This is a genomic window from Nocardioides halotolerans DSM 19273 (assembly GCF_000422805.1).
GTDB lineage: Bacteria > Actinomycetota > Actinomycetes > Propionibacteriales > Nocardioidaceae > Nocardioides > Nocardioides halotolerans.
The window spans coordinates 423,772-479,544 of record NZ_KE383922.1 but is presented as its reverse complement, the minus strand read 5'-3'; the positions used below and the strand labels follow the sequence as shown (position 1 = coordinate 479,544).

Annotated in this window: 57 protein-coding genes, 1 tRNA gene and 1 riboswitch (1 of these 59 only partly in view); of the genes, 21 read left to right on the top strand and 37 right to left on the bottom strand. The window is 73.0% G+C overall.

Going from position 1 to position 55,773, the window contains the following annotated elements; translation table 11 throughout:
* Window positions 1–757 carry the 5' portion of a pentapeptide repeat-containing protein gene (locus G514_RS0112915; RefSeq protein WP_028652080.1) on the bottom strand. Its footprint begins 23 nt before the window's first position, so only the first 757 of its 780 coding nucleotides appear in the window; it begins with the start codon at window positions 755–757; its stop codon lies off the left edge, out of view.
* Between the two features lie 24 nt (window positions 758–781).
* On the opposite strand from G514_RS0112915, the gene G514_RS0112910 reads away from it, so the two are divergent.
* Genes G514_RS0112910 through G514_RS0112900 form a run of 3 tightly spaced genes read left to right on the top strand, consistent with a single transcriptional unit; the run spans window position 782 to window position 3,443 of the window.
* Window positions 782–1,624 carry an aldo/keto reductase gene (locus G514_RS0112910; RefSeq protein WP_028652079.1) on the top strand — a complete coding sequence of 281 codons (843 nt, stop codon included), beginning with the start codon at window positions 782–784 and terminating at the stop codon, window positions 1,622–1,624.
* Window positions 1,621–2,688 (top strand): alanine racemase, encoded by a 1,068-nt coding sequence (locus G514_RS0112905; protein ID WP_028652078.1) that lies wholly within the window; start codon window positions 1,621–1,623, stop codon window positions 2,686–2,688. Before G514_RS0112910 ends, G514_RS0112905 begins: the two co-directional genes overlap by 4 nt.
* Before the next feature lie 23 nt (window positions 2,689–2,711).
* Complete coding sequence (locus tag G514_RS0112900) at window positions 2,712–3,443, top strand: peptidylprolyl isomerase (protein WP_028652077.1); 732 nt, start codon at window positions 2,712–2,714, stop codon at window positions 3,441–3,443.
* 115 nt (window positions 3,444–3,558) lie between these two features.
* On the opposite strand, the gene G514_RS0112895 is transcribed toward G514_RS0112900, so the two are convergent.
* The 3 genes from G514_RS0112895 to G514_RS30315 all read right to left on the bottom strand — a co-directional run bounded on the left by G514_RS0112895 (window position 3,559) and on the right by G514_RS30315 (window position 5,283).
* Window positions 3,559–4,434, bottom strand: coding sequence for an oxidoreductase (locus G514_RS0112895; protein WP_028652076.1), 876 nt, complete (start codon window positions 4,432–4,434; stop codon window positions 3,559–3,561).
* Window positions 4,431–4,931, bottom strand: coding sequence for an OsmC family protein (locus tag G514_RS0112890; RefSeq protein ID WP_028652075.1), 501 nt, complete (start codon window positions 4,929–4,931; stop codon window positions 4,431–4,433). Before G514_RS0112890 ends, G514_RS0112895 begins: the two co-directional genes overlap by 4 nt.
* Before the next feature lie 214 nt (window positions 4,932–5,145).
* On the bottom strand, window positions 5,146–5,283 hold the full coding sequence (locus G514_RS30315) for a hypothetical protein (protein WP_157544776.1): 138 nt from the start codon (window positions 5,281–5,283) through the stop codon (window positions 5,146–5,148).
* A 363-nt stretch (window positions 5,284–5,646) separates the two neighbouring features.
* Here G514_RS30315 and pepN point away from each other — a divergent pair, with 363 nt between their 5' ends.
* Complete coding sequence (pepN, locus tag G514_RS0112880) at window positions 5,647–8,118, top strand: aminopeptidase N (protein WP_028652074.1); 2,472 nt, start codon at window positions 5,647–5,649, stop codon at window positions 8,116–8,118.
* A complete protein-coding gene (locus G514_RS0112875; protein WP_028652073.1) occupies window positions 8,115–8,930 on the top strand; it encodes a formate dehydrogenase accessory sulfurtransferase FdhD in 816 nt (271 codons plus the stop codon). Before pepN ends, G514_RS0112875 begins: the two co-directional genes overlap by 4 nt.
* On the opposite strand, the gene G514_RS30310 is transcribed toward G514_RS0112875, so the two are convergent.
* The gene (locus tag G514_RS30310; protein WP_051247422.1) at window positions 8,921–10,222 is read right to left on the bottom strand and encodes a calcium-binding protein; all 1,302 of its coding nucleotides are present in this window, start codon (window positions 10,220–10,222) and stop codon (window positions 8,921–8,923) included. The genes G514_RS0112875 and G514_RS30310 overlap by 10 nt on opposite strands.
* A 78-nt stretch (window positions 10,223–10,300) precedes the next feature.
* On the opposite strand from G514_RS30310, the gene G514_RS26610 reads away from it, so the two are divergent.
* Window positions 10,301–11,638, top strand: a complete 1,338-nt coding sequence (locus tag G514_RS26610) for a DNA recombination protein RmuC (RefSeq protein WP_051247421.1) — start codon at window positions 10,301–10,303, stop codon at window positions 11,636–11,638.
* Window positions 11,639–11,647: 9 nt separating this feature from the next.
* Window positions 11,648–12,406 carry a class I SAM-dependent methyltransferase gene (locus tag G514_RS0112860; RefSeq protein ID WP_028652071.1) on the top strand — a complete coding sequence of 253 codons (759 nt, stop codon included), beginning with the start codon at window positions 11,648–11,650 and terminating at the stop codon, window positions 12,404–12,406.
* A gap of 26 nt (window positions 12,407–12,432) precedes the next feature.
* Here G514_RS0112860 and G514_RS0112855 read toward each other — a convergent pair whose 3' ends face one another.
* On the bottom strand, window positions 12,433–13,134 hold the full coding sequence (locus G514_RS0112855) for a sulfotransferase family protein (RefSeq protein ID WP_028652070.1): 702 nt from the start codon (window positions 13,132–13,134) through the stop codon (window positions 12,433–12,435).
* Between the two features lie 34 nt (window positions 13,135–13,168).
* Between G514_RS0112855 and G514_RS0112850 the strand changes: the two genes are divergently transcribed.
* From G514_RS0112850 to G514_RS0112835, 4 genes are read left to right on the top strand one after another with little or no spacing between them, the layout of a single operon-like run.
* Window positions 13,169–14,677, top strand: coding sequence for a TldD/PmbA family protein (locus G514_RS0112850; protein WP_028652069.1), 1,509 nt, complete (start codon window positions 13,169–13,171; stop codon window positions 14,675–14,677).
* The gene (locus G514_RS0112845; protein ID WP_245582194.1) at window positions 14,674–16,092 is read left to right on the top strand and encodes a metallopeptidase TldD-related protein; all 1,419 of its coding nucleotides are present in this window, start codon (window positions 14,674–14,676) and stop codon (window positions 16,090–16,092) included. The genes G514_RS0112850 and G514_RS0112845 overlap by 4 nt, the downstream gene beginning before the upstream one ends.
* 36 nt (window positions 16,093–16,128) lie before the next feature.
* Window positions 16,129–16,692 (top strand): hypothetical protein, encoded by a 564-nt coding sequence (locus G514_RS0112840; RefSeq protein ID WP_157544774.1) that lies wholly within the window; start codon window positions 16,129–16,131, stop codon window positions 16,690–16,692.
* Window positions 16,689–17,333 carry an Ig-like domain-containing protein gene (locus tag G514_RS0112835; protein ID WP_157544772.1) on the top strand — a complete coding sequence of 215 codons (645 nt, stop codon included), beginning with the start codon at window positions 16,689–16,691 and terminating at the stop codon, window positions 17,331–17,333. Before G514_RS0112840 ends, G514_RS0112835 begins: the two co-directional genes overlap by 4 nt.
* A gap of 13 nt (window positions 17,334–17,346) precedes the next feature.
* Here the strand turns inward: G514_RS0112835 and gcvP are convergent, their stop codons facing one another.
* From gcvP to G514_RS0112745, 18 genes are all read right to left on the bottom strand, one after another.
* A complete protein-coding gene (gene gcvP, locus G514_RS0112830; RefSeq protein WP_028652065.1) occupies window positions 17,347–20,223 on the bottom strand; it encodes an aminomethyl-transferring glycine dehydrogenase in 2,877 nt (958 codons plus the stop codon).
* A gap of 75 nt (window positions 20,224–20,298) precedes the next feature.
* A riboswitch (glycine riboswitch) is annotated at window positions 20,299–20,409 on the bottom strand.
* A gap of 376 nt (window positions 20,410–20,785) precedes the next feature.
* Window positions 20,786–21,361 carry a MerR family transcriptional regulator gene (locus tag G514_RS0112825; protein WP_028652064.1) on the bottom strand — a complete coding sequence of 192 codons (576 nt, stop codon included), beginning with the start codon at window positions 21,359–21,361 and terminating at the stop codon, window positions 20,786–20,788.
* A 300-nt stretch (window positions 21,362–21,661) separates the two neighbouring features.
* Window positions 21,662–22,129, bottom strand: a complete 468-nt coding sequence (locus G514_RS0112820; RefSeq protein ID WP_028652063.1) for a bifunctional nuclease family protein — start codon at window positions 22,127–22,129, stop codon at window positions 21,662–21,664.
* Between the two features lie 262 nt (window positions 22,130–22,391).
* Window positions 22,392–23,150 (bottom strand): transcriptional regulator FtsR, encoded by a 759-nt coding sequence (ftsR, locus tag G514_RS0112815; protein ID WP_245582193.1) that lies wholly within the window; start codon window positions 23,148–23,150, stop codon window positions 22,392–22,394.
* A gap of 2 nt (window positions 23,151–23,152) precedes the next feature.
* The gene (locus G514_RS0112810) at window positions 23,153–23,701 is read right to left on the bottom strand and encodes a double zinc ribbon and FHA domain-containing protein (RefSeq protein ID WP_028652061.1); all 549 of its coding nucleotides are present in this window, start codon (window positions 23,699–23,701) and stop codon (window positions 23,153–23,155) included.
* Window positions 23,702–23,965: 264 nt separating this feature from the next.
* Entirely contained in the window at window positions 23,966–24,352 is a 387-nt protein-coding gene (gcvH, locus tag G514_RS0112805; protein WP_028652060.1) for a glycine cleavage system protein GcvH, read from the bottom strand.
* Window positions 24,353–24,396: 44 nt separating this feature from the next.
* Entirely contained in the window at window positions 24,397–25,200 is an 804-nt protein-coding gene (locus G514_RS26605; protein ID WP_245582192.1) for a DUF881 domain-containing protein, read from the bottom strand.
* Window positions 25,193–25,525 (bottom strand): small basic family protein, encoded by a 333-nt coding sequence (locus G514_RS0112795; RefSeq protein WP_028652059.1) that lies wholly within the window; start codon window positions 25,523–25,525, stop codon window positions 25,193–25,195. The genes G514_RS26605 and G514_RS0112795 overlap by 8 nt, the downstream gene beginning before the upstream one ends.
* Entirely contained in the window at window positions 25,522–26,403 is an 882-nt protein-coding gene (locus tag G514_RS29265) for a DUF881 domain-containing protein (protein ID WP_051247420.1), read from the bottom strand. The genes G514_RS0112795 and G514_RS29265 overlap by 4 nt, the downstream gene beginning before the upstream one ends.
* Before the next feature lie 15 nt (window positions 26,404–26,418).
* Window positions 26,419–27,042 carry a cardiolipin synthase ClsA gene (gene clsA, locus G514_RS0112785; protein ID WP_281167617.1) on the bottom strand — a complete coding sequence of 208 codons (624 nt, stop codon included), beginning with the start codon at window positions 27,040–27,042 and terminating at the stop codon, window positions 26,419–26,421.
* Between the two features lie 82 nt (window positions 27,043–27,124).
* Entirely contained in the window at window positions 27,125–28,162 is a 1,038-nt protein-coding gene (locus tag G514_RS0112780) for a hemolysin family protein (RefSeq protein ID WP_028652057.1), read from the bottom strand.
* Window positions 28,159–29,541 (bottom strand): hemolysin family protein, encoded by a 1,383-nt coding sequence (locus G514_RS26595; protein WP_036564646.1) that lies wholly within the window; start codon window positions 29,539–29,541, stop codon window positions 28,159–28,161. The genes G514_RS0112780 and G514_RS26595 overlap by 4 nt, the downstream gene beginning before the upstream one ends.
* A 415-nt stretch (window positions 29,542–29,956) precedes the next feature.
* Entirely contained in the window at window positions 29,957–30,430 is a 474-nt protein-coding gene (locus G514_RS0112770) for a hypothetical protein (RefSeq protein WP_028652056.1), read from the bottom strand.
* 96 nt (window positions 30,431–30,526) lie between these two features.
* Complete coding sequence (locus tag G514_RS0112765) at window positions 30,527–31,276, bottom strand: PIG-L deacetylase family protein (protein ID WP_028652055.1); 750 nt, start codon at window positions 31,274–31,276, stop codon at window positions 30,527–30,529.
* Window positions 31,277–31,381: 105 nt separating this feature from the next.
* Window positions 31,382–32,176, bottom strand: coding sequence for a class I SAM-dependent methyltransferase (locus G514_RS26590; protein ID WP_051247419.1), 795 nt, complete (start codon window positions 32,174–32,176; stop codon window positions 31,382–31,384).
* Window positions 32,177–32,258: 82 nt separating this feature from the next.
* Window positions 32,259–33,518 carry a DUF1501 domain-containing protein gene (locus G514_RS0112755; protein WP_028652054.1) on the bottom strand — a complete coding sequence of 420 codons (1,260 nt, stop codon included), beginning with the start codon at window positions 33,516–33,518 and terminating at the stop codon, window positions 32,259–32,261.
* A gap of 5 nt (window positions 33,519–33,523) precedes the next feature.
* Window positions 33,524–35,113 carry a DUF1800 domain-containing protein gene (locus tag G514_RS29260; RefSeq protein WP_051247417.1) on the bottom strand — a complete coding sequence of 530 codons (1,590 nt, stop codon included), beginning with the start codon at window positions 35,111–35,113 and terminating at the stop codon, window positions 33,524–33,526.
* Between the two features lie 177 nt (window positions 35,114–35,290).
* Window positions 35,291–37,195, bottom strand: a complete 1,905-nt coding sequence (locus G514_RS0112745; protein WP_028652053.1) for a bifunctional metallophosphatase/5'-nucleotidase — start codon at window positions 37,193–37,195, stop codon at window positions 35,291–35,293.
* 124 nt (window positions 37,196–37,319) lie between these two features.
* On the opposite strand from G514_RS0112745, the gene G514_RS0112740 reads away from it, so the two are divergent.
* The 4 genes from G514_RS0112740 to G514_RS0112725 are packed head-to-tail and all read left to right on the top strand — an operon-like array spanning window position 37,320 to window position 40,586.
* Entirely contained in the window at window positions 37,320–37,631 is a 312-nt protein-coding gene (locus G514_RS0112740) for a hypothetical protein (protein ID WP_028652052.1), read from the top strand.
* Window positions 37,632–37,675: 44 nt separating this feature from the next.
* Entirely contained in the window at window positions 37,676–38,713 is a 1,038-nt protein-coding gene (locus G514_RS0112735) for a FecCD family ABC transporter permease (protein WP_245582191.1), read from the top strand.
* Window positions 38,713–39,786, top strand: coding sequence for a FecCD family ABC transporter permease (locus tag G514_RS0112730; RefSeq protein WP_028652050.1), 1,074 nt, complete (start codon window positions 38,713–38,715; stop codon window positions 39,784–39,786). Before G514_RS0112735 ends, G514_RS0112730 begins: the two co-directional genes overlap by 1 nt.
* The gene (locus G514_RS0112725; RefSeq protein ID WP_028652049.1) at window positions 39,783–40,586 is read left to right on the top strand and encodes an ABC transporter ATP-binding protein; all 804 of its coding nucleotides are present in this window, start codon (window positions 39,783–39,785) and stop codon (window positions 40,584–40,586) included. Before G514_RS0112730 ends, G514_RS0112725 begins: the two co-directional genes overlap by 4 nt.
* 23 nt (window positions 40,587–40,609) lie before the next feature.
* Here the strand turns inward: G514_RS0112725 and G514_RS0112720 are convergent, their stop codons facing one another.
* The gene (locus G514_RS0112720) at window positions 40,610–41,674 is read right to left on the bottom strand and encodes an ABC transporter substrate-binding protein (RefSeq protein WP_028652048.1); all 1,065 of its coding nucleotides are present in this window, start codon (window positions 41,672–41,674) and stop codon (window positions 40,610–40,612) included.
* Window positions 41,675–41,758: 84 nt separating this feature from the next.
* On the opposite strand from G514_RS0112720, the gene G514_RS0112715 reads away from it, so the two are divergent.
* Together G514_RS0112715 and G514_RS0112710 are read left to right on the top strand one after the other, a co-directional pair.
* Window positions 41,759–42,448 carry an acyltransferase gene (locus tag G514_RS0112715; RefSeq protein WP_051247415.1) on the top strand — a complete coding sequence of 230 codons (690 nt, stop codon included), beginning with the start codon at window positions 41,759–41,761 and terminating at the stop codon, window positions 42,446–42,448.
* A 66-nt stretch (window positions 42,449–42,514) separates the two neighbouring features.
* Window positions 42,515–43,081 (top strand): DinB family protein, encoded by a 567-nt coding sequence (locus G514_RS0112710; protein WP_028652046.1) that lies wholly within the window; start codon window positions 42,515–42,517, stop codon window positions 43,079–43,081.
* A gap of 10 nt (window positions 43,082–43,091) precedes the next feature.
* On the opposite strand, the gene G514_RS0112705 is transcribed toward G514_RS0112710, so the two are convergent.
* Together G514_RS0112705 and G514_RS0112700 are read right to left on the bottom strand one after the other, a co-directional pair.
* On the bottom strand, window positions 43,092–44,432 hold the full coding sequence (locus G514_RS0112705; protein WP_036564644.1) for a sensor histidine kinase: 1,341 nt from the start codon (window positions 44,430–44,432) through the stop codon (window positions 43,092–43,094).
* Complete coding sequence (locus G514_RS0112700; RefSeq protein WP_028652044.1) at window positions 44,432–45,097, bottom strand: response regulator transcription factor; 666 nt, start codon at window positions 45,095–45,097, stop codon at window positions 44,432–44,434. The genes G514_RS0112705 and G514_RS0112700 overlap by 1 nt, the downstream gene beginning before the upstream one ends.
* Window positions 45,098–45,212: 115 nt before the next feature.
* Here G514_RS0112700 and G514_RS26580 point away from each other — a divergent pair, with 115 nt between their 5' ends.
* On the top strand, window positions 45,213–46,118 hold the full coding sequence (locus G514_RS26580) for an oxygenase MpaB family protein (protein ID WP_169576421.1): 906 nt from the start codon (window positions 45,213–45,215) through the stop codon (window positions 46,116–46,118).
* On the opposite strand, the gene G514_RS0112690 is transcribed toward G514_RS26580, so the two are convergent.
* Genes G514_RS0112690 through G514_RS29255 form a run of 3 tightly spaced genes read right to left on the bottom strand, consistent with a single transcriptional unit; the run spans window position 46,103 to window position 48,569 of the window.
* Complete coding sequence (locus G514_RS0112690; RefSeq protein WP_245582190.1) at window positions 46,103–46,519, bottom strand: PaaI family thioesterase; 417 nt, start codon at window positions 46,517–46,519, stop codon at window positions 46,103–46,105. The genes G514_RS26580 and G514_RS0112690 overlap by 16 nt on opposite strands.
* A gap of 60 nt (window positions 46,520–46,579) precedes the next feature.
* A complete protein-coding gene (locus G514_RS0112685; RefSeq protein ID WP_028652042.1) occupies window positions 46,580–48,049 on the bottom strand; it encodes an amidase in 1,470 nt (489 codons plus the stop codon).
* Window positions 48,050–48,104: 55 nt separating this feature from the next.
* On the bottom strand, window positions 48,105–48,569 hold the full coding sequence (locus tag G514_RS29255; RefSeq protein ID WP_051247413.1) for a GreA/GreB family elongation factor: 465 nt from the start codon (window positions 48,567–48,569) through the stop codon (window positions 48,105–48,107).
* 217 nt (window positions 48,570–48,786) lie between these two features.
* Here G514_RS29255 and G514_RS31305 point away from each other — a divergent pair, with 217 nt between their 5' ends.
* Window positions 48,787–48,918, top strand: a complete 132-nt coding sequence (locus tag G514_RS31305; RefSeq protein WP_281167616.1) for a hypothetical protein — start codon at window positions 48,787–48,789, stop codon at window positions 48,916–48,918.
* An 18-nt stretch (window positions 48,919–48,936) separates the two neighbouring features.
* Window positions 48,937–49,755: an MBL fold metallo-hydrolase gene (locus tag G514_RS26570; protein WP_051247412.1), complete on the top strand. Its 819-nt coding sequence runs from the start codon at window positions 48,937–48,939 to the stop codon at window positions 49,753–49,755.
* 20 nt (window positions 49,756–49,775) lie between these two features.
* On the opposite strand, the gene G514_RS26565 is transcribed toward G514_RS26570, so the two are convergent.
* Complete coding sequence (locus G514_RS26565; protein WP_036564643.1) at window positions 49,776–50,012, bottom strand: hypothetical protein; 237 nt, start codon at window positions 50,010–50,012, stop codon at window positions 49,776–49,778.
* 164 nt (window positions 50,013–50,176) lie between these two features.
* Between G514_RS26565 and G514_RS0112660 the strand changes: the two genes are divergently transcribed.
* Window positions 50,177–50,250 (top strand) — tRNA-Pro (locus G514_RS0112660).
* A 23-nt stretch (window positions 50,251–50,273) separates the two neighbouring features.
* Here G514_RS0112660 and G514_RS0112655 read toward each other — a convergent pair.
* The 6 genes from G514_RS0112655 to aroH are packed head-to-tail and all read right to left on the bottom strand — an operon-like array spanning window position 50,274 to window position 55,563.
* On the bottom strand, window positions 50,274–51,254 hold the full coding sequence (locus G514_RS0112655) for a hypothetical protein (protein ID WP_051247411.1): 981 nt from the start codon (window positions 51,252–51,254) through the stop codon (window positions 50,274–50,276).
* Window positions 51,255–51,302: 48 nt separating this feature from the next.
* Window positions 51,303–52,658, bottom strand: coding sequence for a ribosome biogenesis GTPase Der (gene der, locus G514_RS0112650; protein WP_028652040.1), 1,356 nt, complete (start codon window positions 52,656–52,658; stop codon window positions 51,303–51,305).
* Complete coding sequence (locus G514_RS0112645; RefSeq protein WP_036564642.1) at window positions 52,658–53,407, bottom strand: lysophospholipid acyltransferase family protein; 750 nt, start codon at window positions 53,405–53,407, stop codon at window positions 52,658–52,660. The genes der and G514_RS0112645 overlap by 1 nt, the downstream gene beginning before the upstream one ends.
* Entirely contained in the window at window positions 53,404–54,102 is a 699-nt protein-coding gene (gene cmk, locus G514_RS0112640) for a (d)CMP kinase (RefSeq protein WP_028652038.1), read from the bottom strand. The genes G514_RS0112645 and cmk overlap by 4 nt, the downstream gene beginning before the upstream one ends.
* A gap of 11 nt (window positions 54,103–54,113) precedes the next feature.
* A complete protein-coding gene (locus G514_RS0112635; protein ID WP_028652037.1) occupies window positions 54,114–55,187 on the bottom strand; it encodes a prephenate dehydrogenase in 1,074 nt (357 codons plus the stop codon).
* Window positions 55,180–55,563, bottom strand: coding sequence for a chorismate mutase (aroH, locus tag G514_RS0112630; protein ID WP_028652036.1), 384 nt, complete (start codon window positions 55,561–55,563; stop codon window positions 55,180–55,182). Before aroH ends, G514_RS0112635 begins: the two co-directional genes overlap by 8 nt.
* Window positions 55,564–55,773: the final 210 nt, after the last annotated feature.

The window sequence follows — 55,773 nt, the reverse complement described above, 5'->3', positions numbered from 1 at the left end:
GCCGGCGCAGGTGAGCAGGCAGGACGGTGGTGGCGGAGCCGCGGGCGGAGTTGAGCTGGGGCTGGGTCACGAACAGCGCGGTCGAGAGGTCGGCGCCGGAGAGGTCGGTGTCGCGGAGGTCGGCACCGAGGAGGTCGGTGCGGTCGAGGACGACGTCGCGCAGGTCGGCGGCGATCAGCACGGCTCCGCGCAGGTCGGCGCGCGCCAGGTCGTGGGTGCGCAGGTCGTGGCCCACCAGGTCGTGCCCGGCGTACGACGCACCGTCGCCCCGGACCGAGCGGCTCACCTCGCGCAACACGCCGCCCACCGACGACGCCAGCTCGTCGAGGTCGGTGTCGAGGATGCTCGCGGGCGGCCCCGACGTGCGTCCGGCGACGGACTCCCGCAGCCGGGCGAGATCCGGCCCCGGCGCCAGGGAGGTCGCCTGGTCGAGCAGCACGAGCATCTCGTGCAGCCGCTGTACGACCGCGAACACCGCGAACATCTCCTCGCCGCCGTCCGCACTCCCCCGCCACGACGCGCCGCCGTAGACCACCTGGGTCACGTGCTGCCCCGCGCCGAAGCACTCGTAGGCCGTGCACCCGCCCATGCCGGCCTCCCGCAGAGACGCGTGGATCGAGCAGCCGTAGGAGCCGTCGAGGTGCCGGCACGGCTCACCGGCGTCCTTGGCGAAGGCGAAGCCGTGCGACGGTCGGAACGGCAGCGCCACGCAGCACAGACCCACGCAGCGCGCGCAGTCGGGCTCGAGAGTGGTCATCACCCACATGGATACCGTGGCGCCATGACCCTGGCGACCTCACCCCGCGAGCTCAACGACGGCACCACCATCCCCGCGGTCGGGTTCGGCACCGCAGGCCTGCGCGGGGACGATGCGGTCGAGGCGGTGACGGCGGCGCTCGAGAACGGCTACCGGCTCATCGACACGGCGGTCAACTACGGCAACGAGACCGAGGTCAGCGAGGCCATCCGCCGCTCGGGCGTGCCGCGCGAGGAGATCGTGGTGACCAGCAAGATCCCCGGCCGCCACCACGCCTACGACGACGCGATCGCGAGCACCCGGGAGTCGCTGGAGCGGCTCGGGCTCGAGCGGATCGACGTCCACCTCATCCACTGGCCGAACCCCTCGCAGCAGAAGTTCCACGAGACCTGGCGGGCACTGGTGCAGCTGCGCGACGACGGGCTGGTCCGCTCGCCGGGCGTCTCCAACTTCACCCAGGCCCACCTCGCCCGCGTCATCGACGACACCGGCGTGCGCCCCGTGATCAACCAGATCGAGCTGCACCCCTACTTCCCGCAGGAGGAGATGCGCCGGGTCGACGCCGACCTCGCGATCGTCACCGAGTCGTGGAGCCCGATGGGCAAGCGCCAGGCACCGTTCGCGGAGCCGGTGGTCAAGGCCGCGGCAGAGGCCCACGGCGTGACGCCGGGCCAGGTCGTGCTGCGCTGGCAGCTCCAGCTCGGCAACCTGCCGATCCCGCTCTCGCGCAACCCCGAGCGGCAGCGCGAGAACCTCGACCTCGACGGCTTCGAGCTGACCGCCGACGAGATGGCGGCGATCACCGGGCTGGCCCGACCCGACGGCAGGCTCTTCGGCGGCAACCCCGACACCCACGAGGAGATGTGACGGCGCCGCCACCCCCGACGCCGTACCTCCGCGTCGACCTCGACCGGCTCCGCCGCAACGTACGCCGCACCGCCGACTGGGCCGCGCAGCACGGCGTGGCCCTGCGCCCGCACGTCAAGACCCACAAGTCGCCGGAGATCGCCCGGCTCCAGCTCGCCGAGGGGGCGGCCGGCATCTCGGTGGCGACGCTCGGCGAGGCCGAGGTCTTCGTCCAGCACGGCTGCGACGACCTGTTCGTGGCCTACCCGGTCCATGTCGACGAACGGTCGGCCGAGCGGCTGCGCAGCCTGGCCGAGCGCGCCCGGGTCGCGATCGGTGTCGACTCGGTGGACGCCGCGGCGCGCGCCGGCCTGCACCTGGCGCCGTACGGCGTCGAGGTGCTCGTCGAGGTCGACAGCGGCCACCACCGGACCGGCTGCCCGCCCGAGGAGGCGGGCGCGGTCGCGGTCGCCGCCGCGCACGCGGGGCTGACGGTGCGGGGCGTCTTCACGTTCCCGGGGCACAGCTACGCACCCGACGGGGGTCGCGCGGCGGCCGCCGCCGGCGAGGCGCGCGCCCTGACCACGGCGCGTGCCGCCGTCGAGCAGGAGGGGCTCGAGGTCCCCGTCGTCAGCGGCGGCTCCACCCCGAGCCTTGCGGACCTCGACACCGGCGTGCTCACCGAGGCGCGGCCCGGCGTCTACGTCTTCGGCGACGCTCAGCAGTGGGAGCTCGGCGCGATGCCGCCGGAGTCGGTCGCGCTGACCTGCCGGGCCACGGTGGTCAGCCTGGCCGGCGGGCGGGTGGTGCTCGACGCGGGCAGCAAGGCGCTCGGGGCGGACCGCGCGGCGTACAGCACCGGCGCGGGACGCCTGCTCGACCACCCGGACGCGCGCATCGTCCAGCTCTCGGAGCACCACGCCGTCGTCGACCTCGCCGGCGCCCCCCTCCCCCGGCTCGGCGACCAGCTCGACGTGGTGCCGAACCACTGCTGCTCCGCGGTCAACCTCGCCGACGACCTGTGGGTCGAGGAGGACGACGCCCTGCGCCCGTGGCCGGTCGCCGCCCGGGGCCGCAACGGTTGAGCCCCGCCTCTACGCTGACCCGCATGTCGAAGCGCGTCATCCCGGTCCTCCTGCTGCTCGCGACCACCGCCCTGGCGGGCTGCGGCGACAGCAGCGACAGCGACGACACGGCCAAGGACACCTCGTCCGGCACGCCCACCGCGAGCAGCACGCCGACCGACGCGTCGAGCAGCCCGGCACCCGCGTCGGGCGTCACGTGCGACTACCCCGACGACCAGGTCCCGACGACGAAGCAGAACGAGAAGCCCCCGTCGACCCCGTCGGTCTCCGGGAAGGTGACGGCGACCGTCACGACCTCGCTCGGCGACCTGACCTTCACCCTCGACGCCGACCGGACGCCGTGCACGGTGAACTCCTTCGTGTCGCTGGCGCAGCAGAACTACTTCAACGGCACGCACTGCCACCGGCTCGTCACGCTCGAGACGGGCGGCATCGCGGTGCTGCAGTGCGGCGACCCGACGGCGACCGGGTCGGGCGGCCCGGGCTACGTGTTCGACGACGAGGTGGACGGCACCGAGACCTACACCGCCGGCGTCCTCGCCATGGCCAACCGCGGCCCGGACACCAACGGCTCGCAGTTCTTCATCGTCTTCGACGACTCGCCGCTCGACCCGGCGTACACCGTGTTCGGCCACGTCGACGACGCCGGCATCGCGGCCATCAAGGACCTCGCCGCCAAGGGCGTGAAGCAGACCGGCAACGGGATGACCGCGCCGGCCGAGGAGGTCGACATCGAGTCGGTGACGATCAAGTGAGCAGTCGACCGTGAGGAACGAACGGTCGACGTGGGTGAACGCAGGTTGAGCAAGCCCGCGGCTGAGGGACGAAGCCGTGACAGGCGGGTCGAAACCACCGCAGCCTGCGCCGGGACTACAACGCGAACGTGATCCCGCTCAGCCGCTCCGACTCGACCCACAGCGCCTTCGCCAGGTCGGGGTCGAGCGCTCGCTGGCTGCGGCCGACACCGGTCGGCCAGCCGTTCATCTCGTGGAGCCGGTGCGGGCCGACGTAGGTGTTGCCCGGCACGTCCATCGTGGCGGCGTACAACGTGGGCAGGGCACCCTGCCAGGGCTTCATGCCGACCAGCTTGATGCCGTGCCGGCCGACGAACGTCTTGAGCGGGCTGCCGGTCGAGCCGGTGATGCCGGTCGCGGTGGAGCCGGGGTGGGCGCCGGTCGCGCGCAGCGTCGAGCCCGCCGCGGTGAGCCGGCGCTGCAGCTCGGCCAGGAACAGCAAGTTGGCCAGCTTGGAGGCTGCGTACGCCGCGTAGGGCCGGTAGGTCCGCCGGGTCCAGTCGAGGTCGTCGAGGTCGAGGTCGCCGTGCCGGTGCGAGGGTGAGCCCACCACGACCACGCGGTCGGTGAGACGCGGGAGCAGGAGGTTGGCCAGCGCGAAGTGGCCGAGGTGGTTGGTCGCGAAGTGGAGCTCGACGCCGTCGGGCGAGCTGCCTCTAGGGAGCGCCAGGGCGCCGGCGTTGTTGACCAGCACGTCGACCGACTCCACCGTCTCGGCGAACGCGCGCACCGACGACAGGTCCGCGACATCGAGCAGCCCGACCTCGACCTCACCGCGCATCTGCTCGGCCGCGGCCCGGCCGCGGGCGAGGTCCCTCACCGCCAGGACGACGTGCGCGCCGCGTTCGGCGAGCGCCTTGGCGGTCTCGAGCCCGATGCCAGCGCTGGCTCCGGTCACGACGAACCGGCGGCCGTCCTGCCGGGGCACCTCCCGCCAGGGCGCGGCCGTCATCCGTCGGAGGGCTCGGTCTCGAGACCCGTGGGGTCGGCGCCGGGGCCGAGGACCGGCGCGAACGTCACCGGACCCTCGACGTACGAGACCGGCTCGCCGAGGGCGACCGTCCGCCCCACGGTGCACAGCCGGTCCTGGATCTGCTGCAGGGTGCGCGGCAGGACCTCGCGGGCCGCGTCGCCGCCCTCGCCCTCGGGGAACGTGACGTCGTAGGTCACCCGCAGCTGCACCAGGTGCGAGCCGTTCTCGTCGCGGACCTTGTGGCCCTCGGCGCGCGCCTTGAAGGTCTCGAACGGCGCCCGCTTGCCGGTGATCAGGTCGAGGTCGGCGGCACCGCACCCGACCAGCGCCGCAAGCAGGAGCTCCACCGGCGTGAAGTCGGGGTCCTCGCCCGGACCGATCGAGACGCCGCCGCCGCGGCTGTTGGTCGCCTTCCACCGATGCTCGCCGATCTGGTGGAGGTCGATGCTGCGGTGTGTCTCGGGTCCCAGCTCCATGGCGTCAGCCTGCCACCTCGCTCGCGGGAGGAGCGACACGCCCGGGCGCTTGAAACCATCCGGCGGCGCGACTTGTGTGGGTGGTGCGGGACCCTTCCCCCGCACACGACGGACCCCGAGCCTCAGGCTCGGGGTCCGTCGCTGGGCGGTCACCCGTGGGGAGCGCCGCCCCCGCCGACCGCTCGGGGGACGCGCGGCCGGCGGTGGTCTCGGGTCAGTGCTTGCGGTCCTCGAGGGCGCGGCGCAGGCGCCGCTCCAGGCGGGTGAGACCACTGTTCCGCGGCTGGGACCGGTGCACCCGGTCGGCACGCCCCTCGATGACGAGTTGGGACAGGTACAGCTGCGCGGACATGGTCTTCCTGCTCCTTGCGCCCCGGACGTCGGGGCCGTTGGTCGTAACTGGTATCTAGCACTATTGACTATTACAGGATAGTGACCGCGACGGAGCGCTTCCAAATCAGACCGGGGGTGATCTCGGACACCACCGGGGGCATCGTGACGGTCCCCGAGAACGGGCTCGGACGGCGGGCTCGGACGGCGTCGGAAGGCGTCGGCACGGGCCCTGCGATGGGCCGGACATGCCACGGCGGGCCCGACCTGTCGGTCTGGACCCGCCTCTCGTGGGAACCACCATCGTACGACGGATGCGCCCCCGCGGCCAGCAGCGCGCGCCCGGCCCGGGGGACGATCCGGAGGCCCGATCTAGGCTGGCCCCGTGCCCAGCCCCTACGCCTCCCTCCAGCACACCGAGGCGCTGGCGCGCCGCGACCTCCTCGACCTCACGTCGTACGACGTGGCCCTCGACCTGGCCTCCGACGACGCGACGTTCGAGTCGGTGACCACGCTGCGGTTCACCAGCCGGGCCGGGTCGACGTTCCTCGACCTCAAGCCGGTCCGGCTCGCCCGCCTCAGCCTCGACGGCCGCGCGCTCGACGTCGACCTGCTCGAGCGCGGCCGGTTCCCGCTCGAGCTGACCGAGGGCGAGCACGAGCTCGTCGTCGCGGCGACGATGCCGTTCCGCAACGACGGCGAGGGGCTGCACCGCAGCGTAGACCCCGCCGACGGCAAGCACTACGTCTACGGCATGTCCTTCATGGACGCCGCGCCCACGATCTTCGCCTGCTTCGACCAGCCCGACCTCAAGGCGCCGTACACCTTCCACGTGCGCGCTCCGCGCGACTGGGTCGTCATCGGCAACGCCCCCGGGCAGCAGGTCGAGTCCGGCGTCTGGGAGCTCGAGCAGAGCCAGCCGCTGTCGACCTACTTCGTCACCCTCGTCGCCGGGCCCTACCACGTACTGCGCGACGAGCACGACGGGATCCCGCTCGGCATCAGCGCCCGGGCGAGCATCGCGGCCGACCTCGACAAGGACGCCGACGAGCTGTTCACCCTGACCCGGCAGAGCTTCGACGAGCTGCACCGGCTCTTCGGCATCCGCTACCCCTTCGGCGACTACCACCAGGCGTTCGTGCCGGAGTTCAACGCCGGCGCGATGGAGAACCCCGGCTGCGTCACCTTCCGCGACCCGCTCGTCTTCACCAGCCGGGTCACCCGCGGCATGCGGATCGCCCGCGCCACCACGCTCGCCCACGAGATGGCGCACCAGTGGTTCGGCAACCTCGTCACACCCGCGTGGTGGGACGACCTGTGGCTCAACGAGTCGTTCGCCGAGTACATGGGCAACCGCGTCACCGCCGACGTCACGGAGTACGACGACGTGTGGGTCGACAACGCCTACGCCCGCCGCCAGTGGGGGCTGGTGGCCGACCAGCGGCCGAGCACGCACCCGGTCGCCGGCAACGGCGCGGTCGACGCCTCGGCGGCGCTCCAGGACTTCGACGGCATCTCCTACGCGAAGGGCAGCGCGATCCTGCGCCAGGTCAACGCGACGCTCGGCGACGAGATCTTCTTCAAGGGCGCCATCGATCACTTCGAGCGGCACCGCTTCGGCAACGCCACGATGCACGACCTGTTCGAGAGCTGGGAGCGCGCGGGCGCGTCCGGGGCCGGGCTGGACATGGCGTCGTTCACCGACAACTGGCTGCGCACGGCCGGGCCCGACCGCATCGAGCTCGACCGGGCGGCCGGCGTCATCCGCCGCACGCCGCCGGCCGACCACCCGGCCGACCGGCCGCACCGGATCCGCGCCGCGGTCGCCGGCCCCGACGGCACGTGGACCGACCAGGTCGTCGACCTCGAGGACCCGGAGACGCCGTTCGACGCCGGCGACCGGCCGGTGCTGCTCGACCCCTACCTCGACACCTGGGCGCTCGTCATCCCCGACAAGCCGACCATGGACGCCCTCGAGGCCCTGCTGCCGCAGGTCACCGACCCCGAGCTGCGGGCCGGCATCTGGAGCAGCGTGCGCAGCGCCCTGCACAACGCCGCGGTCGACCCCGTCGACGTGCTGGAGCTCGTCGTCGCGAGCCTGCCCGTCGAGGACACCGAGGACAGCCGCCGCCGCACGATGGCGTGGGTCTACGGCTGGGTGGTGCCGCTCCAGCCGGACCCCCAGGCCGCGGTCGCCGCGCTGCACGCCGCGGCGCGCGACAGGCTCGCCTCGGCCGCGCCCGACTCCGAGGAGCAGCTGGCGGCCTTCCGTGCCGCGATCGCCACCGCGACCGACACCGGGCTGCTCACGTCGTGGCGCGACGGGGCCGCCCTCCCCGACGGCATCCCGCTCGACGTGGACCTGCGCTGGCGGGTGCTCGGCCGGCTGGCCACGCTCGGCGCCGTCGACGTCGCGGAGCTCGACCGGGAGCTCGAGGCCGAGCCGGGTGCGGTCGCGAAGATCCGTCACGCCGGCGCGCGGGCCTCGCTGCCCAGCGCCGAGGCCAAGGCGTGGGCGTGGTCGTGCTTCACCGGTGAGACCGACCTGCCCAACTACGAGCTCGAGGCGGTCGGGCTGGGCTTCTGGCGCGGCGGGCAGGAGGAGCTCACCGAGCCGTACGTCGAGCGCTACTTCGCCGACCTGCCCGACACCGTCAGGAAGCGGAGCGGCTGGGTCCTCGCCGACGCGGCCGAGCACTTCTTCCCCCGCACCTCGACGAGCCGCGAGACCCTGGCGCGGTGCGAGGCGCTGATCGCCGACGGCGACCTCGACCTCTCGATCCGTCGCCGGCTGGTCGACGAGGCCGACACCCTGGAGCGCAAGCTGGCCGTGCTCGAGGCCTACCGACGACCATGAGCACGCGCCGTCCCGGGCCGACCGTGCGGACCCGCGTGCACGAGCTCGGCGCCGACGGCGAACGCCGGCACGAGGACCGCCTCGCGACCGAGGAGCCGCTCGAGATCCGGCTGGCGTGGCCGGGCGCGCCGGCTCGCCGGGTCTGGGTCACGATGCGCACGCCGGGTCACGACTTCGAGCTGGCCGCGGGCTGGCTGGTCCACGAGGGACTGGTCACCGCTCCCCCGCACACGATCGCCTACTGCACCGACGCCGACCTGACGCCCGAGCAGGAGTTCAACGTCGTCACGGTGACCCTGGCCGGGCCGCCGACGCGCGACCCGGGTCACCGGCACGCCGGGTCGGGCTCGTCGGCGTGCGGCGTCTGCGGCAAGGACACGATCGCCGAGGCGCTCGCCGCGCCGGCGACGGCCCGGTGGGCGGGCGACCTGCCCGGCCCCGACGTCGTGCGCACCCTGCCCGACCGGCTGCGGGAGGCCCAGCGCGTCTTCGACGCCACCGGCGGCGTCCACGCCGCGGCGCTCGCCACCGCCGAGGGCGAGCTGCTCGTGGTGCGCGAGGACGTCGGCCGCCACAACGCGGTCGACAAGGTGACCGGCGCTCGGGTCGTCGCCGGGCAGCCGCCGGGCGGTGCGGCGCTGGTGGTGAGCGGCCGGGCAGGGTTCGAGCTGGTGCAGAAGGCCGTGGCCGCGGGCGTCGGCGCGCTGGTGGCGGTGGGCGCGCCGACCAGCCTCGCAGTCCGGCTCGCCGAGGACGCCGGCCTGGCCCTCTACGGCTTCACCACACCCCAGCGCACGGTGCGCTACGCCTGAGGCGTCCTGGTCGGGCGGGGCCGCGGCTTCACCTTGAACCGGAACGACGACGGCGTCGGGTCGGGGTTGGCGGCCGGCTGCACCGCTCGCACGACGAGGGTGTGCTTCCCCGTGCTCAGCCGCTTGGCCCGCACCTTGAACGGGCTCGCGCACGGCTTGAACGGCCGCGCGTCGACCTGGCACTCGAAGGTGGCGCTCGACACCGACGCCGCGAACGTGAAGTACGCCTTCGTGCCCTTGACGACCCTCTTGGGGCCGGCGATGCGGCTGGTCTCCGGCGGGGGCAGGGCGACGTTCTCGCAGCCGCTGAGGACGTCGGACCGGTCGGCGACGACGGTGTCGTTGCCGGGGCCGCACTCGACCACGTCGCCGAAGCCGTCACGCGCCGAGATCCAGTCGTCGCCCTCGCCCGCCAGCACGAGGTCGGAGCCGGGCCCGGGGTCGACGGCGTCGTTGCCGGCGCCGAGGTCGGCGACGTCGGCCCCCGGCCCGCCCAGGAACGAGTCGTCCCCGGCGCGCGCGTGGAAGGTCACCCGCCCGCTGTAGAGCCGGCTGTCGATCACGTCGGCCCCTGCGCCGCCGGCCGAGGTGACGTCGTACTCCTCGATCCCGGTGGCGCCGGTCGACCCGTTGATCGTGGCGTCGGTGAGGACCAGCCCCAGCGCGGTCTGGTTGGTGAACGACGAGAAGTCGATCACGAGCCGGTCGTGGCCCGGGCCGCCGTCGAACGGGCCGGCGCCGGTGGTGACGATCAGGTCGTCGCCCGGCCCGCCCTGGACCGCTCCGAGGATGTCGCGCAGCGTGTCGTTGCCCTCCCCGCCGCTGGCGCTCCCGGCGCCCTCCACCCAGTCGTCGCCCACCCCGGTCGACACGTCGTCGAGGCCGTCGGCGTGCACGAGGTCGCGCCCCTCGCTGCCCGTGACCGAGTCGGCGGCGAGGTCCTCCACGTCGATGAACGTCTCGACCAGGCCCGGGAAGGCGAGCAGCGTCACGCCACCGAGGTTGACGCTGTCCTCGCCGCCGTTCGCGTCGACCTCGACGAAGGCGACGTCCTCGCAGGCCAGGTCGGGGGCCGCGGGGTCGCCGTTGACGTTCGCGAGGTCGTCGACGCACGCCAGGGTCATCAGGTCACCGAGCGCGTTGCTCTCGATCATCACGGTGTCGACGCCGTCGGTGGTCGCCGAGACCACGGCGACGGCGGGACCGGCGGCCAGCACCAGCGCGACGCCCGCAGCGGTGACCGAGGTCGCTGCGCGGAGCGCGGTGGCACGGCCGGGAACGAGGGGGGCCATACCGGGCAGGGTAGGCGATGAGCCGGCGCCGGGCGTGTGGTCCGGGGTTCTGTCGGTGGTCTGGGTGACGATGCGTGCATGACCACCGCGATCGTCTTCCTCCTCGCCCTGGCCGTCGGCCTGGGGCTCGGCGTGCTGGTCGGGCGGCGCCTCTCGACGGGCGCAGACCCCCGCGAGCTGGCGCAGGTCCACCAGGAGCTCGCCGACTCGCGCGTCGCCGCCGCGCGGGCCGAGGCCGACGTCGCCGTCGCCCTCACCCAGCGCGACGCCGCCCTGGCGCGCGCCGAGGAGGTCGAGGCCGGGCGGCAGGCCATGGTCGAGCAGTTCCGCCTGCTCTCCCACGAGGTCGCCGAGCAGCAGCGCCGTTCGGTCGACACCGCGGCCCAGCAGCGGATGCAGGCGACCGAGCAGCTGCTCGCACCGGTGGCAGCCAGCCTCAAGGAGTTCCAGGCCCGGCTCACCGACGTCGAGAAGGAGCGCGTCCAGATCGCGACCGAGATGCGCTCCCAGGTCCGCACCGTGCGCGACGCCGGCGAGGCCATGCGCCGCGAGGCCGCCACCCTCGTCAACGCGCTGCGCAAGCCGCAGGTGCGCGGCTCGTGGGGCGAGACGACGCTCAAGAACGTCGCCCGCCTGTCCGGCATGGTCGAGCGCTGCGACTTCGACCTCCAGGTCACGACCCAGTCCGACGACGGCACCCAGCGGCCCGACATGCGGGTCAACCTCGCCGACGGCAAGCACGTGTTCGTCGACTCCAAGGTGCCGCTCAGCGCGTTCCTCGACGCCGCCGGCAGCGAGGACGACGGCCAGAAGGCGCAGCACCTCCTGCAGTTCGCCCGCCACGTGCGCACCCACGTCGACCAGCTCTCCTCCAAGCAGTACTGGAAGGCCGCCGAGTCGCCCGAGTTCGTGGTCCTCTTCCTGCCCAGCGAAGAGTTCTTCTCCGCGGCGCTCGAGCAGATGCCCGACCTCTACGAGTACGCCGTGAAGAAGGACGTCGTCATCGCGACCCCGACGACGCTGATCGGCATGCTCCGCGCCATCTCCTACGGCTGGAAGCAGGCCGCCCTGGCCGACAAGGCCGCCGAGGTCTTCAAGCTCGGTCGCGAGCTGCACGAGCGGCTCGGCCAGATGGGCGCCAAGTTCGACAAGCTCGGCCGCGCGCTCACCTCCTCGGTCAACGCCTACAACGAGACCGTCGGCACCGTGGAGTCCCGGGTGATGGTCTCGGCGCGCCGGTTCCGCGACCTCCAGGTCAGCGAGGGCGACCTCGCCCCGGTCCAGCCCCTCGAGGCGGCCGTGCGCGAGCCGCAGGCGCCCGAGCTGGCGCGGCCCGTGCCGAGCGTCGCCGAGCTCGTCGAGGCCGACGCCGAGCAGCACCTCTGGGCAGAGGACGACCTCGGCAAAGAGGCCTAGAGTTGGCGGATGGCCTTCGGTGACGCCGGCGCCTACGCGCGGTTCATGGGTCGCTTCTCCGAGCCGCTGGCGCCGCGGTTCGCCGACCTCGCGGGCGAGCCCGGGGGCCGCGTCCTCGACGTCGGCTGCGGCCCGGGCGTGCTGACCGCCGAGCTGGTGCGCCGCCACGGCGCCGTGCGCGTCGACGCGATCGACCCCACACCCGGCTTCGTCGCGGCGGCCCGAGACCGGTGCCCGGGCGTCGACGTGCGGCAGGGCGCCGCCGAGGACCTGCCCTACGACGACGGCTCCTACGGCGCGTCGTACGCCCAGCTGGTCGTGCACTTCATGAAGGACCCCGTGCGCGGCATCGCCGAGATGGCGCGCGTGACCCGACCGGGCGGCTCGGTGGCCGCCTGCGTCTGGGACCACGGCGGCGGGCGCGGTCCGCTGACGCCGTTCTGGGCCGCGGTCGACGAGCTCGACCCCCAGCAGCGGGCCGACGGCGACCGCCTGTCGGTCGGCTCCCGCGAGGGCGACCTCGAGCGCGTCTTCGGCGAGGCCGGCCTCGTCGACGTCGAGGGCGGCGAGCTCTCGGTGACGATCCGCCTCGAGTCCTTCGACGACTGGTGGGCGCCGTTCGAGGAACCTGCCGGCTCGGTCGGCGACTACCTCGCCAGCCGCACCCCCGACCAGGTCGCCGAGCTCAAGGACCTGATCCGCTCCGGCATGCCCGACGGCCCCCAGGACGTCACTGCGTGGACCTGGACCGCGCTCGGCCGGGTCTGAGGCTGCCGGACGGGTGAGCTTCGTCCTCAGCGCGTTGCGGACCACTCCGACAGGTCGAGGCCCCAGTCGGACTCCAGGCGGGCGAGCTGGGGACGGTACATCACGCGCAGCGACTCCTGGAGGCCGTCGGGCCAGTCCCAGTCGGCACGCGAGCTCGAGCCCGAGGCCTCGCCGACGCCGGCCAGCGGCGCCGGGTCGAGACCGAGGCGGCGCCACACGTCCGCGACATACGACTCGGGAGCCCGGCGGACCTGCTCGTAGACCATGACGACCATCCGCTCGCGGCCGACCGCGTCGGCCCAAGCGGCCAGCTGGTCGGCGTAGAAGCCGGTGAAGGTCTGCATCGTGATCGGCACCGGGTAGGGCCACGGCGACGGGTTGCCCGCGGCCGCCCGGGTCGCGGCGAGCCGCATCGCGGACCGGAAGCGCTCGACGGGGTCGCGCAGCAGCACCAGCACCGGCGCATCAGGCACCAGCCGGGCCGCGGCGGCGGGCACCGAGGCGTGGCGGAGGTACTGCGGCGTCCACTCGCCCCGGCGCACGCCGTCGTCGGGGAACAGGTCGAGGTAGTCCCCGGCCGGCAGCACCCCGTCGGCGACCTTGTGCAGGAGGTGCTGCTCCTTCTTGCCGTTCGTGCCGAGCCCGACCTCGGGGTGCTGGGTGAGCAGATCGGTGAACCAGGTGGTCCCGCTGCGCTGGGCCCCGATGCCGAGCCAGGTAACCGACATGAGCGCAAGGGTAGAGCCCGGTTAGGTTGGCTCCATGCCGGAGATCGATCCGACCTTCACCGCCCTCCCCTACCGCGAGCTCGGGGCCGTCGCCCTCGGCCGGGCGGAGGAGCTCGGTGCCAGCCACGCTGACTTCCGCTTCGAGCGGATCCGGCACCAGCACCTCGCCGCCCGCGACGGGGTGCTCCAGACGGCTCTCGACGCCGACGACGTCGGGTTCGCCGTGCGGGTCATCCACCGGGGCTCGTGGGGGTTCGCCTCCGGGGTGGTGCTGACCGCCGACGAGGCGCGCCGGGTCGCCGAGACCGCCGTCGCCGTCGCGTCCGTGGCCGCCGAGATGACCAGCACGCCGGTGGAGATCGCTCCCGAGCCGGTGCACGCCGACGTGACCTGGGTGTCGTCGTACGACGTCAATCCGTTCGACGTGCCGATCGCGGAGAAGGCCGCCCTGCTCATCGACTGGACCGAGCGGCTCCGGCAGGGTGCGGCGGTCGACCACGCCACGGCCTCGGTCGGGCAGGTGCAGGAGAACAAGTACTACGCCGACCTGACCGGCACGGCGACCACGCAGCAGCGCGTCCGCCTGGATCCCGAGGCCCAGGCCATGGGGGCGGGCGCCGACACCTTCGACTCGATGCGGACCATCGCTCCGCCGGCCGGCCGCGGCTGGGAGTACCTCACCACCGGCATCTACGACTGGGACTCCGAGCTCGACGAGATCCCCGAGCTGCTGGCCGAGAAGCTCAAGGCGCCGACCATCGAGGCGGGCCGCTACGACCTGGTCATCCACCCCTCCAACCTGTGGCTGACCATCCACGAGTCGATCGGCCACGCCACCGAGCTGGACCGCGCGCTGGGCTACGAGGCCAACTACGCCGGCACCTCGTTCGCGACCTACGACAAGCTCAACACGCTGCAGTACGGCTCCCGCGTCATGAACGTCACCGGCGACCGCACCGTCGAGCACGGTCTCTCGACCATCGGCTACGACGACGAGGGCGTCGAGACCCAGAGCTGGGACATCGTGCGCGACGGTGTGCTCGTCGGCTACCAGCTCGACCGGCCCATGGGAGCGATGAAGCCGGAACTCAACGGTGGCCGCTCCAACGGCTGCGCGTACGCCGACTCTCCCGGCCACATCCCGATCCAGCGGATGGCGAACGTCTCGCTGCAGCCGGCCGCCGACGGGCCGAGTACCGAGGAGCTGATCGGCCAGGTCGAGCACGGCCTCTACGTCGTCGGCGACCGCTCGTGGTCGATCGACATGCAGCGGTTCAACTTCCAGTTCACCGGCCAGCGCTTCTACAAGATCACCCACGGCGAGCTCACCGGGCAGGTCCGCGACGCCGCCTACCAGGCCACGACCACGGACTTCTGGGGCGCGATGGAGGCCGTCGGCGGGCCGCAGACGTGGGTCCTCGGCGGCGCCTTCAACTGCGGCAAGGCCCAGCCCGGCCAGGTCGCCGCGGTCAGCCACGGCTGCCCCACGTCCCTGTTCCGCGACATCCGCATCCTCAACACCACCCAGGAGAGCGGGCGATGACCGCGATGACGACGTCCTCGAGGCCGCACGGCACCAGCCCCCAGTCGCTGGTCGAGCACGCCCTGGCGGCGTCGATGGCCGACGACTGCGTGGCGATCGTGCGCGACACGACCAGCGCCAACCTGCGCTGGGCCAACAACACGCTGACGACCAACGGCGTGATGCACGGCCTGCACGTCTCGATCGTCTCGTTCGTGAAGCAGTCCGGTGGGGTCACGGTCGGGTCGGTGTCCGGCAGCGCGACCACCCAGGCCGAGGTCGACGAGCTGGTCCGGGCCGCCGACGCCGCGGCGCGGGCAGCCGCCCCCGCCGAGGACGTCCAGGAGCTCCTCGGCGACCGCACGTCGCCCGACTGGGCCGACGAGCCGGCCAGCACCGGCATCGAGGTCTACGACGAGGTGGCCCCGGCGCTGGGCGAGGCCTTCGGGCGTGCCCGGGCCGCGGGCCGCGTCCTCTACGGCTTCGTCAACCACGAGATGGCGACGACCTACCTCGGCTCGACCACGGGGCTGCGACTGCGCCACGCCCAGCCGACGGGCCACTTCGCGTGCACCGGCAAGACCGCCGACCTCACCAACAGCGCGTGGGTGGGCCGCGCCACCCGCGACTTCAGCGACATCGACCCGCTGGCCGCCGACGAGGAGCTCGCCCAGCGGCTCGCCTGGGGCAAGCGCCGGGTCGATCTCGAGGCGGGTCGCTACGACACGATCCTGCCGCCGACGGCGGTCTCCGACCTGATGATCTACGCCTACTGGGAGGCCGGCGCCCGCAACGCGTGGGAGGGCCAGTCGGTCTACAGCCGGCGCCCGACCGGCACCCGCATCGGCGAGGACGTCGTCCGGCCGGACGTGACGCTCTACTCCGACCCGGCGTACGCCGGCCTGGAGTGCGCGCCGTTCGCGATGGCCGCCGCCTCCGGCAACGAAAGCTCGGTCTTCGACAACGGCCTCGAGCTCTCCCGCACCGACTGGATCCGCGGCGGCGAGCTCACCGCGCTGCGCCAGACGCGCCACACCGCCGCCATGACCCAGCAGCCCGTCACCTCTGCCGTCGACAACCTCGTGCTCGACGTCGACGGCGGGTCCGGGTCGATCGAGGACCTCGTCGCCGGCACCGAGCGCGGTCTGCTGCTGACCTGCCTGTGGTACATCCGCGAGGTCGACCCGCAGACGCTGCTGCTGACGGGGCTGACGCGCGACGGCGTCTACCTCGTCGAGAACGGCGAGATCACCGCCGCGGTCAACAACTTCCGGTGGAACGAGAGCCCGATCGACCTGCTGCGCCGGTTCACGCACGCCTCGGCGACCGTGCCGAGCTTCAGCCGCGAGTGGGGAGACGACTACTTCTCGCGCACGGCGACCCCCGCGCTGCGGATCCCCGACTTCAACATGTCGAGCGTGTCGCCGGCGCAGTAGCGCCATCGAGGGCCTCGACCGGCGTACTTTCGGATCATGGAGGCAACCATGGACGAGGCCACCGAGCACCAGGCCGAGCAGGAGCAGGTCCACCCTCTCGACGAGCCGGTCACCCAGCCGATCCAGCGCCAGACCGAGGAGCCGGATCCCGTCGCGCCCCGCCCGCGGCGCGGCCTCGGCGGCAATCGGCACGCCTCGAGCGTGCTGCTGTCGTTCCTCGGCGTCATCGGGGCCTACGGCGCCGTCGACTACGGCTTCTACCGCACGCTCGGCCCCGACCTCACCGCCTACCAGGGCGGCGCGGTCTCCGACCAGGTGATGATCGCGTGCGCGATCGCCGCGGGGTGCCTCTTCGTGGCCGCGGCGGCCGCCCGGATCTCCGGTCTGGGGCCACTCCTCGCCGGGCTCGTCCTCGGCGCCGGGCCGTGCGCGTGGATCGTGCTCGACCACGCGTCGTACGTCGACCGCGCCAACGACCTGCCCGAGATCTGGGACCACACCAGCTTCGGCCTGGTCGGCGCCGCCGTCGTCCTCTACCCCGCGGTGACCGGCCTGCTGCTCGGTGCCGCGCTGGCCGGCAGGTGGCGCCGCCCGGCGTGACGCGCCAGTCCTGGCGCGTCCTCGGCCCGGCGGCAGCGCTCTGCCTGACCCTGGTCGTCCCCGCCGCCTCCGCCACCCCCGCCGCCCCCAGAGGTGGTGCCGCACCGGTGACGGCGCCCGACACCGTGCAGACCTTCCCCGGCAACCTCGCCGCGCTGCGGCCGCTGCGCAACGACACCGACGCCGAGGGCGACCGCCTGCGCATCTGCGCGCGGGGTCCCGAGCACTACCCCGGGATCCGGGTCGACGTGTTCGAGGACCAGAAGGACTTCTACCTCACCGCACGCCGGGGCACCGCGCCCGGCACCTACACGTTCACCTACTTCGCGTGCGACGGCACCTCGGCCACACCCGGCACGGTCACGCTCACGGTGCAGAAGCTGCCACGCATCACGGTGCGCAAGATCGCCGGGCACCCGGGCCGGCTGCGGGTCACCAACGGCGCGCCGTTCCGGATCCGCCTGGTCTACGGCGACTACTCCCAGGATGACGCCGAGGGCGACGTCCGGATCCCGAAGAAGTCGTCCAGGGTCGTCTCGACCCGCTACTCCAAGATCTCGTGGTTCGCGTTCGTCATGACCCCGCGCGGCAGCGGCGACGAGGTGGGTCGCGGCCACGTGCAGGGCATCCGCCAGCCCTGACGCCTCCGGCGGGTCAGGACTGCTCGGCGAACGCCTCCAGCGGCGGGCACGCGCAGACCAGGTTGCGGTCGCCGTAGGCCTGGTCGATGCGGGCCACGGGCGGCCAGTACTTGTCGGGGTCCGGTCCGGTCGGGAAGACCGCGAGGTCGCGGTCGTAGGCGCGGTCCCACTCGCCCGCCAGCGCCCGCGTGGTGTGCGGGGCGCCGCGCAGCGGCGACTCCTCGGCGCTCCACTCCCCCGCCGCGACCCGGTCGACCTCGGCCTTGATCGCGATCATCGCGTCGCAGAACCGGTCGATCTCCGCGAGGTCCTCCGACTCGGTCGGCTCGACCATCAGGGTGCCGGCCACGGGGAAGGACATCGTCGGCGCGTGGAAGCCGTAGTCGATGAGCCGCTTGGCGACGTCGTCGACGGTCACGCCGGTGTCCTTGGTGAGCCCGCGCACGTCGAGGATGCACTCGTGGGCCACCAGGCCGCCGTGGCCGCGGTAGAGCACCGGGAAGTGCTCACCCAGCCGGGCGGCGACGTAGTTGGCGCTGAGCACCGCGGCCGCGGTGGCCCGGGTCAGCCCGGCGCCGCCCATCAGCCGGATGTAGGCCCACGAGATCGGCAGGATGCCCGCCGAGCCGTACGGCGCCGCGCTGATCGGGCCGATGCCCTCGCGGCGGTCGGCCTCGGGGTGCATGCCGTGCGAGGGCAGGTACGGCGCCAGGTGCTCGCGCACCGCCACCGGGCCCACGCCGGGGCCGCCGCCGCCGTGCGGGATGCAGAACGTCTTGTGCAGGTTGAGGTGGGACACGTCGCCGCCGAACTCGCCGGGCTTGGCGAAGCCCAGCAGCGCGTTGAGGTTCGCGCCGTCGACGTAGACCTGCCCGCCGTGGTCGTGGACGATCCGGCACAGCTCGGTGATCGTGTCCTCGTAGGCGCCGTGCGTCGACGGGTAGGTCACCATGATCGCGGCCAGCGCGTCGGCGTGCTTCTCGCACTGCGCGCGGAGGTCGTCGAGGTCGACCGCGCCGTCGTCGGCGGCCTTGACCACGACCACGCGCATCCCGGCCATCACCGCGGACGCGGCGTTGGTGCCGTGCGCCGACGACGGGATCAGGCACACGTCGCGCGCGAGGTCGCCGTTCGCGCGGTGGTAGCCGCGGATCGCCAGCAGCCCGGCCAGCTCGCCCTGCGAGCCGGCGTTCGGCTGGATGGAGACGCGGTCGTAGCCCGTCACCTCGGCCAGCCAGCCCTCGAGCTGGTCGACGAGGCGGCGGTAGCCCGCGGCGTCCTCGGCGGGCGCGAAGGGGTGCAGGTCGGCGAAGCCGGGCAGCGAGACCGGCTCCATCTCCGTGGTCGCGTTGAGCTTCATCGTGCACGAGCCGAGCGGGATCATGCCGCGGTCGAGCGCGTAGTCGCGGGCCGAGAGCCGGCGCAGGTAGCGCAGCATCTGGGTCTCGCTGTGGTGGCTCGTGAACACCTCGTGGGTGAGGTAGGGCGTCGTGCGGCGCAGCTCGTCGGGCAGCCCGTCGCCGGTCGCCTGGTCGACCGCGTCGAGGTCGACGCCGTCGACGCCGAAGGCCCGCAGCACGCGGCCGAGCGTCTCGCGCGTGGTGGCCTCGGAGGTGGAGATCCCGACGGTGTCCGCGTCGACCGGCCGCAGTTGGACCCCCAGGGCGTGCGCGGCGGCGACGACCTCGTCGGCGCGACCGGGGACCCGCACGGTCAGGGTGTCGAAGAACTTCTCGTGCGCGACCTCGACGCCCGCGTCGCGCAGCGCGGCCGCGAGCACGGCGGCGTAGCGGTGGGTGCGGGCGGCGATCGCCCGGAGCCCCTCCGGGCCGTGGTAGACGGCGTACATCGAGGCGACGACCGCGAGCAGCACCTGAGCGGTGCAGATGTTGGACGTGGCCTTGTCGCGGCGGATGTGCTGCTCGCGGGTCTGGAGGGCGAGGCGGTACGCCGGACGCCCCTCGGCGTCGACCGACACCCCGACCAGCCGGCCCGGGAGGTGCCGCTCGAGTCCGGCCGCGACCGCCATGTAGCCGGCGTGCGGTCCGCCGTAGAACAGCGGTACGCCGAAGCGCTGGCTCGAGCCGACCACCACGTCGGCGCCGAGGGCGCCCGGGGCCTCGAGCAGCGTGAGCGCGAGCAGGTCGGCGGCGACGACGAGCATCCCGCCGCGCGCGGAGACGTCCTCCGCGAGCTCGCGCGGGTCGAGGACCCGCCCCGACGCGCCGGGGTACTGCAGCAGCACGCCGCACACCTCGCCGTCGGGCAGCCCGTCCGCCAGGTCGGCCACGACGACGTCGATGCCCATCGCTGCGGCGCGGGTGCGCACCACCTCGATCGTCTGCGGCAGCGCGTCGCTGTCGACGACGAACGGCCCGGTGGCCTTGCGGTTCGCGCGGCGTACGAGCGTCATCGCCTCCGCGGCGGCCGTGCCCTCGTCGAGCAGGCTCGCATTGGCGGTCGGCAGGCCGGTGAGGTCGCCGATGACGGTCTGGAAGTTGATCAGCGCCTCGAGCCGGCCCTGCGAGATCTCGGGCTGGTAGGGCGTGTAGGCGGTGTACCAGCTCGGGTCCTCGAGCACGTTGCGCCGGATCACGGGCGGCGTGATCGTGGCGTGGTAGCCCAGCCCGATCATCGGCTCGCCCGGCGTGTTCTCCGCGGCGATCGCGCGCAGCTCGCGCGCGACGGCGTCCTCGGTCTGCGCCGGCGGCAGCTCGAGCTCGGCGCCGGCGCGGATGCCACCGGGCACCGCGGCCTCCATGAGCGCGTCGAGCGAGGCGAACCCGAGCCGCGAGAGCATCGCCTCGACGTCGGCGGGCCGCAGCCCGATGTGCCGGTCGACGAAGGGCAGCGCGGCGTCGAGCTCGGTGAGCGAGGGGTGGTCTGACACGGGGTGGGCTCCTCAGGACGGGTACGTCTGGTGCCCTCCCCCTCTGTCGCTCCGGCGTCGGTGCTTCAGAGTTGCCTGGCCCGCATGGTCCTTGGCGCCTGAGAGGTTCCGGGGAGGAATTGCCCCTTCGGCGCTCCGGTCGGCCCTGGTGTGCAGGTCGTCCGGAGACTCTCCCGTGCGGGATGGTCAGCGTGGCCATCGTACCCGTCGCCCCGTGGCGCACGCGGATCGCGACGCTCGCGGGCAGTAGTTGGCGCGTACAGAGTGCGGGTGTGAAGCGCAATGGGAGCGTGGGAGCGCAGCGACCCGGTAGTTCCGAGCGCAGCGAGGCGCCCCGCGATCGGCCTCCGAGCCGCGGCGACCCCGCCGGGACGAGCCGGGTGGGTATGAAAGCGCAATGGGAGCGTGGGAGCGCAGCGACCCGGTAGTTCCGAGCGCAGCGAGGCGCCCCGCGATCGGCCTCCGAGCCGCGGCGACTGCGCCGAAGCGAGTGCAGCGAGCGAGGCGCCCGTGAGCGCCAGCGAACGTCGCCGCGGATTGGGGGCCGAAGCTCGCGGGGGTATCAGACAGCGTTGCGGGCCGCGCGGCGGGCGGCGAGCTCGTCGCCGGGGGTCGGCTCGGCGGTGTCGACGGTGCGCTCGCTGGGCAGGTCGGCGAGGGTGCCCTCGATCTCGCGCCAGACCCCGCCGATGGCGATGCCGAACACGCCCTGTCCGCCCTGGAGCAGGTCGATGACCTCGTCGTTGCTGGTGCACTCGTAGACGGAGGCGCCGTCGCTCATCAGCGTCACGCGGGTGAGGTCGTCGGTGCCGCGCTCGGTGAGGAACTGCACGGCCGTGCGGATGTTCTGCAGCGAGATGCCGGCGTCGAGCAGCCGCTTGATGACCTTGAGGATCAAGATGTCGCGGAAGGAGTAGAGCCGCTGGGAACCGGAGCCGGAGGCGCCGCGGACGGTCGGCTCGACCAGGCCGGTGCGGGCCCAGTAGTCGAGTTGGCGGTAGGTGATGCCGGCCGCGTTGCACGCGGTCGGGCCGCGGTAGCCGAGGTCGCTCGGCAGCGGCGAGACGTCGTCGGTGAACAGCAGCCCCTGCTCCTGCGCCGCCTCGGCGGCCAGGTCGGCGTCGACGGTGTCACGCAGGTCGGCGGGTGTGTCCTGCTCGTTCACGCGATCTCCTCAACGGGGTCTGGTCTCGTTCAGCGTAGTCCGCCCGGGGCGACCATGAGGCCACAACCACATCGGTGGAGTTACAACGAGGACAGTTCACGGTACGGCGACCCCTCGAACGGGTCAACGACCGACACCCGGTGTGTCTCACCCTCATGTGGAGGTTGAGACTTTCGAACCGATCCAGCGCAATCGCGCCCATTCGGCTCGGTTCCACGCGTGAAACACGACCAAACAAGCGCGAATGCGCTGATTTGGTCTTGTCGGCCTTCGTCAGTGGGCGTCGAAGTCCTCGGGCGTCACCTGGTCGAGGAACTCGCGGAACTTCTCGACCTCGTCCTCCTGCTCGGCCGGCACGGCGAGGCCGGCCTCGTCGAGCACCTCCTCGGCGCAGAAGATGCGCGAGCCGGTGCGCAGGGCCAGCGCGATCGAGTCCGACGGGCGGGCGCTGACCTCGGCGCCGGAGCCGAAGACCAGGGTCGCGAAGAACACGCCGTCCTTGACCTCGGTGATCCGGACCTCGTCGAGCTCGTTGCCGGTGGCCTCGAGGACGTCCTTGAGGAGGTCGTGCGTCAGCGGACGAGGGGGTACGACGCCCTGCTGCGCGAACGCGATGGCGGTGGCCTCGACGGCACCGATCCAGATCGGCAGGTAGCGCTCGCCGGTCACCTCGCGCAGGAGCACGATCGGCTGGTTCGACGGCATCTCGACCCGGACGCCCATGACATCGACCTCCCGCATGCTTTCAACACTACCCCTGCCGTTGGACACCCCCGCGAGCTTCGACCCCCAAGCCGCGGCGACCCCGCCGGGACGAGCCGGGTGGGTATGAAAGCGCAATGGGAGCGTGGGAGCGCAGCGACCCGGTAGTTCCGAGCGCAGCGAGGCGCCCCGCGATCGGCCTCCGAGCCGCGGCGACCGCGCCGAAGCGAGTGCAGCGAGCAAGGCGCCGCGAGCGCAGCGAGCAGTCGCCGCGGATTGGGGGTCGAAGCTCGCGGGGGTATCAGAGCCGGCGGAGGCCGGTCTTGACGAGAGTGGCGTGCAGCCGGACCGAGAGCGCGGCGAGCTGGGTGACGGTGTCCTCGCGGCGGGCGGAGGCCGCCGGGTCGGAGGCGCGCCGCCGTGGTGCGAGGACCTGCTCGACCAGCCCGACCTCGCGGTCGGCCGCGGTCTTGAACGCCCGCAGGTGCCGGGGCTCGAGGCCGAACTCGGCGAGCTCGCGGGCGGTCGTGCAGATCACCAGCGCGTCGGAGTCGTAGTGGCCGGTGCCGCGGCGCGGGACCACGAGGGCGTACTGCTCGAGCTGGTCGAGCAGTGCCTCGTCGATCTCGGCGATCTTGAGCAGCTCACGGCGCGAGAGCCGCAGGTCGTCGTGCCGCCGGAAGGACTCGGGGCTCGGCAGTCCGTCGGCGGACAGCGCCACCTCCGGCACGGTCGGGCTGAGGTCGACCAGGGGTGGCGGCTCGAGGCCGCGGTCGATGGCGTCGAGGATCTCCACGATCCGCGCCAGCGGCTGGTGGTGGTCACGCTGGAGCAGAAGTGCGTAGCGCAGCCGCTCGACGTCGGCGTGGGAGAACTTGCGGTAGCCCGACGACGTCCGTTCGGGCGTCACGATCCCCTTCTCCTCGAGGAAGCGGATCTTGGGGATCGAGATGGTCGGGAAGTCCTCGTGCAGCAGCTCCAGGACCTCCCCGATGTTCATCCGGGCGGAGGTGTCGGAGGAGCGCCCGGCCGACGCTGCGTGGGGCGGGGACCCTGTCACACCTAGTGACCTTCGTGGCCGGAGAAGAACACCAGGCGGTACTTGCCGATCTGGACCTCGTCGCTGTCGGTCAGCTGGACGGTGTCGATGCGGTCGCGGTTGACGTAGGTGCCGTTGAGCGAGCCCACGTCGGAGACCGTGAAGGTGTCGCCGCGCCGGTGGAACTCCGCGTGCTGCCGCGAGACCGTCACGTCGTCGAGGAAGATCTCGCTGTCGGGGTGCCGGCCCGCGCGGACGACGTCCTCGTCGAGCAGGAACCGCGAGCCGGACCCGGGGCCCCGCTGCACGACCAGCAGCGCGTGGCCCGACGGCAGGGCGTCGACGGCGGCGGCGTCGACGGGGTTGAGCGCGCGGTCGCCGGTCTCGGTCTTGCTCGGGTCGCCGGCGCCGCCGAGCTGGATGTTGGCGGTCGTCTCGCCCGACGGCTCGCCGGGGACCACCGGGGTCGTCGTGGTCGGCGCGTCGTCGAAGGTCTCGAGCCGGGTGCCGCACTGGGAGCAGAACCGCGCGTCGTTCGGGTTGTTGTGCCCGCAGTTGGTGCAGAACGGCACCGCGTGCTCCCTCCGTCGTCGGTCACTCGGTAGGTGGATCTCGTCGGATCACCGCGGCTCGAACCCTCAGGTTGAGGGTGAGGCCACCGGTGCCAGCGAACCTATCAGCCGGACCGGAGGGCACAAGACCGAACGGCGACCACTTTCCCGGTTGGTGTGACCCGGGACGCGGGCGAGGTGTTGGGGATGACTCTTGTGCCTTCCCGGCGGTGGTTCCGACCCGGCGGTCGCGGCTTCGTTGCTCGCGGTCGGCTGCCCGCTCCGTCAGCCGCCGAGCGACTCCTCGTACGCCGCCGCGTCGAGCAGGCCCTCGAGCTGCGACGGGTCGCTCGGCACGACCTCGAACAGCCAGCCGCCGCCGTACGGGTCGTTGTTGACCAGCTCGGGCGTGGCGTCGAGGGCTTCGTTGCGCGCGACGATCTCGCCGGAGACCGGCGCGTAGACGTCGCTCACCGACTTCGTCGACTCCAGCTCGCCGCAGGTCGACCCGGCCTCGACGGTGTCGCCCAGCTCGGGCAGCGACACGTAGACGATGTCGCCGAGCTGGTCCTGGGCGTAGTGGGTGATGCCGACCCGCACCGAGCCGTCGTGCTCCCCCGGCTGGCGCAGCCACTCGTGCTCGGTGGTGTAGGTCAGGTCGTCGGGGTACACGCGGTCTCCTCGAGGGTGCGCAGGGCGGGGACGGGCTACGAACGTTACTGCTGGGCCTGGGCGACGTCAGCCTCGACCGGCTCGCGCGTGGTCTCGACGTCGACGGTGGTCTGCTCCTGGAAGGTCAGCTCGGCGCCGTCGTCCTCGAACTCGTCCTGCGGCCCGTCCGGGAACCGCAGGGCCGCGACGAGGTTGTCGGGCGGTCCGATGACGTCGATCGTGAACGGCGCCTCGAGCAGCCGGCCGTCGACAACGAGTCCGCCGGAGCCGTCCTCGAACGACGTCTGCGCGACCACCCGCAGCTCGTGGTTGATCTGCATCGCCTCGCCGCCGGCCGACCGCATGGCCTGGACCAGGTCGATGAACGGTCCGACGCGCACCACCCCCGAGGCTTCCCGGATCGTGATCGTCACCCCCGGACCACGGACCGGGACCGTGCCGGCGAGCACGCTCAGCACCTGCGTCTGCTGCCGCGCCTCGTCGAGCGCGGCCTGCCGGGCGCTGGTGTCGGACTGGAGGTCGTCGCGGGTGGCCTCCAGCCGCTGGATCTCGCCCTCCGCGCGCTGGGTGGTGCCGGCGAGGTCGTTGAGGATGTCGATGAGGTCCTGCTGCCGCAGCCCGGCGTAGGTGTCGTTGACCTGGTTGCTGCGCACCTGGGTGACCCCGGCGAAGCCGACCAGCGCGAGCAGCACCGCGACGACGACCTGGCCGCGGGTCGGCCTGGCGAACGCCCTCCAGAGCCGGCTGCGGCCGTCCTCGCGCGGCTCGGCGGGCGGCGCGGCGTCGTCGCGCTCGGCGTGGCTCTCCGGGTGCGGCATCGGCCGCGACGGGAGGTCCGGCTCAGGCATGGAAGAGGTGTCTCCGGATGGCGGCGACGTTGGAGAAGATCCGGATGCCGAGGACGACGATCACGCCCGTCGACAGCTGCCCACCGACGCCGAGCTTGTCGCCGAGGAACACGATGCCCGAGGCGATGACGACGTTGCTGACGAACGAGATCACGAAGACCTTGTCGTCGAAGATCCCGTCGAGGTAGGCGCGCAGGCCGCCGAACACCGCGTCGAGCGCGGCGACCACCGCGATGGGGAGGTAGGGGTCGAGGGCGAGGGGTACGTCGGGTCGCAGCACCAGGCCGAGCACGATGCCGACGACGAGCCCCAGCACGGCGATCACGGCACGTCCTCCAGGTTGTCGGGTCCCCTGCTCTCCTGCCCGGCGTAGCGCAGCCGCAGCTGCGCCGCGGGTGCCGCCGGGAGGACGAGCTCGGTCTCATTCTGCCGGTCGACGACGAAGCCGAACTGCGCGGCCAGCGCCTGGAACTGCACGGCCGAGGTGCTCGCCTCCAGCCGGCTCGGGAGCGAGTCGCCGATCGCCGAGATGACGTACGGCGGGGTGAGGGGCGACTGGTTCACCGTGATCGAGATGCCGACGTTGACGATCGCGGAGAGCGTGCTCAGGCGTCGCCCGTTGATCGCGACGGCCTCGGCCCCGGCCCGCCAGAGGCCGTTGACCAGGAGCCTGAGGTCGGTCGCGCGGACCCGACCGGGGGCGCTCCCGTCGGGGTTGTCGGAGACGTTGAACCGCAGGCCCGGTCCGCGCACGGCCACGAAACCGGTGCTGAGCTCCAGGGTGCGCTCCTCGACGGTCGCCTCGGCCAGCTGGCCCCTGACCCGCGAGTTGGTCGACTGGAGGTCGTCGTTCTGGCGGCGCAGCGAGCCCAGCCGCTCTCGCAGGGTGGCCACCTCCTGCTGGCGCTCCCCGATCCGGTTGATGAGCGCGTCACGGCTGGCCTCGCGGACGTCGGCGTTGCGCGCCGTCTGCACGGCGGCCAGCGCGATCAGCAGCCCGAAGACCGCGGTCGCCACCGCCGCGCCCCGCAGCGGCGTGCGGTGCGGGTCGGCCGGAGCGATCCCGGCTGCCGCACGTTTGCGCGCGGCGTGGACGTAGTCCTCGTCCACGGCCTCGCGGGTGACCAGGGCGAGCAGCGGCATGGTCACCCGGTCGGGCAGCTGTGCGGGCAGCTCGGCGGGGTCCCGGGTCGTGGTGGTCATGGTCTGAGCGCGCGGCTACTCGCCCCGCGCGGTGGCCTTCCGGGGCTCGGTGGTGGCGAGCAGGCGGTAGACCTGCCACGCGTACAGCACCCCGGCCCACCAGTATAGGCCGACGCCCCACACCGCGAAGGCCCAGCCGAAGACCTCGGCCAGCCGCGCCACCAGTCCGTCGCCGTCGCCGAGCAGCAGCAGCGGGAAGGCGTAGAGCAGGTTGAACGTCGCGGCCTTGCCGAGGAAGTGCACCGGCAGCGAGCTGTAGCCGCGGGTGCGCAGCAGCGGCACCAGGCCCCACATCAGCGCGTCGCGCAGCGGCAGCGAGACCGCCAGCCACCACGGGATCACGTCGCGCAGGGCGAGCCCCACGACCACCGCGAGGATGTAGAGCCGGTCGGCGACCGGGTCGAGGATCTGGCCGACCACGGTCGTCTGGTCGAGCTTGCGGGCCAGGTAGCCGTCGGCGTAGTCGGTCGCGCCCGAGACCATGAGCACGACCAGGGCCCAGCCGTCCGCCTCGGGGCCGAGCACGAGCCACAGGAAGAGGGGTACGCCGGCCAGCCGAGCCATGCTCAGCAGGTTGGGGATGGTCCACACGCGCGTGTCGCGCGCCGCGTCCTCGCCCACGTGAGTCCTGCTCTTCACTCGCTGTCCTGCCCGGGGGCCCGGGCTCACGGCCACCTTAGTGGGAGGCGTGTCGCGGCCACCGCTGGGCGCGCCCCTGCGCTCACTCGTGCGCGGCGTCCCTGATCTCGCCGACCAGCTCCTCGATGACGTCCTCCAGGGTGGCCACGCCGAGGGTGGTGCCCTCGGCGTCGACCACCCGGGCCATGTGGGCGCCGCGGCGCTGCAGGGTCTCGAGCGCGTCGTGCAGCAGGTCGTCGGCCGCGACCGTCGCGAACGGTCGCGTCCACTTGTCCTCGATCACGCGCTGGCGACGGGCCTCGTCGGTCTCCAGGACGTCCTTGATGTGCAGGTAGCCGAGCAGCTCGCCGTCCTCGCCCTCGACCGGGAACCGGCTGTAGCCGGTGCTGGCGCACAGCGCCTCCACGTCGGCGGCGGTGGAGCCGCGGCGCACGGTCGTGAGCGTGTCGGGCGTCATGAGCACCGTCGACACGGGCTTGCCGGTGAACCCGAGGGCGCCGGTGAGGCGGTCGTACTCCTCGGGCCGGATCAGCCCCTCCCCCCGCGACTCCTCGACGAGGGCGGCGACCTCCTCGCGGGTGTAGGACGACGACACCTCGTCGAGGAGGCGGACGCCGAGGAGGCGCAGGATCAGCCCGGCGATCGCGTTGATGACCACGATCACCGGTCGCAGGACGGTGACGACACCCCAGATCGGCGGGCCGAGGACCAGGGCCGCCCGGTCGGGTCCGGCCAGCGCGATGTTCTTCGGGATCATCTCGCCGAGCACCACGTGGAGGTAGACGACGATCCCGAGGCCGACGACGAAGGAGGCCGGGTGCAGCAGGGAGTGCGGCACGTGGACGGCCTCGAACGCCGGCTCGAGCAGGTGCGCGACTGCGGGCTCACCCACGGCGCCCAGCACCAGCGAGCAGACCGTGATGCCGAGCTGGTTGACCCCGATGACCAGCGACATGTTCTCCATCGCGCGCAACGTCGTGCGCGCCATGCGGGAGCCGGACTCGACGCGCGGCTCGATCTGGCTGCGGCGCGCCGAGACCAGCGCGAACTCGGCGCCCACGAAGAACGCGTTGCCGAGCAGCAGCAGCAGCGCGACGACCAGCGCGGTGCCGCCGCTCACGACTCCGCCCCCGGCGTCGTGTCGGCGCCCGTCCCGTCCGGCTCGAGCACGCGCAGGGTGAGCCGGTCCACGCGGAGCCCGTCCATGTGCTCCACGGTCAGCGCCACCATCCGCTCGCGCGGCCCGTCGTCGCCGTCGGGATGAGCCTCGGCGATCGCGACCTCGGCGATGTCGCCGGCCTCGGGCACCCGGCCCAGCACCTGGAGGACCAGGCCGGCGACCGTGTCGTAGTCCTCGCTCTCCGGCAGGGCGATCCCGGTGAGGTCCTCGACCTCGTCGGGGCGGAGCAGCCCGGAGATGAGCCAGGACCCGTCGCGGCGGGGCTGGACCTGCTCGCCGAGCCGGTCGTGCTCGTCGGAGATGTCGCCGACGATCTCCTCGATCACGTCCTCGAGGGTCACGATCCCCGCGTGACCGCCGTACTCGTCGAGGACGACCGCGAGCTGGAAGCCGTCGCCGCGGAGCAGCGCCAGCAGGGGGTCGAGCCGGAGCGAGTCGGGCACCACGATGGGCTTGACCATGAGGTGCTTGACCCGGGTCGTCGCCCGCTCGTGCACCGGCAGGGCGACGGCGTTCTTGACGTGCACAGTGCCGACCACGGTGTCCTCCGCGTCGAGCACCGGGAACCGCGAGTGGCCCGACTCCCGCGCCAGCTCGATGACCTGCAGCGCGCGGTCGCTCTCGTCGAGCGACAGGGTGCGCACTCGCGGCGTCATGATCTCGCCGGCCGTCCGCGAGCCGAACTCCACCGAGCGCTCCATGAGCTCGGCCGTCTCGGGGTCGAGGGTGCCGACGGACGCCGAGCGCGCGATGAGCGAGGCGAGCTCGGTCGAGCTGCGGGCCGAGCGCAGCTCCTCCTGCGGCTCGATGCCGAGGCGGCGTACGACGGCGTTGGCCGACCCGTTGAGCAGCCGGATCGGCAGCCGCATGACGGCGGTGAAGCCGCGCTGGAACCGCTGCGTGGCCCGGGCGGTGACCATGGGTTTGGCGAGCGCGAGGTTCTTCGGCACGAGCTCGCCGAAGATCATCGTCGCGATGGTGCCGAACACGAGCCCGGTGGCCGCCGCGACGGGGGTGACCCACCCCGAGCGGACGCCCAGGCTCTCGAGCGGCCCGTCGATGAGGTCGGACACCGCGGGCTCGGCGAGGAAGCCGATCGCGAGGTTGGTCAAGGTGATGCCGACCTGCGCGCCCGAGAGCTGCGTCGACAGGCTGCGCAGCGCCCGTTGCAGCCCCTGGGCGCCCGAGTCGCCGGCCGCCGCCTCTCGCTCCACCTGGGCGCGGTCGACGGTGACGAAGGAGAACTCCGCCGCCACGAACACGCCGCACGCCGCGACGAGTGCCAGCGCGAGCACGAGCAGCAGCAGGGAGGTCGTCACGGTGCCGAGAAGTCTGTCATGCCGCCATCGGGGCCGGTGGTCGAGGAGGTTGCGGGCCGCCGTTGGTTGAGGAGGTTGCGGGGCGCCGTTGGTTGAGGAGGTTGCAGGGCGCCGTTGGTTGAGGAGGCTGCAGGGTCGCCGTTGGTTGAGGAGGTTGCGGGGCGCCGTTGGTTGAGGAGGTTGCGCAGCAACCGTCTCGAAACCGCGAAAGCCGAGGCTGGGGCCGAACTCGGTCCAGTCCCAGCACAGCCTACGGCGGTTTCGACTCGCCGGTCGCGGCTTCGTTCCTCAGCCGCGCGGCTTGCTCAACCTTCGCTCACCCACGCCGAGGCTCGTTCCTCGCGTCGACTGCTCGCTCGCTCAACCTTCGCTCACCCACGCCGACGCTCGTTCCTCGCGGTCGGCTGTTCGCTCGCTAAGCCTGCAGGTCGACCCCGCACTCGTCCTTGGCGTGCTTGTTGATGTTGTCGCCCGCCTTCTGGAACTCCTCGGTGTCGAGCGCCTGGATCTCGGTCATCAGGCTCTGGAGCGCGGCCATGTCGACCCCGTCGGGGATCTGGCCGCTCTGCAGCGCGGCCATGTCGTCGTCGTCCAGCCCGGCCTTCTTCAGCGCGTCGACGAGCTTGTCGACGCCCTTGACCAGGGTCTCCCAGTCGTCCTTGATCTCGTCAGGAGCCTCGTCGGCCAGCTGGTGCATCGCGTCCGTGGTCTTCTGGAGGTCGCTGAAGTCGCCGCCCTTGAGCGCGTCGACCTCCTTCTTCGCAGACTTGAGGTCCTTGCAGTAGTCGCCACTGCCACCGGCCTTGCCGCCGCCGTCGTCGTCACCGCACGCGGTCAGCAGGGTGAGGCCGAGGGCCACCGCCGCAGCGGCGAAGAGGATGCGCTTCACGTCAGTCTCCTGGGGTCCGGGTCGGGACTGGGCATGTGCAAACTACCGGTCCGAGGCCCCCCATGATGGCACCGGGCGGGCCCTCGGGTGGCCCGATCAGTCACCCCAGCCCATCGGGAAGACCTCGAACTGCGCGGCGAACGCCGTCCCGAGCCGCTGCCCCGCCTGCCGGGCGTTGCCCTCCAGGAACTCGCGGCTGTCGAAGTGCTCCCAGCCCAGACCGTCGATGTAGGCGCGGTGCGCCTCGAGCGACGCGACCCCCGCGTCGAAGGTGTCCGTCGTGTCCACCGCGTGGCCGGACTGCGGCGACCCGAAGGCCCAGACCTCGCGGACGCCGCCCCACGGCTCCAGCCCACCGCCCTCGACCTGGTCGCGGAAGATCCACCGGTTGCCGGCGTCGCGCACGGCGTCGACCACCGCGCGTCCGGTGGCGATGTGGTCGGCCTGGTTGAGGTTCGCGCCGCCCCAGGTGTCGCGGAAGTTGCCCGTGACGACCATCTGCGGGCGGTGGCGGCGCACCACCTCGGTGATGACCGCGCGCAGCGGAACGCCGTACTCCAGCACGCCGTCGGGCTGGCCGAGGAACTCCACGACATCGACGCCCACGATGGCCGCCGACCGGCGCTGCTCCTCCTCGCGCACGACGCGGCACTCGTCGGGGTCCATCCCGTCGATGCCGGCCTCGCCGCTGGTCACCATGCAGTAGACGACCTTCTTCCCCTGCCCGGTCCAGCGGGCGACGGCGGCCGCCGCGCCGAACTCCAGGTCGTCCGGGTGGGCCACCACGCAGAGCGCGCTCTCCCAGGTCTCGTCCAGCGGGGTCAGTGGTTCGGGTCGCTCTGGCACACGCGTCAGCCTGCCACCTGGGCCGGCGCCGCGTCAGGTGGGTAACTCACCGTTCGGTTCGCTCCCGTGCCGTCAGGACGGTCGAGGAGCTGACCGAACGGTGAGTTACCCCGGCGCGGGCCGGCAGACGAAGTGGACGTAGTCGGCGTCGGTGCGACGGGTGGTGGGGGCGAGCTCGGAGCCGTCGTCGGCGTACGCCGCGAGCACCTCGAGCCCGGCGGCGGCCGCCTCGGCCACCGTCTCCTCCATCGTGGCGAAGTGGACGACGAACCGGAACTCGTGGGCCCGGAGCGGGCGCAGCGCCCAGCCGTGGCCGTCGACGGCCTGGTGTCGGCTGCGGCGGTAGTTGCGCACCGCCCGGAGCGCGCTGCCGGGGTGCCGGGCCGCCTGGGCCAGGTGGTAGCGCACCCGCGGGCTCAGCAGTCCCCCGGCCACCCGCCACGGCCGCTCGTCGAAGCTCACGCCGTCGAGGTTGAGGCTGGAGAAGACCACCCGGCCCTCCGGCCTGGCCACCCGCGCCATCGCTGCGAGCGCCGAGCCCCGGTCGTCGTGGTCGAGCGCGTCGAGGCCGTTGAAGCTGAACACCACGAGGTCGTATGCCGCGTCCGGCAGCCCCCGGAGGCCGGCGGCGTCGCCCTCGCGGAGGTCCACGCCGGGGAACCGCTGCCGCGCGAGCTCGAGCATCTCGGGCGAGAGGTCGAGACCGACGTACGACGCGGCCCGCGCGGCGAGCAGTCCGGTGGTGCGGCCGCCGCCGACGCCGACGTCGAGCACGTCCCCGCGCGCCCAGCGCTCCACCGCCACCAGCGCGGCTTGCTCGCCGGCGTCACTGAAACCTTCCGTGCGGAACTGCGACACGACGTCCGCGGCGCCCCACGAGGGTTCCGGCGCGCGCTCCACGCCCCCCATGCTGGACCTGTACCCACCCGTCGTGCCGCGCGCCGCGCGGGATGGGCAGGTTGGTGACAGCCGGGCCGCCGGGTCAGAGCATGACGCCCGTGGACTGCCACTTCAGCCCGGGGAACACCTTCGCCACCGAGGCGTTGAAGCGCCTCGAGACGATGTCGGCGAGCACCTGGCGGTAGTCGGTCGTGACCGTGAGGTCCGCGTCGTAGCTGTTGACCAGCCCGGGCCACCGGCCGTGGTAGCCGCCACGCACGCCGGCACCGGCGACGAACATGACGTTGCCGTACCCGTGGTCGGTGCCGCCGCTGTCGTTCTCGACCACGCGCCGGCCGAACTCGCTCAGCGTCACCAGGGTCACCTTGCTCTCCTGGGTCCCGAGGTCGCCGAGGAAGGCGGCGATCGCCTGGGCGAGGTCGCGGGCGTTGTCGTGCATCCAGCCGCCGTCGGGACCGCCCATGTCGGTGTGCATGTCCCAGTCGCCCTGGTCGACGGTGATCACCTCGACGCCGACGTCGCCGCGGATGATCTGGGCCGCGGTCGCCAGCGCCTGGCCGACGCCGCTGCCCGGGTAGGCGCTCCGGTTGTCGGCGGCCGCCTGCGCCGGGCCGAACGCGCTGATCGCCTCGAACGTCGACCGCATGCCGCGACCCAGGGTCGTCTTCTCCCGGCCCCACATGATCCGCAGCGACTTCTGCCGCCGTCCGTCGTCGTCGCTGCCGGGCAGCTCCACGTCGTCGACCCGCCCGGCCGACATCGTGGGCGCCGGCCCGACCAGCGAGGTGGGGATGGTGCTCGTCCCGGCGCTGAAGCCCTGGAGGGGCGAGGACCCGGGCGTCCCGCTCACCAGCCGGTTGAGCCAGCCGACCCGCTCGCGCGAGCCCGGGTCGGCGTCCTCCATCTCCTCCATCGCGGCGAAGTGCGACCGGTTCGCGACCGGCAGCCCGGTGGCGTGCACGGCCGCGACCTTGCCCTCCTGCCACTTCGGCAGGAGGTCGGCCATCGCGGGGTGCAGCCCGAAGAAGCCGTCGGTGGCCAGCAGCGCGCCGGCCGGGATCTTGGTCCGCGGGCGGGCGGCCTCGTAGACGGGGTCGCCGTACGGCACCACGAGCGAGAGCCCGTCGGCGGCGCCCCGCAGCGAGAGCACCACGAGCACCGACGAGGCGCTGACGGCACGGGCCGGGGACGCGGTGACGACCGCGCCACCGACCATCGTCGTGGCGCCGGCGAGCGCCGCCGCCCCGCCGAGGAGACCACGGCGCGAGACGGCCATCGCGGCGTACTCCTCGCAGCAGTGGCCGTCGGCGCGCGTGGTGTTGGTCCGGGTGTGGTTGCTCATGGGGGTCACCGGCTCAGGTGGTCGGGAGAGTCGAGGATGGTCGTCAGCAGCCGGGGGAACTGCCACTGGACCAGGTCGTGGTCCTTGTCGATCGGGTCGTAGGGCTTGACGTCGACCGCGACGCAGCACGCCTTGAGCAGCCGCTTGCTCGCCGGCTTGTGCAGCAGCTGGCGGGAGAGGTGGTCGACGACCTCGTCAAACCTCGGGTGCTTGCCCGGCAGCCACTGTTGCGGCTTGCGGTAGTGGGTCGCGTCGTCGGCCCAGCCGGACGCGACGCTCCGGTGGAAACGCATCGAGGCCATCAGCCTGGCCGGTGAGGACCACGACTCGTTGTCGAGGGGCTGGCCGTTGGGCGGTCCCCACGAGAACGGCGCGATGCCGATCGAGTCGGCCTGCCAGACCAGCGCCTGGAGCGCCGAGCCGTCGGCCTCCTCGCCCACGGGCTTCTTGAGCTTCACCCCGAGCACGCGGTACGTCGCGACGAGGTCCTCGCCGGGGTCGCGCACCTTGCGGTCGTGGGCCTTCTGGAAGGCGGGCGAGGCGACCAGCGCGCGGAGCACGGGGACGATCGCGGTGTCGTTGTCGAGGTAGACCTTCGCGAGGTGCCGGACCAGCGACTTCGCGGGCTTGTCGTCGATGAACTTCACGCACAGCTTGTACGCGAGGTGCTCGGCGGTGTCGCGGTGGTGGGCCAGGTAGCGCAGGTAGGCGGAGGTCGTCGCCTTGCCGATGATCTTGCCGTTCTTGTCCTTGAACCCCTTGACCTTGACCTTGCCGCGGTAGTGGTCCTCGGCGTTGTACTTGGCCCGCCAGGTCTCCCAGTAGTCGACGGAGTAGCCGGTGAGGATCCGCGCGGAGTCGCGGACGTCCTTCTCGGTGTAGTTACCGGCGCCGACGGTGTGAAGCTCGAGCAGCTCGCGGCCGAGATTCTCGTTGGGGTGCTCCTTGGTCGACTCCGCGGCGTCGAGGTAGATGAGCATCGCCGGGTGGGTCGTGGTGGCGCGCAGCAGCTGGTCGAAGCGGCCGAGCGCGTGCCTGCGGATCGTGTTGCCGTAGTCGACGCGGTGCACGAACTGCGGGTCGCCCACGGCGGCGACGTGCAGGTGGTTCTCCCAGAACTCCGTCATCACCTCGAGCAGCTGGCGCTTCGAGGTCATCCGGCGCATCAGGACCCACCGGGCGTAGTCGTCCATGACCTCCCAGCCGGCCTCGACGCCGCCGGTCTGGCGCTGCCAGAGGTCGGCGGGGCTGCGGTGCAGGCTCGGCCACCAGCGCGCGATCTTGTCGGTCGGCTTGTCCTTGATCGCCCTCGGGTCCAGCTGGCGCTCGAACCAGCGCTGGGCGCCGCCCGCGCGGCGTACGTCCCTGGCGAGCCTGGGCGTGATGCCGTAGGAGAACCGGCTGACCAGGTGCCGGTCGGCCGGTGCGAGCAGCTCCGCGGCGCCGGGGTGCCTGCGCGGGGCGAACCCGTCGAGGTCGTCGAGGTCGTCGTCGGCCGCGGAGGCCCGTCCGGCGGTGCCCGCGAGCGTCGTGGCGAACAGCCCGAGGGCGGCGGCGCGCCGCGGCAGCGCGGCGCGCGTGGGAGCAGCGGTCATGGGGATGGCTCCCGAGGGTGTGAAGGCGGGGGGTCCTTGCGGACCCTGGGGGGCGGTCACAGGCTAGTGCTCCTGCGCGGGGGCGCGTGGGTTGTTGGGAAATGACTGGGGGACGACCGGCCAGTGGCCGGTCGTCCCCGTGGTCTGCTGTCGAGCGGTGGGCGTGCGCCCGGTCGGTCAGTTCACCGACTTGATGCGGTTCGTCGGAGTGACCGTATACGGATCGTGCGCCTTGAGGTAGGTCACCAGCGAGTCGATGTCCAGGCCGCCGACCAGCTTGTTGGCGCCGGCCTTGAACGTCGCGAAGTTGTCGCCGCCGTCGGAGAGGAACCCGTTGGCGACGACCCGGTAGACCTGGGCGTCGACCAGCGGGGTGTTGTCACCTGCCGTGGCCGGGTTGCCGTCCGCGTCGAAGAGCACGTCACCCACCAGGGCGTTCACGTCGGCCGGGTCCTTCGCCAGCGTGCGGTCCCACGTGTAGGTCAGGCCGGAGACCTGCAGGATCTTGTTGCCCGACTTGGCGGCGTCGTTGTTGCCGTTCCACTGCTCGTTGAGGAGCGCCTTGATCTGGGCGCCGGTGAGGTCCATCGACACGACCGTGTTGTTGAACGGCTGCACGGTGAACGCGGCGCCGTAGGTGAGGTCGCCCGAGGCGTTCTCGGTCAGGTCCGCGCGGATGCCCCCGGGGTTCATCAGCGCGATCACGGGTGCCTGACCGTTGCGCACCACCGATGGATCGGCCTTCTGCGCGTCGGCGATCAGGTTGCCGAGGGCCGAGTCGTCGCCGCCGTCGAGGAACGTGCCCTGCGGCGTGTTGTTGTCCGGCCGACGCGTGACGGACGTGGCCCCGTCGAGGTGCCCGACCAGCGCGTTGGCGATCGGCTGGACCAGGGTGTTGAAGGTCGAGATCAGCGTGCCGATCTTCTTCGACTGCTTCTGACCCTCGGCGTTCGCGTTGACGATGTTCTCGGCGAACGCGGCCGGCCGGATGATGTCGTGGGTCCTGCGGTCGATCAGCAGGTGCAGCTTGGTGACCATCCGGCCGAACGACGACGCGCTCGTGAACAGCCGCGGCCGCCCCTTGGGGTCCTTGACCACGCAGTTGTAGGGCTGGTGGGTGTGGCCGCTGACGACGGCGTCGATCTGCGGCGACAGGTTCTGCGCGATCGCCAGGCCGGCGCCGCTGACCCCGCTGCAGCTGTTGTAGGCCGACGCGTCCTTGGGCGTCACGCCCTCGTGGAGCAGGACGACGATCGACTTCACGCCCTTCTTGCGCAGCTTGGGCACCAGCGCGTTGGCGGTCTCGACCTCGTCGCGGAAGTCGACGTCGGCGATGCCGGAGGCGCTCACGATCGTCGGCGTCCCCTCGAGGGTCATGCCGATGAAGCCGACCTTCTCGCCCTTGACCTTGAGGATCTGGTAGGGCTTGAACGGCGTCGCGCGCTTGTGCCCGGCCTTGTTCTTCCAGAACACGTTGGCGCCGAGGTACTTGAACTTGGCTCCCTCGAACTTCTGGCCGCCGGGGCAGGAGTCCTGGCCGTTGCGCCCGGCGCCGTCGGCGAGGCAGCCACCCCGCTGCATCCGCAGCAGCTCGCCGACACCCTCGTCGAACTCGTGGTTGCCGACCGAGGTGACGTCGAGGTGCATGGCGTTCATCGCCTTGATCGTCGGCTCGTCGTGGAACGCGGCGGACAGCAGCGGGCTCGCGCCGATCAGGTCTCCCGCGGCGACGGTGAGCGGGGTCGCGCCGTTGGCGCGCGACCGCTTGCGCTCGCGGTTGAGGAGGCTGGCGAGGAACGCCGCTCCCCCGGCCTGGGTGCTGTTGATGTTGCCGCTCGAGCCCGACGGCGGCTCGAGGTTGCCGTGGAAGTCGTTGAGGGCGAGGAGGTCGAGACGGACGACGCCCTTCTTCCTCGCGGTCCGCTGGTAGGCCTTGGCCCCCGACGTGCCGGAGGTCCTGGCCGCACGGTCCTGGGGGGCGGCGGAGCCGGGGCTCGGCGAGAGCGCCAGCGAGACGGAGAGGGAGACGGCCAGCGAGAGGCCGGTCATGGCGGCGACGAGGGTACGACGAGGTGAAGGCATGGCTTGTTCCTCCGAGACGGAACGACGAGGTACGCCCCGGCATCAAAACACGAAACCGGCCATGATGGGGTACCGGGCTCGGCCGGATGCCGCTGCTGGACTCTCGACCGCCTCAGGAGAACCCGTGACCGACGCCCGCACCGCACCCGGCCTCCAGCGCTTGGTGGCCCTGGCCCTCCTCCTCGTGGCGGGCATCCTCAGCCTTCCGCTGGCGGCCGCCGCGTTCGACGGCGAGGGCAGCGAGAACTGGATCCTGCCGACCCAGCTCGCCGGCACCGCCGTGCTCGGCGCGCTCGTCGGCTACCTGCTGCCGGGCCTGGCCGGCGACGCCGCCCCGAGGCGCCGCGCCGTGTGGGTCGGCGTCGGGGTCGGGCTGCTCTTCGCGGTGGTCGGCGTGCTGCTCTTCTTCGTGCTGCTGAACGGCTTCGACGGCTGAGCCGCCGAGCACCCGTCCGTCGAGGTTAGGCTAGCCTAACCTTCGTGGCACTCGACACCGCTGAGCGCGGCACTGCTCCGGCTCCGCCTGTCGTGCGTGGCTCGGCGCGGATGCTCGGGGTCCTGCTCCTGGCTCTGGCCGCCACCGCGCTGCTGAGCCTGGCGCTCGGCAGCCGCGCGCTCCCCCTCACCACCGTGGTCGACGTGATGCTCCACGACGACGGGTCCGAGGCGGCGACCATCGTGCACGCACTCCGGGTCCCCCGCACGGTGCTCGCCCTCGCGGTGGGAGTCGCCCTGGGTGTGGCGGGGGCGCTCATGCAGGGCCAGACCCGCAACCCGCTCGCCGACCCCGGGCTGCTCGGTGTCGAGGCCGGCGCCTCGTGCGCCGTGGTGCTCGCGATCTACGGCCTGCACGTCGACGACCTCGCCGGCTACGCGTGGTTCGCGCTGGCCGGCGCCGGCGTCGCCGCGGCTGCGGTGTTCGCGATCGGCAGCACCCGCGGCGGGCCGGACCCGGTGACGCTCGTGCTGGCGGGAGCCGCCGTGAGCGCCCTGCTCGGCGCGGTGACCCAGGCCCTCGTCGTGCGCGACGCCGAGACACTGGACGCGTTCCGGTTCTGGGTCGTCGGGTCGGCGTCGGGGCGCTCGCTGTCGGTGTTCTGGGAGGTGGCGCCGTTCCTCGCGTCGGGCCTGGTGCTGGCCGCGCTGAGCACCCCGGGGCTCAACCTGCTCCAGCTGGGCGACGACGTCGCGGCCTCGCTCGGGCTGAGCCCGTGGCGGCAGAAGGCGCTGGGTGTCGGGGCGGTGATGCTGCTGACCGGCGCCGCCACCGCGGCCTGCGGACCGATCGCCTTCGTGGGTCTGGTGGTGCCGCACCTGGCCCGGTGGCTGGGCGGCGTGGACTACCGCTGGCTGGTCCCGGCGTCCGGGCTGCTGGGCGGGCTGCTCGTGACGCTCGCCGACATCGCCGGGCGCCTCGTCGTGCGCCCGGCCGAGCTCCAGGTCGGCATCGTGATGGCGCTGGTCGGCGGCCCGGCGTTCGTCCTCCTGGTGCGCCGGACCCGGGCGGTGCGGATCTGATGGCGCTCCTCCACGCCTCTCCCCTGCGGGTGGGGGCGCTCTCGTGGCTGGTGCCCGTGCGCGCCGGGCTGGTCGCACTGGCCGGCCTCGTGCTGCTGCTGGTGCTGGTGGCGGTCGACCTCTCGGTGGGCGACTTCCCGATCCCGGTGCGCGAGGTCGTCGCCACGCTCCTGGGCGGCGGCGACGCCGGGCAGCGGTTCGTGGTCATGGAGTTGCGGCTGCCGCAGACCGCGGTGGCGGCCGGCGTCGGTGCCGCGCTCGGACTGGCCGGTGCGCTCACGCAGACGCTCGCACGCAACCCGCTCGCCAGCCCGGACATCCTCGGCATCACCGAGGGTGCGGCGCTCGGTGCCGTGGCCGTGGTCGTCGCCTCCGGCGCGAGCGGGTACGGCGGCGGGTTGGTCGCGGGCCGGCTGCAGGAGCTCGGCCTGCCGGTCGCGGCCTTCGGCGGCTCCGTCGTCACCGCGCTGGTGCTCTACGCGTTCTCGTGGCGGCGTGGCCTCGACATGCAGCGGCTGGTGCTGGTCGGCATCGGGCTCGGCGCGGCGCTGGCCGCGGCCACGTCGTACCTCCTCGTCAACGCCCGCATCCAGGACGCCGCCAGCGCCCAGGTCTGGCTCAGCGGCTCGCTGACCGGGCGCGGGTGGGAGCACGCCCGCCCCGTGCTGGTCGCGCTCGTGGTGCTGACCCCGGTGGCCCTGCTCCTGGTCCGCTCGCTCAACGCGATGCTGCTCGGCGACGACGCCGCCCGCGGGCTCGGCGTCCGGCTCCAGCTCACCCAGCTCGGCTGCCTCGTCGTGGCGGTCGGGCTCACGTCGGTCTCCGTGGCTGCGGTCGGGCCGCTGGAGTTCGTGGCGTTCGTGGTGCCGCAGGTCGCCCTGCGGCTCACCGGCGGCTCGCGGCCGCCGGTCCTGGCCTCGATGGTCGCCGGCGGCGTGCTGGTCGTCGGCGCCGACCTGGTGACCCGCGCGGTGCTGCCGTTCGCGCTGCCGGCGGGCATCGTCACCGCCGCCATCGGAGCGCCGTACCTGATCTGGCTGCTGGTCCGCACCAACCGAGGGAGAACGGCGTGAGCAGGTTGCGAGCCGAGGGCGTCACGGTGGGCTACGGCGGCGAGCCGGTGGTCCGCGGGCTCAGCCTCGACGTGCCGGAGGGCCTGGTGACGACGATCGTCGGACCCAACGGCTGCGGGAAGTCGACGCTGCTGCGGACGCTGGCGCGGCTGCTCCGGCCGTCGTCGGGACGCGTCGTGCTCGACGGCGAGCCGATCGCCGACGTGCCCACACGCGAGGTGTCGCGACGGCTCGCGCTGCTCCCCCAGAGCCCCAGCGCCCCCGACGGCCTGCTCGTGCGCGACCTCGTGGGCCGCGGCAGGCACCCGCACCAGCGGTGGTTCCGGCAGTGGTCGCCCGCCGACGAGGAGGCCGTCGAGCACGCGCTCCTGACGACCGACACGTGGGCGCTGCGGGACCGGCCCATCGACGAGCTCTCCGGCGGCCAGCGGCAGCGGGTCTGGGTGGCGATGACCCTCGCCCAGGACACCGACCTCGTGCTCCTCGACGAGCCGACGACGTTCCTCGACCTCGCGCACCAGGTCGACGTGCTCGACCTGGTTGGCCGGCTCAATCGCGAGCGCGGCCGGACCGTGGCGATGGTCCTGCACGACCTCAACCTCGCCGCGCGCTACAGCGATCTCGTGGTCGTGATGAAGGACGGTGCGATCGTCCTGCAGGGCGCACCTCGTGACGTGTTCACCGTCGACGTGCTCGACGAGGTGTTCGGGCTGCGGGCCGACGTCCTCTCCGACCCCCGCACCGGCCTGCCGGTCGTCGTACCGCTGGGGTCGGGGGCGCCGGCCCCCGCTCGTCGTTGACCCGGCCGTCGTCCGCGACGAGGTCAGGCGGCGGCCTCGGGCGGCACGGTCGACGGGTCGCCGTCGGCCGCCGCGGCGAGCTGGGGCACGTAGCGCTCGAGGACGTAGGGGATGCTGAGCGGCGTCACGAAGCTGTGGGCCACGTAGTAGCTGCCGTCCTCCTCCGCGATGTCGAACCAGCGACCCTCCCGCTCCGTGGAGGTCTGCTCGAAGACCTTCCTGGCCGCCGGGTCGGACTCGTAGTCCAGCCAGACCGCGACGCCGATCTTGTCGAGGTCGGAGACGCGCTCGGTGCTCAGCGACTCGCCGAACTCCTCCATCTCGCTGCCGAACAGCTCGGTCGGGAAGCTGAACCCCAGGTCGACCAGCATCCGCGAGCGCGGGTCCTCCGGCCCGTAGACCCACAACCCCTCGTAGCCGGTCACGACCGCGGCGGTCATGCCCGCGAACTCGGGGTGCGCGGCCGCCTGGTCGGCGATCTGCTGCTTGACGTCGTCGACCAGCGCCTGCATCCTCGCCGGCTGGCCGACCGCGGCGGCGACGTTCATCGCCATCTCGTCCCAGGGCGCGCCGTAGTCGGCGTACTCCCCCGGCTGTGCGACCGTCGGCGCGATCGCGGAGAGCAGCTCGTAGTCCTTCTTCGTCAGGCCGGAGTACTGCCCGATGATGAGGTCGGGACGGAGCGCGGCGACCTTCTCGACCTGCACGCCGTTGGTGTCGTCGAGCACCTCCGGCAGCGGCGCGTCGCCCAGCAGGTCGACGGCCCACGGGAAGATGTAGCCGGGCGCGTCGCCGAACCACTTCGTGACCGCGACCGGCACCAGGCCGAGGGCCAGCAGCGCGTCCTGCTCGGTCAGTCCCACGCACACCACCCGCGCCGGAGCCTTCTCGAGGGTGGTCGAGCCGTACTTGTGCTCCAGGGTCACCGGGAAGGCGCCTCGCTCGCTCGGGGCGGCGCCCGGGGCGCCGGAGGGCCGGGAGGTCCCTCCGGACGCGGCGTCGTCGCCACAGGCGGCGAGCGCCGGGGCGAGGGCCAGGGCGGACAGTCCGGTCAGCAGGCCACGGCGGCTCGGTCGTACGTCGGGCATGGGATCTCCTCGGTCGATGAGTTAGGTGAGGCTTACCTTAGTACCTGGTTCGGGTTCGTGCTCCCGGGCCGCTAGGGTCGCGGCGTGCGTCGCACCCACCGCCTGCTCAACCGGGCCGTCCACGCCGCCCTGCGCTGGGTCGACGGGGCGGGCGAGGTGGTGCCGGGCACGGCGCTGGCCGACCGGTTCGGCAGCTTCGGTCGGGGCAGCTGCATCGACTTCCCGCCGGCGACCCTGCTCAACGTCGGCTCGATCCACCTCGGCCGCGACGTGCTCGTCGGCCGGCAGGCGACGCTGGCCGCGGGCTACGGCGTCGGCGACCCCGGCCTCACCGACCGCGCCCTGGTCATCGGCGACGGGTGCGTGCTGGGTGCCCGGACCACCATCACGGCGCACCAGTACGTCGAGCTCGGCGACTCGGTCTTCACCGGCCAGTCGGTCTTCATCACCGACGCCAGCCACGGCTACCAGGACCCGCAGACGCCGATCGGCAAGCAGTTCGGGAGCCACCAGCCTGTCGTCATCGGCTCCGGCAGCTGGATCGGGCACGGCGCCGTGGTCCTCCCAGGCACCCGGATCGGACGCAACGTCGTGGTCGCCGCGGGCGCCGTGGTCCGTGGCGAGGTCGAGGACCACGCCGTCGTCGCCGGCACCCCGGCGCGGGTCGTGCGCCGGCTCGAGCCGGGCCTCGGCTGGGTCGGCACGAGCGGAGACGTCCGGCCGCTGTTCGGCCAGCTCGTCCTCGACGGTCTCGAGGGCACCGAGGCGGGCTGACTCCGGCGACGAAAGGCCTGGCCGTAGCGGTCAGGAGCTGACCGCATTCCGCCCTACGGTGCTGTCATGACGACGACCGCAGACACCCCGCACCCGAGCACCACCCACCCCGTCACCGGCGAGCGCGCCGACCTCCTCGACGCGCTGGCCAAGCACCGGGGCCTGTTCCGCACCGCCGTGCAGGGGATGACCGACGAGCAGGCCCGCACCCGCTCGACCATCAGCGAGCTCACCCTCGGCGGGCTCGTCAAGCACGTGGCCCAGGTCGAGCAGAACTGGGCGCGCTTCATCGTCGAGGGGCCCGCCGAGTCCGAGGTCGACTGGGCGGACGTCGACTGGAGCAACCCGCCGGCCGAGGTGGCGGCGTACGCCGACGGCTTCCGGATGCTGGAGGGCGAGACCCTCGCGGGCCTCCTCGATGCCTACGACGCCGTCGCCGCGGCGACCGACGACCTGGTCGCCACCGTGGATCTCGACGCCAGCCACCCGCTGCCGTCGGCGCCGTGGTTCACCCCCGGCGCGCGGTGGTCGGCCCGCCGGGTCGTCACCCACATCCTGGCCGAGACCGCGCAGCACGCCGGGCACGCCGACATCATCCGCGAGACGATCGACGGCCAGAAGAGCATGGGCTGATCCGGCGTCGTCACCTGCGGGGCATCGACACCACGAACCGCGCTCCCCCGGCACCCTCGGTGAGCGTGACCTCGCCGCCGAAGGAGCGCGCGACCCGGCGCGCGATGCCGAGCCCGAGCCCGGCGCCGCCCTGGCGGAAGGTGACGCCCGGCTGGAAGACCTCCTCGCGACGGTCGGCGGCCACACCGGGCCCGTCGTCCGCCACGGTCAGCTCGACCGCGTCGGGCAGGTCCTCGGCCGTCAGGGTGACGGTGCGGCGGGCGTGCTGCACGGCGTTGTCGACGAGCGGGAGCACCGCCCGGACGGCGAGGTCGCGCGGCGCCGCGATGCTCGCGACGGACGCGGAGGTGTGGTCCTCGACGGTGACCGCCTGGCCCGCGGCCGCCACGAGGGCGGGCACCAGGTCGGCGACCGTGCACGTGCGGCGGCGCGAGCTCGGCGACTCGTCGCGGGCCAGGTCGAGCAGCGTCGTGATCACCGCGGACATCTCGCGGGCGGACGCCGAGATCTGCTCCAGGTCCTGACGGGTGGCGGGGTCACCGACACCGCGGAGCAGCGCCAGGTCGGCCGACCCCTGGATCGAGGTGAGGGGCGTGCGCAGCTCGTGGGCGAGCTCTGCGGTCAGGCGCTGCTCGGACAGGATCGCCGAGGCCACCCTGTCGAGCAGGTGGTCGAGCGTCTCGCCGAGGGCCGCGAGCTCGTGGGTGGGCGGTCCGAGCGCGAACCTCGCGGTGAGGTCGTGCTCGCTCCACTCGGTGGCGCGCTGGGCCATCTGGGCCACCGGCTCGAGGGCCTTGCGGGTCACCCTGAGCGCGACCAGAGCGGTTGCCGCGATCACCAGCGCGGCCAGGATCCCGGTGGCGTAGAGGGCGTACCGCTCGGACCGCTCGTACGGCGTCGTGTCCTGGCTGACCACGAGCACGCCCCGCTCGCCCGCGGGCGTCTCGAACGGCACGGCCAGCAGCCGGGTCGACCCCGCGTCACCGCTCTGCTCCCGGCCTGACGCCGTGGTCTCGCGCGCCAGGTCGGCGGCCGGGCCGCGGGCGCCGTCGCCGACCGACCCCGCCCGCACCGCACCGTCGGTGTCGAAGACGACGACGCCCGGCTCGAGCGCGTCGGGCACCTCGAGCCCGGCGCTCGAGGGGTCCCCGATCACCGCGACCGCGGTGTCCGCCCGTTGGTGGAGCACCTCGTCGACGTCGTTGTCGGCCGCCCTGCTGAGCAGCAGCTGGATGAACAGCCCGACCACGATCATCGCGGCCGTCATCAGGCCGACCGTCGAGGCCACGATCGTGCCGCGGAAGGACCGCGGACCGAACCGTCGAGCAGCGGGGCGCGCGACGGTCTCCATCACCTCAGTGTGTAACCAACCCCTCGCACGGTCCGCAGCTGGAGCGGTGAGCCGACGTCGCGGAGCTTGACGCGGATGCGCCGGATGTAGGAGTCGACGGTGTTCTCGCTGACCATCCCGCCGTTGGGCCAGGCCGCGGCCACGACCACCCGGCGGCGTACGACCTCGCCGGGACGCGACGTGATCGCGGCCAGCATCCGGAACTCCGTGGGGGTCAGCATCGACTCGCGCTCCTCGCACACGACCGCGTGCCGCGCGGGGTCGAGCAGCAGGTCGGTCGGCGCCTGGCCGGTCACGATGCGGCCGCGCTTGGCCAGCGCCTCCACCCGGGCGATGAGCTCCTTCACGTCGAACGGCTTGGGCAGGTAGTCGTCGGCGCCCGCGCTGAACCCGGCCAGCCGGTCGTGCACGGCGCCCAGCGCGGTGAGGAAGAGCACCGGCGCCGGCTGACCCGCCGACCGGAGGGCCTGGCAGACGTCGCGCCCGTCGGCGTCGGGGAGACCGATGTCGAGGATGATCACGCTGAGGTCGTCGTCCTCGGCGAACAGCTCCAGCGCCTCGGCGCCGTTGTGGGCGAGCACCACGTCGTGCTCGGCGAGCCGCATCGCGTCGTTGACCACCCGCCGGATCGCCGGGTCGTCCTCGCAGAGCCCCACCTTCGCCATCACACGCTCCTCGCCGGTTGCCGCTCGGTCCCTGGTCGGGCCGAGGGTGCGTCACCCAACCTGCAAGGAACCTGACCGCCCCCGACCAGTGTCCACCCACGGCATGATGGGGGTCGTGACTGCCGGGGACAGCACCACGCGCACGCCCGCCCGCGAGGTCGCGCCGCTCGGGCCCGACTCCCTGACCTGGCGCTACTTCGGCCTCTGGCTGGGCTTCGCCTACGGCAGCGTGCCGCAGCTCCTCCAGGTGATGCACCCGGTGCTCGGCCACGCTGTCGACGAGCACTCGAACGTCAAGGAGGACCCCTTCGACCGGCTGATCCGCTCGATGGGACCGATCTACGGCGTGATCTACGACGGCCCGCGCGCCGAGGAGACGGCGGTCGCCGTGCGCTCCTACCACGAGCAGATCAAGGGCACGATGCCGAGCGGCGAGCGCTACAGCGCGCTCAACCCCGAGGTCTTCCACTGGGCGCACGCGACGTTCGTCGAGGGCCTCGTCTACGGCTTCTCCGACATTCTCGGGCCGTTCAGCCGCGCCGAGCAGGAGCAGCTGTACGCCGAGTCGCGGCGCTGGTACGGCCTCTACAGGATGACGATGACCAACGTCCCCGAGACACTCGACGACTTCGACGCCTACTGGGACCACTACGTCGAGCACGTGCTGGAGGCGACGCCGTTCTCGCGCTGGCTGCTCGAGGCCTTCCGCAAGCCCCCGCCGCCCCCGGGCCTCACCTGGGTGCCGAAGCCCCTGTGGCGGCCGCTGTCGCGGGTCGGCGGCCAGGCCGCGGTCGTGCTCGCCACCGAGCGGCTCCCCGAGCGGGTCCGCCGCGAGCTCGGGCTGCCGTGGTCGCGCGCGCACCGCGTCGAGGCGGCGGTGCTGCGGCGTACCCTCCGGGCGCTCAACGACCTGCTCCCGCGCCACCGCCGCTACCACCCACGGCCGCTCGCGGGGTGGCAGCGCGCGGCCGGTGAACGCGGGGTGCCGGTGGCCGACCTGCTGCGTCAGTCCTGCGGGTAGAGGTTCTGCAGACGCACCTGCCCGCGTGCGACGACCTTGCCGTCGGCGTCGACGGTCTCGACGACCCAGACCTGCTGCAGCCGGCCGCGGTGCAGCGGGGTGGCGGTCGAGGTCATCGTCCCCTCGCGCACCGCGCGGTAGAAGTCGGTGTTGTTGTTGACGCCCACCACCTGGCCGCGGTCGCCGAGCCAGGTCGCCCCACCGATGCTGGCCAGCGTCTCGACCACCGAGCAGTGCACGCCACCGTGGACGATGCCGTAGGGCTGGTGGTGCTTGGCGGCCGCCTCCCAGGTCGCGACGACCCGGTCGCCGCTCACCTCGCTGATGTCGATCCCGAGGTGGCGGACGAACTCGCCGGTGAAGTCGCCGGACTCGTCGCCGGGCAGCTCTGTCGAAGTCACCCGCCCATCCTCGCAACCCCGCCGGTGCCCGTGCCGGGCACCCTCCGGCCCGGCGCCCACCTACAGCGGCGGCCGCCGGTCCCACCAGGGCTGCGCCTGCTCGAGCTGGGCGGCAAGGCGCAACAGCAGGCCGTCCGACCCGAGCCGGCCGACGAGCTGCGCTCCGATCGGCAGACCGTCCGCGGTCCAGTGCAGCGGCACGCTCATCGCGGGACGGCCGGTGAGGTTGGCGAGCTGGGTGTACGGCACCCAGCCGAGGTTCTCGCTGATCAGCTGGTCGACCACCGGCGTGAAGCGCAGCAGCCCGGCCCCGCGCACCCTGACCAGCGCCTTCTGCGCCTTCTGCATGGCGGGCGGCAGGTCGAGGGCGCCGATCCTCGGCGGCGGCAGGGCGGTGCTCGGCGTCAGCAGGAGGTCGTAGGTCTCGTGGAACGCCGCGAGGCGGCGCACGTGGGCCTGCCGGTTCTCGATCGCGCGCACCAGGTCGACGGGGTTGGTGGCCCGCCCGAGCGCGGCCATCACGAGCGTGTCGGGCTCGAACCCGCTGTCGTCGGAACCGCTGAACGCCTTGGCCTGCGCGACCGCGTCGGCGGCGTAGACGAACCACGTGGTGAGGAAGTCCTTGGCGAGCGCCTCGTCGTCGAAGGGCGCGGCGTCGAGCTGGTCGACGTCGTGGCCGAGCGACTCGAGCAGGCGGCCGGCCGCCGTCGCCGCCGCGACCGCCTCGGCGTGCGGCGTGGGGTTGATCGAGCTGGCCGTGCAGAGGCCGATGCGCAGCCGGCCGGGCTCCTGCCCCACCTCGTCGGCGTACGACGTCGCGGGCACGGCCGGCAGGTAGGGGCCGTCCGGCGTGCCGCCCACGAGCACGTCGAGCATCGCGGCGCTGTCGCGCACCGACCGCGACACCACGCCGCTGGTGGCGGTGCCGCCGAGGCCCTCCTGGACCAGCGGGCCCGCAGGGACCAGGCCTCGCGAGGGCTTGAGCCCGAACAGCCCGCACGCCGAGGCAGGGATCCGGATCGAGCCGCCGCCGTCGCTGGCGGCGGCACAGGGCACGATGCCCGCCGCCACGGCGGCCGCCGCGCCGCCGGAGGACCCGCCCGGGGTGTGGTCGGTGTTCCACGGGTTGCGGGCCGGGCCGAACAGGTGCGGCTCCGTCACGCCCTTGGCGCCGAACTCCGGGGTGTTCGTCTTCCCGAACACCACCAGCCCGGCATCGAGCCACCGCTGCACGACGGTGGCGTTCTCGGCGACCGGCGTGGTCGCCAGCGACCGGGAGCCGCCGCTGGTCGGGTAGCCCTCGAGGTCGTGGCCGAGGTCCTTGAGGAGGAACGGAACGCCAGCGAACGGCGCACCGCTGCCGGAGCCGCCAGACCGCGGCGGGTCCACGTCGACGACCACGGCGTTGATCCGGTCGTTGACCTCGGCCGTGCGCGCCCGGGCCGCCTCGAGCAGCTCGTCGGGCGTGACCTGCTTGTCGCGCACCAGCGCGGCCAGCCCGACCGCGTCGTGGTCGTGGTAGTCGTCCATCTACGTCTCCCCCTCCTCGGTGGCGGCGACGCTACCGGCAGGGGTCAGGCGCAGCTCATGCGGACGGCGCGAGCTCCCTGCCCGTCGCGAGGATCCGCACCTCGACCCGGACGCCCGGCCGGGGCTCGTAGGCCACCGTCGACCCGACGGCGGAGCCAACGATCGCGCGCCCGACCGGGCTACCGGGCGTGATGGTCGGCACGCCGGCCGCGGACTGCTCCACCGAGCCCACGACGTACTCCTCCGGACCGTCGCCCAGGTCGACGCGCACGACGTCGCCCACGGCGACGACGCCCTCGGCGGCGGAGTCGCGCGGGCGCTGGAGCTCCTCGATCTCGAGCTCGAGCAGCGCGATCCGCTCGTCGAGGAGCTGGAGGCGGATCGACGCCTCGACGTTGGTGGCGCGGTCGGCGACGTCGCCGGTCACGTCGCGGAGGCTGTCGGTCATGGCGGCGGCGCGCTCGGCGCGCAGCAGCTCGAGTCGGTGGGTCAGGAGGTCGAGAGAGCTGGGGACGGTCACGAGGCGCGCAACGAACGCGGGGCTCGCGTTGTTCCCGGCTCGCACCGCCTGGGGACGAGACCCCCGACACCGAGATCTCCGGGCGACGTGAAAGATTCCTCGCGCTGCCGGACATGGGCAGGCAGAGGGTGGGGCACTGGAGTGCACGGGCCGATCCGCGACCGGCTCCCCTTGACCCACCGATCACCCCGATGATCCCGACCCGGCGGAGGGCTCGATGACCTCACTCGCGACGACCGTCCCGATCGAGCTCGACCACCGATGGGAGCTGCGTCTCGAGGAGTTCGAGGACGGTCACTCGTTCCGGCGCTTCGAGTGCGTCGACTGCGGGGCAGTCCGCTTCGAGTGACCGTCGAGTGACCGTCGAGTGACCGAGCGCCTGGGCCTCGGCGGCGCGACAATCACCGCGCTCCTCGACGCTGAGGGACCGTTCTTCCTGCCCCTCTCCGAGGCCTTCCCCGACGCCGACGCCGACCTCCTCGAAGGCGCCGACCGGCTCGATCCCGACCCGCGGCCCGCGCCGGGCCGGTGGTGGCTCGCCTTCCGCGTCCACGTCGTCGAGGTGGCCGGCCGGGTCGTGCTCGTCGACACCGGCGCAGCCAGCGACACCCCTCTGCACAGCGCCTGGGCGCCGTCCGGACCGCACCTGGCCGATCGGCTCGCCGACGAGCTCGACGTGGGCGCTGAGCAGGTCACCGACGTGGTGCTGACGCACCTGCACGGCGACCACGCGGCCGGCAGCATCGATCACGAGGGGCGACCGGCCTTCCCCGCGGCCACCTACCACCTGCAGACGCGCGAGATCGAGGCCGTCCGGGCGGCCGGCGAGGCGGGCGAGCACTGGCGCCAGCTCCTCGACCCGTTGGCGGCGGCCGACCAGCTGCACGCCTGCGAGGGTGCCGTCGCCCTTGCGGCCGGACCCGGCCCGGCGGTCGAGCTGCGACCCACTCCTGGGCACACCCCCGGACACCAGAGCGTGCTCGTCTCCGGCGCCCAGGGCCGCGTGCTCGTCGCGGGCGACGTGTTCACCCACGCGCTGCAGGTCCTCGAACCCGCCTCCCGCTACGTCTTCGACCAGGACCACGACGAGGCGGTGCGCACGCGGCAGGAGGTGCTCGAGTCGGTCCGGACTCTCGGCGCGGCGCTCGGCACCGCGCACCTGCACACGTCGTTCGTCCGCGTGTGACCCGTCCTGGGTCGGACGGGCTACTCGTCGCGGGCCGCGCCGGTGCGGCCCTCCACCTGTCCCCCGGCCCGGGCCTCGCCGCCGCTGAGCCCGACGTCACCGGTCTCGTCACCGCCCGCGCGCCCGACGAACGTGTCGTTCTCGGTCGTCCCGGTGCTGCTGTTCTTGTCCATCGTCCCGATGTCCGGCCCGCCGCCGGTCTCGCGGGTGCCGTGCGCGGGATCCGTCGGCGCGTCCGCCTCCCCTCGGCGGCGCATCGAGCGGTCGCGCGAGGCGAGGTCTGCGAGTCTCCGGAGTCATCCCATGCCACCCCGGTATCCGCACCGGCCACAGAGATTCGGTCACGCCGCATCCACCGGCCCGGATTCAAGCCTCCGGCACGACGTCCGGTAACCTGCTCGCTGGTCTCCCCGGAGGCCAACGGGCTGTGGCTCAGCTTGGTAGAGCACCTGACTGGGGGTCAGGGGGTCGCAGGTTCAAATCCTGTCAGCCCGACCGGACGGCTCCGGTGACGGACGTCAGCGCACCTGGGCCGAGTTCGGCGACAGCATCAGCGACGAGGTGTCGACGGCGACGAAGGCCGAGGCCGGGATCGTCTTGAGGTCCTCGATCAGCTGGCCGGGCCACGCGGCGTTCTGCTCGCCCTGGAAGTACCACGCCGAGCCGTTGTCGGCCAGCACGAGGCCGTACTTCTTCATCGCCGCCACGACGTTCTGGGCGTACGCCGAGAGGCCCGACGCGTCGTAGGACGGCGACAGCCGGAACCGCGCGCCCATCGGCGGGTAGTCGAGCGAGGGGTTGTCGCTGGCGTCGTGGCGCGCGGGCCAGAGGTGGGCGGCCGAGCTGTCGGGCGTCGTGAACCTGATCGCGTGGTCGATCCGGTTCTTCTTGACCTCGTTCCAGCGCAGCAGGCCGGGGAGGATCGGCAGCCCTGCGGCGTCGGCGGAGGTCCAGCCCTCCGGCCGGAGCTTGTTCTTCCGCAGCGACCACACCGCCCCGGAGCCGGCGTGCCAGCGCCCGTTGCGGCTCGACAGCGCGTAGAGCTCGTAGAGCCGGCAGCGGTCCTTGTCGACGATGATCGCGTGCCGGTCGCCGTCGGAGCCGCGCCCGCCCTCGATCTTGGTGTCCCTGCCGACCGGGTAGCGCGCGTGGTCGCTCTCCGAGGAGTAGTCGAAGGACACCTTCGACCTCGCGTGCTTCTTGCTCACGACCGTGATCGGGATGCCGTAGTTGGGCCCGTCGCCGTACGACGGCCCGAAGTCGGGGTGCAGGTCGACGCCGGGGTCCATGTGCGAGAGCCACGCCGCCGAGCGGGCGTGCACGGGCAGCCGGGAGACGTCGGCGTGCCAGTAGTTGTCGGCCGGGAACTCCGAGCAGCGGGTGCCCGCGATCGGCTTCGCCAGGTCGGGGCGTACGCCGGACGCCGGCGCGGCACCGGCACACGCCAGCACCAGTCCGGTCGCGAGCGCGAGGCGGATGGCGGCGGGTCCTGGGGGCATGGGGGCCTCCTGCTGCGATCGACGGCGGGGGACGGCGATCCGCCGACCCTACCGCCGGCGCTTCTCCCGCACCCGCTGCGTGAGCACGATCGGGGTGCCGACGAAGCCGAACTCCTCGCGCAGCCGGCGCTCGATGTAGCGCTCGTACGACGGGTCGAGCTTGCCGCTGGTGAACAGCACGAACGTCGGCGGCGCGGTCGACGGCTGGGTGCCGAACATGATCTTGGGCTGCTTGCCGCCCCGCACCGGGTGCGGGTGCTCCGCGACCAGGCGGCCGAGGAACGCGTTGAGGGCGCCGGTGCCGATCCGCGTCTCCCAGCCCTCGAGCGCCTTGTCGAGCGCGGGCACCAGGCGGTCGACGTGCCAGCCGGTGCGGGCGGTGACGTTGATGCGCGGCGCCCACTGCACCTGCACCAGCTCGCGCTCGATCTCGCGGTCGAGGTAGTAGCGGCGCTCCTCGTCGACCAGGTCCCACTTGTTGAAGGCGATCACGAGCGCCCGCCCCGCCTCGCGCACCGTCTGCACGATGCGCTGGTCCTGCTCGGAGATCGACTGCGACGCGTCGAGCACGAGCACGGCGACCTCCGCGCGGTCGATGGCCGTGGTGGTGCGCAGCGAGGCGTAGTACTCGTGCCCCGACGCCTCCTTCACGCGCTTGCGGATGCCGGCGGTGTCGATGAACCGCCACGTGCGGTCGCCCAGCTCGACGAGCTCGTCGACCGGGTCTACGGTCGTGCCGGCGACGTTGTCGACGACCACCCGCTGCTGGCCGGCGAGCATGTTGAGCAGCGACGACTTGCCGACGTTCGGCTTGCCGACGATCGCGATGCGCCGCGGCCCGTCGACCTCGGCCTCCCGCTCCGGCGGCGGCTCCGGAAGCGCGGCGAGCACGGCGTCGAGCAGGTCACCCGAGCCGCGGCCGTGCAGCGCGGAGACGGGGAACGGCTCGCCGAGCCCGAGGTTCCAGAGCCCGTAGGCCTCGGCCTCGGCCCGCATGTCGTCGACCTTGTTGGCAGCGAGGATGACCGGCTTGCCCGACTTGCGCAGGATCCGGACGACGGCCTCGTCGTCGTCGGTGATGCCGACGGTCGCGTCGACCACGAACAGCACCGCGTCGGCCAGGGTGACCGCGACCTCGGCCTGGGCCGCGATCGAGGCGGCGAGCCCGCGGGCGTCGGGGTCCCAGCCGCCGGTGTCGACGACGGTGAACATCCGCCCGGCCCAGTCGGCGTCGTAGGAGACCCGGTCGCGGGTCACGCCCGGCACGTCCTCGACCACGGCCTCGCGCCGGCCGATGATGCGGTTGACCAGCGTCGACTTGCCGACGTTGGGCCGGCCCACCACGGCGAGCACCGGGACGGGGCCGGCGACCTCCTCGGGTGCGCCTTCGGTCGTCTCGGTCATCAGCTGGCCTCCACGTCGGTGATGCCGGTGGCCGGGTCCGGGTCCGTCTCCTGGCCGGGCAGCGGCCCGGGGAGGGTGCGTCCGGTCAGCCGCTTGGCCTCGGCGAGGTGGGTGAGCAGGTGCTCGCGCAGCTCGACCGAGCGCGCGGCCACCTCGCGCTTGCGGCGCGGCCAGGGTGCCCGCGGGATCGTCATCGGGTCGCCGAACACCATGTCGACGACGACGCCCCTGCCGGGCAGCGCGTGGCTGCCGGCGCCGGGCTCGCGGGTGCCGAACTGCACGACGGGCACGACCGGCGCGCCCGTGACCATCGCGAGGTACGCCGCACCGGTGTGGAAGCGGTCGAACTCCCCCGCGCCGCGCGACCCCTCGGGGAAGATGCCGACCACACCGCCGCCCCGCAGCACCCGGAGGCACTTCTTGACCGCGCGCGGGTCGGCGTTGAACCGGTCGAGCGGGATCTGCCCCGCACCGAGCAGGAAGCCGTTCATGAAGCCCTTGAACATCTCCTGCTTGGTCAGCGCGTGCACCGGCCTGGGGGCGAAGATCGCGAGCAGCGGCCCGTCGGCGACCCCGACGTGGTTGCTGGCGAGGATGACCCCGCCCGTGCGCGGCAGCTTCTCGCCGTTCACGATGCGCACCTTGACCCGGCGCCGGATCACGGTGCGGGCCAGCGGCCGCAGCGGGTGCAGCAGGTAGCGAGCCGGGCGTCCGCCGCTCGGCGGCAGCTCGCGCGGCGTCGGCGTCACGACCCGCTGCCGATCGATTCCAGCTGCTCGACCAGCGCCACCACCTGGGCGATGACCTCGTCGAGGGAGTACGCCGTGGTGTCGATGTGCACCGCGCCCTCGGCCATCACGAGCGGCGAGACGGCGCGGCCCGAGTCGATCCGGTCACGTGCCAGCAGGGAGGCCTCGGTCGCCCCGACGTCGGAGCCGCCCTCCTCGGCGGCGCGGCGGTTGGCCCGCGCACCCGCGTCCGCGGACAGGTAGACCTTCACCGGCGCCTCGGGACACACCACCGAGCCGATGTCGCGGCCCTCGACCACGATGCCCGGGCCCTGCCGGGCCTCGTCGATCGCCGCCCGCTGGAGGGCGACCATCCGGGCGCGCACGTCGGGGACCGCGCTGACCGGCGAGACCGCGGCGTTCACGTCGGGCTCGCGGATCGCGGCGGCGACGTCCTCGCCGTCCACGGTGATGGTGGGGGCGAGCGGGTCGGTGCCGCTCACGATGCGCGGCTCGCCGCACCGGGCCGCGACGGCCTCGGGGTCGTGCACGTCGACGCCGTGCCGCAGCATCCACCAGGTCAACGCGCGGTACATCGCCCCGGTGTCGAGGTAGCGCAGCCCGAGTCGGTCGGCGACCCCGCGCGACGTGCTCGACTTGCCGGAGCCGGAGGTGCCGTCGACCGCGATGACGATCCCTCGGTCGGCGCTGCTCACGACCGACAAGACTACCGGTGCGTGACCCATCCCCTCGATTCGAGAGAGGCGAGGAGGTGCTCGGCGCGCCCCTCCTCGACGAGCAGCTCGACCAGCCCCACCGGTCGTCCCGGGTCGTGGTCGATGTGGACGTCCTCGATGTTGACCTCGCTCGCCCCCGCGTCGGCGAACAGCCGCGCCAGCTCCCCCGGGTGGTCGGGCACCGAGACGAACACCGAGCGCATCGGCCGCGTCGGACCACCGTGCTTGCCCGGGATGGCCGCGGTGCCGGCGACGCCCTCCCGCAGCACCCCCTCCAGCGCGTCGCGGTCGGCCGCGCCCACGGCGGAGATCATCGCGTCGAGCCGCTCGCGGACCTCGGTGAGCAGGGCGAGGACCGCCTCGGAGTTGGCCGAGACGATCTGGCCGTAGAGCGCCGGGTCGCCGGCCGCGACCCTGGTCACGTCGCGCACCCCCTGACCGGAGAGCGCGAGATGGTCGGCCGGGGCGTCGGCGAGGCGCCCCGCCACCAGTGCGGCCAGCAGGTGCGGGAGGTGCGACGTGCGGGCCACCGCGCGGTCGTGCTCGAGCGGGGTGAGGCGGACCGGTACGCCGCCGCAGACGCGGGCCAGCGCCTCGACCAGCGCCACCGCTCGCGGGTCGGACGTGTCGTGCGGGGTCACCGCCCAGGGCCGGCCGTCGAACAGGGCGGCGCTCGCGGCCAGCGGCCCCGAGCGTTCGCTGCCCGCCATGGGATGGCCGCCGACGTAGCGGCCCACCCCGGGAGCGCCCGCGACGGCGGCCAGCGGCCCCGACTTCACGCTGCCGACATCGGTGACGACCGCGTCGGAGGTGCGCAGCGCGCTGGCGATCACCGCACCGAGGTGGTCGGGGGGCACCGCCACGACCACGAGCTGGGGGCGGTCGTCGGGGGTCACCGGACGTCCGGCGCCCAGGCCGGAGGCGGTGCGGAGGTGGTCGGCCGACGCGTCGGACAGCAGCACCTCGATCCCGGCCCGGCCCAAGGCCAGCCCGATCGAGGTGCCGACCAGCCCGGCGCCGATGATCTCGACCGGCCCGGTCAGCGGCCCGTCGGCCTCACTCATCGGGGACCGCCCGGACCCTGGTCAGGTCGCTGCGCAGCGCCGCCGCGCCGTGCAGGTAGACGTGGGTCACGTCGGCCCGCGGCAGGTCGGTCTCGACGTGCGCGAGCATCCGCACGACGCGCGGCATCGACCGCTCGATCTCGAGCTCGCGGGCGCAGAGCAGCGGCACCTCGCCGAAGCCGAGCTGCCGGGCGGCGTACGCCGGGAACTCCGAGACCAGGTCGGAGGTCGCGGTGAAGATCACCGAGATGAAGTCGTCGACCTCGAGCCCGTTGGCCTCCATCGCGTCGATCACCATCTCCGCGACCCGCTCGAGCATGTGCTCGCGGTCGTCCGCATCGAGCTGGGTCGCACCCCGCACCGCCCTCACCGCCACGGGCGACAACGTTAGTGGGACCGACTCCGGCCCGGCCCGGCGTCCTGAGCATTGGTCGGGTCCGACCGCCGAGACGCGCCAGTCGGGATGAAGGCGCAATGGGAGCGTGGGAGCGCAGCGACCCGGTCTTTCCGAGCGAAGCGAGGCGCCCCGCGATCGGCCTCCGAGCCGCGGCGACCGCGCCGAAGCGAGTGCAGCGAGCGAGGCGCC

Excerpts from the sequence above, each read along its gene's own strand:
- G514_RS0112745 (WP_028652053.1), bottom strand. The coding sequence starts at position 37,195 with ATGCCTTCACCTCGTCGTACCCTCGTCGCCGCCATGACCGGCCTCTCG.
- G514_RS26610 (WP_051247421.1), top strand. The coding sequence starts at position 10,301 with ATGACCACCGCGATCGTCTTCCTCCTCGCCCTGGCCGTCGGCCTGGGG.
- G514_RS0112635 (WP_028652037.1), bottom strand. The coding sequence starts at position 55,187 with ATGAGTGAGGCCGACGGGCCGCTGACCGGGCCGGTCGAGATCATCGGC.
- G514_RS0112840 (WP_157544774.1), top strand. The coding sequence starts at position 16,129 with ATGGAGGCAACCATGGACGAGGCCACCGAGCACCAGGCCGAGCAGGAG.
- G514_RS0112700 (WP_028652044.1), bottom strand. The coding sequence starts at position 45,097 with ATGGCGAAGGTGGGGCTCTGCGAGGACGACCCGGCGATCCGGCGGGTG.
- G514_RS31305 (WP_281167616.1), top strand. The coding sequence starts at position 48,787 with ATGACCTCACTCGCGACGACCGTCCCGATCGAGCTCGACCACCGATGG.
- G514_RS30310 (WP_051247422.1), bottom strand. The coding sequence starts at position 10,222 with ATGGCCCCCCTCGTTCCCGGCCGTGCCACCGCGCTCCGCGCAGCGACC.
- G514_RS0112900 (WP_028652077.1), top strand. The coding sequence starts at position 2,712 with ATGTCGAAGCGCGTCATCCCGGTCCTCCTGCTGCTCGCGACCACCGCC.
- G514_RS29265 (WP_051247420.1), bottom strand. The coding sequence starts at position 26,403 with ATGACCACCACGACCCGGGACCCCGCCGAGCTGCCCGCACAGCTGCCC.
- G514_RS0112860 (WP_028652071.1), top strand. The coding sequence starts at position 11,648 with ATGGCCTTCGGTGACGCCGGCGCCTACGCGCGGTTCATGGGTCGCTTC.
- G514_RS0112685 (WP_028652042.1), bottom strand. The coding sequence starts at position 48,049 with ATGGACGACTACCACGACCACGACGCGGTCGGGCTGGCCGCGCTGGTG.
- G514_RS0112720 (WP_028652048.1), bottom strand. The coding sequence starts at position 41,674 with ATGCCCGACGTACGACCGAGCCGCCGTGGCCTGCTGACCGGACTGTCC.
- G514_RS29260 (WP_051247417.1), bottom strand. The coding sequence starts at position 35,113 with ATGACCGCTGCTCCCACGCGCGCCGCGCTGCCGCGGCGCGCCGCCGCC.
- G514_RS0112850 (WP_028652069.1), top strand. The coding sequence starts at position 13,169 with ATGCCGGAGATCGATCCGACCTTCACCGCCCTCCCCTACCGCGAGCTC.
- der (WP_028652040.1), bottom strand. The coding sequence starts at position 52,658 with ATGACCGAGACGACCGAAGGCGCACCCGAGGAGGTCGCCGGCCCCGTC.
- G514_RS0112855 (WP_028652070.1), bottom strand. The coding sequence starts at position 13,134 with ATGTCGGTTACCTGGCTCGGCATCGGGGCCCAGCGCAGCGGGACCACC.
- G514_RS0112710 (WP_028652046.1), top strand. The coding sequence starts at position 42,515 with ATGACGACGACCGCAGACACCCCGCACCCGAGCACCACCCACCCCGTC.
- G514_RS0112655 (WP_051247411.1), bottom strand. The coding sequence starts at position 51,254 with ATGCCCCCAGGACCCGCCGCCATCCGCCTCGCGCTCGCGACCGGACTG.
- G514_RS0112845 (WP_245582194.1), top strand. The coding sequence starts at position 14,674 with ATGACCGCGATGACGACGTCCTCGAGGCCGCACGGCACCAGCCCCCAG.
- G514_RS0112910 (WP_028652079.1), top strand. The coding sequence starts at position 782 with ATGACCCTGGCGACCTCACCCCGCGAGCTCAACGACGGCACCACCATC.
- G514_RS0112730 (WP_028652050.1), top strand. The coding sequence starts at position 38,713 with ATGGCGCTCCTCCACGCCTCTCCCCTGCGGGTGGGGGCGCTCTCGTGG.
- G514_RS30315 (WP_157544776.1), bottom strand. The coding sequence starts at position 5,283 with ATGTCCGCGCAGCTGTACCTGTCCCAACTCGTCATCGAGGGGCGTGCC.
- G514_RS0112890 (WP_028652075.1), bottom strand. The coding sequence starts at position 4,931 with ATGGAGCTGGGACCCGAGACACACCGCAGCATCGACCTCCACCAGATC.
- G514_RS26605 (WP_245582192.1), bottom strand. The coding sequence starts at position 25,200 with ATGCCTGAGCCGGACCTCCCGTCGCGGCCGATGCCGCACCCGGAGAGC.
- G514_RS0112895 (WP_028652076.1), bottom strand. The coding sequence starts at position 4,434 with ATGACGGCCGCGCCCTGGCGGGAGGTGCCCCGGCAGGACGGCCGCCGG.
- G514_RS0112875 (WP_028652073.1), top strand. The coding sequence starts at position 8,115 with ATGAGCACGCGCCGTCCCGGGCCGACCGTGCGGACCCGCGTGCACGAG.
- G514_RS0112820 (WP_028652063.1), bottom strand. The coding sequence starts at position 22,129 with ATGCGGGAGGTCGATGTCATGGGCGTCCGGGTCGAGATGCCGTCGAAC.
- G514_RS0112755 (WP_028652054.1), bottom strand. The coding sequence starts at position 33,518 with ATGAGCAACCACACCCGGACCAACACCACGCGCGCCGACGGCCACTGC.
- G514_RS0112705 (WP_036564644.1), bottom strand. The coding sequence starts at position 44,432 with ATGGAGACCGTCGCGCGCCCCGCTGCTCGACGGTTCGGTCCGCGGTCC.
- G514_RS26565 (WP_036564643.1), bottom strand. The coding sequence starts at position 50,012 with ATGCGCCGCCGAGGGGAGGCGGACGCGCCGACGGATCCCGCGCACGGC.